The sequence below is a fragment of the Mycolicibacter kumamotonensis genome, from assembly GCF_002086285.1.
GTDB classification, from domain to species: Bacteria; Actinomycetota; Actinomycetes; order Mycobacteriales; family Mycobacteriaceae; genus Mycobacterium; species Mycobacterium kumamotonense.
Map to the genome: position 1 here is coordinate 1 of NZ_MVHU01000007.1, position 57,671 is coordinate 57,671.

51 protein-coding genes and 1 pseudogene (1 of these 52 running past the window's edge) are annotated in these 57,671 nt (G+C 69.4%); 24 read left to right on the top strand and 28 right to left on the bottom strand.

Going from position 1 to position 57,671, the window contains the following annotated elements; all coding sequences use genetic code 11:
- On the top strand, positions 1-2,314 hold a 2,314-nt coding region (locus BST28_RS25050), incomplete at its 5' end, for a PecA family PE domain-processing aspartic protease (protein WP_165758057.1).
- On the opposite strand, the gene BST28_RS06610 is transcribed toward BST28_RS25050, so the two are convergent.
- Genes BST28_RS06610 through BST28_RS06620 form a run of 3 tightly spaced genes read right to left on the bottom strand, consistent with a single transcriptional unit; the run spans position 2,311 to position 5,106 of the window.
- On the bottom strand, positions 2,311-3,351 hold the full coding sequence (locus tag BST28_RS06610; RefSeq protein WP_083080390.1) for an LLM class flavin-dependent oxidoreductase: 1,041 nt from the start codon (positions 3,349-3,351) through the stop codon (positions 2,311-2,313). The genes BST28_RS25050 and BST28_RS06610 overlap by 4 nt on opposite strands.
- A gap of 20 nt (positions 3,352-3,371) precedes the next feature.
- Positions 3,372-4,190 carry a uracil-DNA glycosylase gene (locus BST28_RS06615; protein ID WP_083080530.1) on the bottom strand — a complete coding sequence of 273 codons (819 nt, stop codon included), beginning with the start codon at positions 4,188-4,190 and terminating at the stop codon, positions 3,372-3,374.
- 37 nt (positions 4,191-4,227) lie between these two features.
- Positions 4,228-5,106 carry a helix-turn-helix domain-containing protein gene (locus tag BST28_RS06620; RefSeq protein ID WP_083080391.1) on the bottom strand — a complete coding sequence of 293 codons (879 nt, stop codon included), beginning with the start codon at positions 5,104-5,106 and terminating at the stop codon, positions 4,228-4,230.
- A 161-nt stretch (positions 5,107-5,267) separates the two neighbouring features.
- On the opposite strand from BST28_RS06620, the gene BST28_RS06625 reads away from it, so the two are divergent.
- The 5 genes from BST28_RS06625 to BST28_RS06645 all read left to right on the top strand — a co-directional run bounded on the left by BST28_RS06625 (position 5,268) and on the right by BST28_RS06645 (position 12,310).
- Positions 5,268-7,241, top strand: a complete 1,974-nt coding sequence (locus BST28_RS06625) for a hypothetical protein (RefSeq protein WP_083080393.1) — start codon at positions 5,268-5,270, stop codon at positions 7,239-7,241.
- Between the two features lie 40 nt (positions 7,242-7,281).
- Complete coding sequence (locus tag BST28_RS06630) at positions 7,282-9,003, top strand: hypothetical protein (RefSeq protein ID WP_133054283.1); 1,722 nt, start codon at positions 7,282-7,284, stop codon at positions 9,001-9,003.
- 39 nt (positions 9,004-9,042) lie between these two features.
- Positions 9,043-10,410, top strand: coding sequence for an FAD-binding oxidoreductase (locus tag BST28_RS06635; protein ID WP_083080396.1), 1,368 nt, complete (start codon positions 9,043-9,045; stop codon positions 10,408-10,410).
- An 86-nt stretch (positions 10,411-10,496) separates the two neighbouring features.
- Entirely contained in the window at positions 10,497-11,717 is a 1,221-nt protein-coding gene (locus BST28_RS06640; RefSeq protein ID WP_019735677.1) for a cytochrome P450, read from the top strand.
- Positions 11,717-12,310, top strand: coding sequence for a TetR/AcrR family transcriptional regulator (locus BST28_RS06645; protein ID WP_019735676.1), 594 nt, complete (start codon positions 11,717-11,719; stop codon positions 12,308-12,310). The genes BST28_RS06640 and BST28_RS06645 overlap by 1 nt, the downstream gene beginning before the upstream one ends.
- On the opposite strand, the gene BST28_RS06650 is transcribed toward BST28_RS06645, so the two are convergent.
- The gene (locus tag BST28_RS06650; protein WP_019735675.1) at positions 12,291-13,430 is read right to left on the bottom strand and encodes an acyltransferase family protein; all 1,140 of its coding nucleotides are present in this window, start codon (positions 13,428-13,430) and stop codon (positions 12,291-12,293) included. The two genes, BST28_RS06645 and BST28_RS06650, sit on opposite strands and share 20 nt — an antisense overlap.
- On the bottom strand, positions 13,427-15,160 hold the full coding sequence (locus tag BST28_RS06655) for a DEAD/DEAH box helicase (RefSeq protein ID WP_019735674.1): 1,734 nt from the start codon (positions 15,158-15,160) through the stop codon (positions 13,427-13,429). Before BST28_RS06655 ends, BST28_RS06650 begins: the two co-directional genes overlap by 4 nt.
- A 175-nt stretch (positions 15,161-15,335) precedes the next feature.
- On the opposite strand from BST28_RS06655, the gene BST28_RS06660 reads away from it, so the two are divergent.
- Positions 15,336-15,911, top strand: coding sequence for an LppP/LprE family lipoprotein (locus BST28_RS06660; RefSeq protein ID WP_083080397.1), 576 nt, complete (start codon positions 15,336-15,338; stop codon positions 15,909-15,911).
- A 17-nt stretch (positions 15,912-15,928) separates the two neighbouring features.
- On the opposite strand, the gene BST28_RS06665 is transcribed toward BST28_RS06660, so the two are convergent.
- Positions 15,929-17,995, bottom strand: a complete 2,067-nt coding sequence (locus tag BST28_RS06665; RefSeq protein ID WP_420093429.1) for an MFS transporter — start codon at positions 17,993-17,995, stop codon at positions 15,929-15,931.
- Between the two features lie 200 nt (positions 17,996-18,195).
- Here BST28_RS06665 and BST28_RS06670 point away from each other — a divergent pair, with 200 nt between their 5' ends.
- The 3 genes from BST28_RS06670 to BST28_RS06680 all read left to right on the top strand — a co-directional run bounded on the left by BST28_RS06670 (position 18,196) and on the right by BST28_RS06680 (position 23,801).
- Positions 18,196-18,978 carry a hypothetical protein gene (locus tag BST28_RS06670; protein WP_019738853.1) on the top strand — a complete coding sequence of 261 codons (783 nt, stop codon included), beginning with the start codon at positions 18,196-18,198 and terminating at the stop codon, positions 18,976-18,978.
- Between the two features lie 123 nt (positions 18,979-19,101).
- Positions 19,102-22,797: a multifunctional oxoglutarate decarboxylase/oxoglutarate dehydrogenase thiamine pyrophosphate-binding subunit/dihydrolipoyllysine-residue succinyltransferase subunit gene (locus tag BST28_RS06675; protein WP_083080403.1), complete on the top strand. Its 3,696-nt coding sequence runs from the start codon at positions 19,102-19,104 to the stop codon at positions 22,795-22,797.
- Between the two features lie 179 nt (positions 22,798-22,976).
- Positions 22,977-23,801: an SDR family NAD(P)-dependent oxidoreductase gene (locus BST28_RS06680; protein ID WP_083080532.1), complete on the top strand. Its 825-nt coding sequence runs from the start codon at positions 22,977-22,979 to the stop codon at positions 23,799-23,801.
- A gap of 18 nt (positions 23,802-23,819) precedes the next feature.
- Here the strand turns inward: BST28_RS06680 and BST28_RS06685 are convergent, their stop codons facing one another.
- The 3 genes from BST28_RS06685 to BST28_RS06695 form a co-directional block, all read right to left on the bottom strand.
- Complete coding sequence (locus BST28_RS06685) at positions 23,820-24,677, bottom strand: glycine betaine ABC transporter substrate-binding protein (RefSeq protein WP_083080404.1); 858 nt, start codon at positions 24,675-24,677, stop codon at positions 23,820-23,822.
- Between the two features lie 7 nt (positions 24,678-24,684).
- Positions 24,685-25,872, bottom strand: coding sequence for an NAD(P)-dependent malic enzyme (locus tag BST28_RS06690; protein WP_019737240.1), 1,188 nt, complete (start codon positions 25,870-25,872; stop codon positions 24,685-24,687).
- A gap of 70 nt (positions 25,873-25,942) precedes the next feature.
- A complete protein-coding gene (locus BST28_RS06695; protein ID WP_019737241.1) occupies positions 25,943-26,932 on the bottom strand; it encodes a malate dehydrogenase in 990 nt (329 codons plus the stop codon).
- 170 nt (positions 26,933-27,102) lie between these two features.
- Between BST28_RS06695 and corA the strand changes: the two genes are divergently transcribed.
- The gene (gene corA / locus BST28_RS06700) at positions 27,103-28,137 is read left to right on the top strand and encodes a magnesium/cobalt transporter CorA (protein ID WP_019737242.1); all 1,035 of its coding nucleotides are present in this window, start codon (positions 27,103-27,105) and stop codon (positions 28,135-28,137) included.
- A gap of 101 nt (positions 28,138-28,238) precedes the next feature.
- On the opposite strand, the gene BST28_RS06705 is transcribed toward corA, so the two are convergent.
- The 6 genes from BST28_RS06705 to BST28_RS06730 form a co-directional block, all read right to left on the bottom strand.
- Positions 28,239-28,847 carry a suppressor of fused domain protein gene (locus BST28_RS06705; protein WP_083080406.1) on the bottom strand — a complete coding sequence of 203 codons (609 nt, stop codon included), beginning with the start codon at positions 28,845-28,847 and terminating at the stop codon, positions 28,239-28,241.
- Positions 28,844-29,989, bottom strand: coding sequence for an ABC transporter ATP-binding protein (locus tag BST28_RS06710; protein ID WP_083080408.1), 1,146 nt, complete (start codon positions 29,987-29,989; stop codon positions 28,844-28,846). Before BST28_RS06710 ends, BST28_RS06705 begins: the two co-directional genes overlap by 4 nt.
- 4 nt (positions 29,990-29,993) lie before the next feature.
- A complete protein-coding gene (locus tag BST28_RS06715; RefSeq protein WP_083080409.1) occupies positions 29,994-30,821 on the bottom strand; it encodes a carbohydrate ABC transporter permease in 828 nt (275 codons plus the stop codon).
- Positions 30,818-31,702 (bottom strand): carbohydrate ABC transporter permease, encoded by an 885-nt coding sequence (locus BST28_RS06720; RefSeq protein ID WP_083080411.1) that lies wholly within the window; start codon positions 31,700-31,702, stop codon positions 30,818-30,820. Before BST28_RS06720 ends, BST28_RS06715 begins: the two co-directional genes overlap by 4 nt.
- On the bottom strand, positions 31,699-33,117 hold the full coding sequence (locus tag BST28_RS06725) for an ABC transporter substrate-binding protein (protein ID WP_083080412.1): 1,419 nt from the start codon (positions 33,115-33,117) through the stop codon (positions 31,699-31,701). The genes BST28_RS06720 and BST28_RS06725 overlap by 4 nt, the downstream gene beginning before the upstream one ends.
- 68 nt (positions 33,118-33,185) lie before the next feature.
- A complete protein-coding gene (locus tag BST28_RS06730; RefSeq protein WP_083080414.1) occupies positions 33,186-33,713 on the bottom strand; it encodes a YflT domain-containing protein in 528 nt (175 codons plus the stop codon).
- 96 nt (positions 33,714-33,809) lie between these two features.
- Here BST28_RS06730 and BST28_RS06735 point away from each other — a divergent pair, with 96 nt between their 5' ends.
- Positions 33,810-34,427, top strand: coding sequence for a DUF4190 domain-containing protein (locus BST28_RS06735; protein WP_234808210.1), 618 nt, complete (start codon positions 33,810-33,812; stop codon positions 34,425-34,427).
- 15 nt (positions 34,428-34,442) lie between these two features.
- Here the strand turns inward: BST28_RS06735 and BST28_RS06740 are convergent, their stop codons facing one another.
- Positions 34,443-35,408, bottom strand: a complete 966-nt coding sequence (locus tag BST28_RS06740) for an HpcH/HpaI aldolase/citrate lyase family protein (RefSeq protein ID WP_083080418.1) — start codon at positions 35,406-35,408, stop codon at positions 34,443-34,445.
- A gap of 24 nt (positions 35,409-35,432) precedes the next feature.
- Here BST28_RS06740 and BST28_RS06745 point away from each other — a divergent pair, with 24 nt between their 5' ends.
- The 4 genes from BST28_RS06745 (at position 35,433) to BST28_RS06760 (ending at position 39,887) form a co-directional block, all read left to right on the top strand.
- Positions 35,433-36,731 carry a magnesium transporter MgtE N-terminal domain-containing protein gene (locus BST28_RS06745; RefSeq protein WP_019738120.1) on the top strand — a complete coding sequence of 433 codons (1,299 nt, stop codon included), beginning with the start codon at positions 35,433-35,435 and terminating at the stop codon, positions 36,729-36,731.
- Positions 36,728-37,270 (top strand): DUF1003 domain-containing protein, encoded by a 543-nt coding sequence (locus BST28_RS06750; RefSeq protein ID WP_065287852.1) that lies wholly within the window; start codon positions 36,728-36,730, stop codon positions 37,268-37,270. Before BST28_RS06745 ends, BST28_RS06750 begins: the two co-directional genes overlap by 4 nt.
- Before the next feature lie 108 nt (positions 37,271-37,378).
- On the top strand, positions 37,379-38,683 hold the full coding sequence (locus tag BST28_RS06755) for a lytic transglycosylase domain-containing protein (RefSeq protein ID WP_083080419.1): 1,305 nt from the start codon (positions 37,379-37,381) through the stop codon (positions 38,681-38,683).
- 49 nt (positions 38,684-38,732) lie between these two features.
- Positions 38,733-39,887, top strand: coding sequence for an Mrp/NBP35 family ATP-binding protein (locus BST28_RS06760; RefSeq protein WP_019734783.1), 1,155 nt, complete (start codon positions 38,733-38,735; stop codon positions 39,885-39,887).
- Positions 39,888-40,012: 125 nt separating this feature from the next.
- Here BST28_RS06760 and tatB read toward each other — a convergent pair.
- The 4 genes and pseudogenes from tatB to sigE form a co-directional block, all read right to left on the bottom strand.
- Positions 40,013-40,298, bottom strand: a pseudogene (tatB, locus tag BST28_RS06765) (Sec-independent protein translocase protein TatB); the annotation flags it as partial.
- 11 nt (positions 40,299-40,309) lie between these two features.
- Positions 40,310-41,809 carry a serine protease HtrA gene (gene htrA / locus BST28_RS06770; RefSeq protein ID WP_083080423.1) on the bottom strand — a complete coding sequence of 500 codons (1,500 nt, stop codon included), beginning with the start codon at positions 41,807-41,809 and terminating at the stop codon, positions 40,310-40,312.
- A gap of 84 nt (positions 41,810-41,893) precedes the next feature.
- Entirely contained in the window at positions 41,894-42,301 is a 408-nt protein-coding gene (gene rseA / locus BST28_RS06775) for an anti-sigma E factor RseA (protein WP_019739020.1), read from the bottom strand.
- Positions 42,302-42,433: 132 nt separating this feature from the next.
- On the bottom strand, positions 42,434-43,225 hold the full coding sequence (sigE, locus tag BST28_RS06780; RefSeq protein WP_083080424.1) for an RNA polymerase sigma factor SigE: 792 nt from the start codon (positions 43,223-43,225) through the stop codon (positions 42,434-42,436).
- 192 nt (positions 43,226-43,417) lie between these two features.
- On the opposite strand from sigE, the gene BST28_RS06785 reads away from it, so the two are divergent.
- The 6 genes from BST28_RS06785 (at position 43,418) to BST28_RS25225 (ending at position 49,450) form a co-directional block, all read left to right on the top strand.
- On the top strand, positions 43,418-44,086 hold the full coding sequence (locus BST28_RS06785; protein ID WP_083080426.1) for an O-methyltransferase: 669 nt from the start codon (positions 43,418-43,420) through the stop codon (positions 44,084-44,086).
- 120 nt (positions 44,087-44,206) lie between these two features.
- Complete coding sequence (locus BST28_RS06790; RefSeq protein ID WP_083080428.1) at positions 44,207-44,845, top strand: TetR/AcrR family transcriptional regulator; 639 nt, start codon at positions 44,207-44,209, stop codon at positions 44,843-44,845.
- Positions 44,835-45,740 carry an ABC transporter ATP-binding protein gene (locus BST28_RS06795; RefSeq protein ID WP_083080429.1) on the top strand — a complete coding sequence of 302 codons (906 nt, stop codon included), beginning with the start codon at positions 44,835-44,837 and terminating at the stop codon, positions 45,738-45,740. The genes BST28_RS06790 and BST28_RS06795 overlap by 11 nt, the downstream gene beginning before the upstream one ends.
- Positions 45,737-47,377 carry an ABC transporter permease gene (locus BST28_RS06800; RefSeq protein ID WP_109560659.1) on the top strand — a complete coding sequence of 547 codons (1,641 nt, stop codon included), beginning with the start codon at positions 45,737-45,739 and terminating at the stop codon, positions 47,375-47,377. The genes BST28_RS06795 and BST28_RS06800 overlap by 4 nt, the downstream gene beginning before the upstream one ends.
- 10 nt (positions 47,378-47,387) lie before the next feature.
- A complete protein-coding gene (locus tag BST28_RS06805) occupies positions 47,388-48,062 on the top strand; it encodes a methyltransferase family protein (protein WP_083080431.1) in 675 nt (224 codons plus the stop codon).
- Between the two features lie 101 nt (positions 48,063-48,163).
- Complete coding sequence (locus tag BST28_RS25225; protein ID WP_133054284.1) at positions 48,164-49,450, top strand: DUF2599 domain-containing protein; 1,287 nt, start codon at positions 48,164-48,166, stop codon at positions 49,448-49,450.
- Positions 49,451-49,471: 21 nt separating this feature from the next.
- Here the strand turns inward: BST28_RS25225 and glgC are convergent, their stop codons facing one another.
- A complete protein-coding gene (gene glgC, locus BST28_RS06815) occupies positions 49,472-50,686 on the bottom strand; it encodes a glucose-1-phosphate adenylyltransferase (RefSeq protein WP_019738373.1) in 1,215 nt (404 codons plus the stop codon).
- Positions 50,687-50,810: 124 nt separating this feature from the next.
- On the opposite strand from glgC, the gene glgA reads away from it, so the two are divergent.
- Positions 50,811-51,974, top strand: a complete 1,164-nt coding sequence (gene glgA, locus BST28_RS06820; RefSeq protein ID WP_083080434.1) for a glycogen synthase — start codon at positions 50,811-50,813, stop codon at positions 51,972-51,974.
- Between the two features lie 34 nt (positions 51,975-52,008).
- Here glgA and BST28_RS06825 read toward each other — a convergent pair whose 3' ends face one another.
- The 7 genes from BST28_RS06825 to log form a co-directional block, all read right to left on the bottom strand.
- Positions 52,009-52,176, bottom strand: a complete 168-nt coding sequence (locus BST28_RS06825) for a DUF3117 domain-containing protein (protein ID WP_003885506.1) — start codon at positions 52,174-52,176, stop codon at positions 52,009-52,011.
- A 158-nt stretch (positions 52,177-52,334) separates the two neighbouring features.
- Complete coding sequence (locus BST28_RS06830; RefSeq protein WP_083080436.1) at positions 52,335-52,916, bottom strand: DNA-3-methyladenine glycosylase I; 582 nt, start codon at positions 52,914-52,916, stop codon at positions 52,335-52,337.
- The gene (locus BST28_RS06835; protein WP_083080437.1) at positions 52,913-53,224 is read right to left on the bottom strand and encodes a DivIVA domain-containing protein; all 312 of its coding nucleotides are present in this window, start codon (positions 53,222-53,224) and stop codon (positions 52,913-52,915) included. Before BST28_RS06835 ends, BST28_RS06830 begins: the two co-directional genes overlap by 4 nt.
- 19 nt (positions 53,225-53,243) lie before the next feature.
- Positions 53,244-54,197 carry a glucosyl-3-phosphoglycerate synthase gene (locus tag BST28_RS06840; RefSeq protein WP_083080439.1) on the bottom strand — a complete coding sequence of 318 codons (954 nt, stop codon included), beginning with the start codon at positions 54,195-54,197 and terminating at the stop codon, positions 53,244-53,246.
- Positions 54,194-55,069, bottom strand: coding sequence for a dihydropteroate synthase (folP, locus tag BST28_RS06845; protein ID WP_083080442.1), 876 nt, complete (start codon positions 55,067-55,069; stop codon positions 54,194-54,196). The genes BST28_RS06840 and folP overlap by 4 nt, the downstream gene beginning before the upstream one ends.
- A gap of 62 nt (positions 55,070-55,131) precedes the next feature.
- Entirely contained in the window at positions 55,132-56,916 is a 1,785-nt protein-coding gene (gene fadD6 / locus BST28_RS06850) for a long-chain-acyl-CoA synthetase FadD6 (RefSeq protein ID WP_083080444.1), read from the bottom strand.
- Between the two features lie 105 nt (positions 56,917-57,021).
- The gene (gene log, locus BST28_RS06855; protein ID WP_083080446.1) at positions 57,022-57,585 is read right to left on the bottom strand and encodes a cytokinin riboside 5'-monophosphate phosphoribohydrolase; all 564 of its coding nucleotides are present in this window, start codon (positions 57,583-57,585) and stop codon (positions 57,022-57,024) included.
- Between the two features lie 47 nt (positions 57,586-57,632).
- Here log and BST28_RS06860 point away from each other — a divergent pair, with 47 nt between their 5' ends.
- Positions 57,633-57,671: the 5' portion of an AAA family ATPase gene (locus tag BST28_RS06860; RefSeq protein ID WP_083080448.1), read on the top strand. It continues 1,992 nt past the right edge of the window; 39 of the gene's 2,031 nt are visible here — the first part of the coding sequence; the start codon lies at positions 57,633-57,635; the stop codon falls past the right edge of the window.

Genomic DNA, 57,671 nt, shown 5'->3' on the forward strand with positions numbered 1-57,671 from the left:
CGGCGGCGCCGGGGGTGCCGGCGGGGCGGGTTCGACCACCGGGGCGACCGGTGCGGCCGGGGCCGCCCCGACGGGACGTGCGGGCGACGGCGGCGACGGCGGCGACGGTTACCACGCCACCACCGCCGGCGCCAGCGGCGGCAAGGGCGGCGACGGCGGAACCGGAAGCGTCCACGGCAACGGCGGTAACGGCGGCAACGGCGGCAACGGGGCGACCGGCAGGAACGGCGTCGCCGGCCTGTTCGGCGGCAACGCCGGCGATGGCGGCAACGGCGGGGCCGGCGGCGCCGGCGGCAACTCCCTCGGCGACGGCAACGGCGGCAACGGCGGCAACGGCGGCGCGGCCGGCAACGGCGGCCGCGGCCTGGACCAATCGGGCCAGCCGGCCGGCGCCACCCTGCCCGGCAGCGGCGGCAACGGCGGGCAAGGCGGGGCCGGCGGGGCCGGCGGCAGCAGCGCCAGCGCCCACGGCCCCGGCACCGGTAACGGCGGCGCGGGCGGTACGGGCGGGGCCGGCGGCAACGGTGGCGGCAACGGCATCGCCACCGTGGACGCGCCCAACAACGTGCAATACGGCAGCGGCGGCGACGGCGGCGCCGGTGGCGCCGGCGGCAACGGCGGCCTCGGCGACAACGGCGCCGCGGGCCCCAACGCGGGCTTCGACGGCGGCCACGGCGGAGCCGGCGGCCAGGGCGGGGCCGGTGGCTCCTCCTACCAGGGCAACGCCGCCCTGGGCGAGCACGGGCGTTTCGGCACCAACGGCGATGGCGGCGCCGGTGGATCCGGCGGGACCGGCGGCGGTGGCGGCACCGGCGGCACCGGGATCGCCAGCGCCGGCGGCGCCGGCGGCAACGGCGGCAACGGCGGAACGGCCGGCGCCGGCGGCGCACCAGGCACCGGCACGTTCGCCCAACCCGGAATCAACAAGGCGCCGGTCGGGATCGGCGGGGCCGGTGGCCACGGCGGCGGAGCGGGCGACGGCGGATCCGGCGGGATCGGTGCGGCCGGATACACCGGCGGCGCCGGCGGGAACGGCGGTGTGGGAGGTTCCGGCGGAGACGGCGGCGACGGCAGCGGCAGCTTCTATTCGCAGGGTTCCAGCGGTGGCAACGGCGGCTCAGGGGGCGACGGCGGCGACGCCGGTACCGGCGGAGCGGGCGGTTCGGGTGCCGCTGCCGGCACCGGTGGCAACGCCGGTGCGGGCGGTGACGGCGGCGACGGCGGAAACGGCGGCACCGCCACCCTGGCCTCGACGAACGTGCACGGCGGGGCGGCCGGCGATGGCGGCGCCGGAGGGGCCGCGGGCAACGTGGCCGCCGGCGGCGCCGGGGCCATGGGGGGCGACGGCGGCGACGGCGGCGTGGGTGGCTACGGCGGGACGGTCGGCTCCACCGGGGCCAATGGCGCAGGCGGTGCCGGCGGCGAGGGCTCGGGATCGGCTGCCGATGGTGCCGCCGGCGGCCCGGAAGGCTTGGTCAACGCGTCCATCCCGCTGTATCTGCAAAGCGGCGGGATCAGCCCGATCGTCTACATCTCGCTCAACGGCGGTCCACCGGTTCCGGTGCAGATCGACACCGGTTCCACCGGGTTGACGATCCTGGGCAACAGCCAGGGCCTGGGCGACTCGGTCTTTTCCGGCAGCGCAAGCTACGCCGGACTGGGCAATCAGTCCTACAGCTACCACACCTACGACACCACGGTCGGCTTCTGCGACAAGCTGGGCGTCTGCCCCGAGGGACTGGTCACCGATCCCACCGCGGTCAACATCGTCGACCCGGCATCGACCGCGCTGATGACGCAGTACTTCAACCAGTACGGCATCGTCGGGGTACTCGGCATCGGGCCGAACAACGGTTTCTCGGGAACCTCGACGATCATCTCGGCGCTGCCCGGCGCGCTCAACCAGGGGGTGCTCATCGACGAGGCCCGCGGCGAGGTGGTCTTCGGCCCCAACCAGTTGGAGCCGGAACTGTCCCTTCCCGGTTCCCCGTTCGTCGACACGATGGTGTCGGTCAATGGTGGCGCTCCGGTGGCGGTCTCGACCTCGATCGACTCCGGCGGCATGTTGGGCAGCGTTCCGCAGTGGCTGTTCCCCAGCGCCGGCATCGGCACGCACGTGCCGGTGGGCACCGAGATCTCGGTGTACACCGCCGACGGCCAGACCTTGCTGTACTCCTTCACGACGACCGCGACCAACAGCCCGTGGGTGTGGTCGAACACATCGATGAACTCCGGGTACTGGCCGTTCGCGGAGAATCCGATCTACATCGATTACCGCCCAAGCGGTTTCGGGTCGACGGTCTTCAGCGGCTAGAACAGTTCCCTGGCGAGCAGTTCGCAGGTCCGCTCGCGCCCGGGCGCGGTGGCCGGGTCGGTGCCGCGCCGCGCCGACGCCACCGGGTTGACCATCACCTCGTCGACGTCGAAGTGCTCGGCCAGCGCCATGAGCTGCTCGGCCGCTTCGCCGGGCGCGCCGACGACCGCGCGCCGCAGCCCGCTGTCGATGATGCGCTGCTCTTGATCGGACACCTGCGCTGCCTGAGCGTCCTCGACCAGGTCGACGGCGCCCAGCGGCCGGCCGGTCCGCAGCCGGGCCATCATCTGCAGATTCGGCAGCATCAATGCCGTTGCCTCTTCCCGGGTTTCGGCCACGGACGCGTTCACCGTCAGGAACGTCGTCGGTTCGGAACACATCTCGCTGGGGGTGAAATGCTCCCGGTAGTAGGCCAGTGCCTCTTCGGTGCCGTGGCCGGAGAAGTGGTGGGCGAAGACGTACGGCAGGCCCTTGGCCGCGGCCAGCCGCGCCGAATACATGCTCGATCCCAGCAGCCACAGCCTCGGCTCCCCGACCGCGGCCGGGGTGGCCTTGAGCAGGTAGTCCCCGTCGCGCAGCTGGACCTTCACGCCGCGACTGCTCATCATCGCGCGCACCTGATCGAGATAGTCGGGGAAGTTTTGGATTTCCCGCTCGGCCACGCCTTCCCTGCTGCCGCGCAGCATGAACGAGGTGACCGGATCCGAACCCGGCGCCCGGCCGATCCCCAGGTCGATTCGCCCCGGTGCGGCGGCCTCCAGCAGCGCGAACTGTTCAGCGACGGCCAGCGGGGCGTGATTGGGCAGCATCACCCCGCCCGAGCCCAGCCGCACCCGGGTGGTCTGTGCGGCCAAGTAGGCCAGCAGCACCGGCGGGCTGGTGGCCCCCACCGAGGGCATGTTGTGGTGCTCGGCCACCCAGTAGCGGGTGAAACCGAGCCGGTCGGCGGCCTGGGCCAGCCGCACCGTGGCGGCCAGCGCGTCGGCGCTGGTCTGGTCGGTACGGACGGGCACAAGATCAAGAACGGATAAGCGCACGTGGATGTCAACGCCGTCACTCAGCCGGATAGTCCCGCCAGCTCCGCCGCCCGGCCGAAGATGTCGTCGAGCATCGCCGGGGTCAGCCGGCCGGTGAACATGTTCTGCTGGCTGGGGTGATAGCAACCCAGCAGCCGCAACGTCGGGCCGAGTTCGGCCAGCGCGCCGTGGCCGAACTTCGGTTTGGGTTTGGGTGGCTGATCGGTGGCCACCCGCAGCGCGATCTGCCAGGCGAAACCGCCGAGCGCGACGATCACCCGCGCGTGCGGGGCGATCAGCCGCCATTCGGCGTCGATCCACGGCGCGCAGGTGTTGCGCTCGACCGTCGTCGGCGAGTTGTCCGGCGGGGCGCAGCGCACCGGGGCGATGATCCGGATCGTGTCGGTCTGCAGCCCGTCGGCGGCGTCGACACTGGTCGGCTGGTTGACCAGACCGGCGCGGTGCAGCGCGGCGTAGAGCTGGTCGCCGGAGCGGTCGCCGGTGAACATCCGCCCGGTCCGGTTGGCCCCGTTGGCGGCGGGCGCCAACCCGACCACGACGATCTTCGGCTTCGGTGACCCCCAGCCGGGCACCGGGCGTCCCCAGTACGGTTGGTCGGCAAAGGATTTCCGTTTGGTGACGGCCACCTCTTCGCGCCAGGACACCAATCGCGGGCAGGCCCGGCAGACACTGATCAGCGCGTCCAGCTCGGGGATCGACTCGACTTGGCCGGCCAGTTGCAGCACCCGGGCGGCGTCCGGGGCCTGCGGGGTGTCCGGGGTGGCCGGGTCGCCGGGCCAGCCGGTGCCCGGCGGCACCGGGGAGGCGAACCGCTGACCGGTGCGCGGGTGGTTGAGCATGGCACCATCCTGCCGGGTGCCGCGCAACGTGAAACGGCTACGTCGAGAGCTGTTGGGCTGTCGCCCGGATTTCGCGGATGTAGCGGTCGCGTTCGGCGGCGCTGACGTCTCGGCGCAGCGGCCCCAACTGCAATTCGTAGGTGGGATCGCCCTTGTCGAACACCGGCGCGGCCAGATAACTCACCGACAGCGGCTGCGTGGTAGCGAGTTGTTCTGCGGTGTACGGGTTTCCGTTCACGCCGGTGAGCAGCTCGAAGACCCGCTGGCGCAGCGCGACCCGGCGGGGATGCTCCGCCAGCAGGTCGACCACCTCGGCCAGCACGTCGAGTGCCTCCAGGCCCGGACCGCCCAGCCCGAACACCACGACGCCGTGCTGCCGCACCTGGTCCAGCACGTCCTCGAGCACGTCGCGACCGACCCCGTGCGCCGATTCCAGCCACGCCTGCCGTGCCCGCACATCGCGGTAAGCGATCACGGTGGCCCCGACGGGAGCGATCAGCGGCAACCGAACACCGACACCGACCCCGGCCGGGATGCGGCCGCGGCCCCGCACCAGGGTCAGGAAACTCAGCTCGGTCGGCCCGACCAGGGCCAGCCCCGCTCCGCAACCGGCGCGTTCCGCCAATTGCTCGATCACGTGCGCGCTCTCGGTCGACAGCGGCCAGAGCCGACGGACGGTGTCGGCGATACCGATCAGTCCGGGGCCCAGGGTGTACTTGCGATCATCGTTGCGGGCCGCCCATCCGGCCCGCTCCAATGCCAGCAGGATCGACGTCACCGTGGCACGGTTGAGCTCCAACCGCGATGCGATCGAGGCGACGGAACTGGGTTGCGACTGGGCTGCCAATAAGCCCACGACGGCGACGACGCGATCGGTAGGTGGCGAGCCCACCCGCTTGTCGTCGTGCCCGCCCATCGCCCTCCTTATGCCTGGCTCTGCCGGGAAATCACCGATCGTACGGCGTCGGCCCGGACCCTTGCGCTCAGGTTCGGCCGCCGGTAGCGTCCCGTCTCATCGCATTTTCAGTTGTCGTTCATATGACAAATAATTGTCATATTGCCGGAGAGGAGCCGGTCATGGCCACCGGACGACGCGAAGCCCACCGGGGCGGCCGGTCTACCAGTGCACTGTGTGCGGCCGGGCTGGCGGCGGTCGTGGCCGCCGGCGCGGTAGCGGGCCCGATCCATCCGGCCCGCGCGGCTCACCTGACGCCGGTGGCGCTGACGTCGGTCTCGGCCGAGGTGCAACAGGCGATCGATGCCCTGCTGGACGCGATGAAGCAGGCAGCGGCCGACGACGCGGCACTGCCCTTTGCGACACCCGATGGCGTCGCCATGCTGATGACGGGCCTGCAGAACACGAATTACGAATTGCTCATGGCCGGGGTCTCCCGGGTTACCGAGTTGTTCGACGGATGGTTTTTCCAATCGCCGGAAGTGATCGCCGGAGACGCCGCCAACCCTCGCCAGTACTTCCAGTTCTTCACGCCCGACATCTATTACCACGCCACCGCGGGCCTGGCCCCGGGCGCGACCTATGAGCTCACCGGCCGCATCGGCGGCGGCACCGAGGCGTTCGCCATCGCCACCGAGCAGATCACCGGGTCGCAGGCCGTCAGCAAGGAGAGCCTGGAACTCGGCCACGACCTGGTGGTCAATCCCGACGGCACGTTCACCGTCTACATCGGCCCGGAAGCGCCCAGCGGCGCGGTCAACTTCATCGACGACGACAGCGCCACCATCCAGGGCGCCGCCTCACTGTTGGTGCGGGACATGTTGGGCGACTGGGCGAAAGGTCCCAGCAACATCAGCATCCACTGCGTGGCCGACTGCCCGCCGTTCTTCGCCATCCCCGAGGGCGGCTTCTTTCCCAGCGACGAGACCACGGCTCCGACGAAGATCACCTCGGTCGACGATGCGTTGACCATGCTGTTCAGTGCCTTCGCCAAGATCGCCGGCCCGTTCAACACCCAGAACATGGGGCTGGCCCAGATCGCCGGGATCGAGCAGCCCGCCAACACCATGAGTCCGCTGGCCACCGAGACCAGCCTGTTCGCCACGGGTCTGCCGAGTGCGGATGTCTCCGCGGGGAATTTCGACCTGGACCCGGGCCAGGCGTTGATCGTCAAAGTGCCCGATGTGGCGGCCGGCTACAGCGGGATCGAGCTGATGAACGTCTACGGCGCCGCATTGCCGTTCACCCTGGCGCAGACCACCTTGAACAACACCACCGCGTTTCACTCCGCCGACGGCTACACCTACTACGTGGTCAGCGCCACCAACCCGGGCGTGGCGAACTGGCTCGACACCGGGGGCATCCCCAACGGCGAGATCTTCGCCCGGTTCGAGAACCTGCCTGACGGAACCGATCCGACGGGCATGGAGGTGACGACTCAGGTGGTGTCGGTGGCCGATGTGGCCCAGTACCTGCCTGAGGACACCCCGACCGTCAGCGCCGCCGAATACGCCGCCGACATGACCCAGCGGGTGCTGTCCTACGACTACGCCCTGGACGTGTCCCGGATGCACGCCCAACCGAGCTGGCTGATCCAGGAATTGCTGTTCTCGGGACTCAAGGGGCTCATCGGTGACGACAATTTCGCGGCGGTTTTCGGCGCGGAGCCCGAAACGCCGCTGGAGCTGCGGTTCACCGACGCACTGAGCCCGGATTGGGACGCCGTCTGGCACGGGTTCACCAGCGACCCGTTCGGCAGCCTCACCGCGGTGGCCAACAACCTGCCGCTGCTGTGGAGCGATATCAGCCTGCCGTTCCAGCTGGCCGCAGCACAATCGGTGCTGTCGCTGTTGCTGCCCGGGGCGGCCGGCTCGCTGCTGAGCGACGCCCTGCTCGACCCGAACAGCGGCATCATCGCCGGCCTGCTCAATGCCCGCGACGACCTGGCCACCACCATCCTGACCGCCAACGACGCCTGGCCGACGGAGGTCGGTGAGCAGGCCGCCCAGCAGTGGGCGAACATGTCCGAGCTGATCGGGCAGGCCGCCAGTACGGACCTGGGTTCGTGGTTCGCGTCGTTGTTCGACGCCGGCTGATCCGCCGCTGAAATCCCGGCGCCGCCATTACACTCCCGGAATGCGCAGGTACAGCGGTCATGTCGCGCTGACGGTCGTGTTGCTTGCCTCCGGGCTGACCGGTTGCTCGTCGGGGAACCGGGTGCCCGAGTCGATCGCGACGCCGACCGTTTCATCGTCCCCCTCGCCGACGGTGTCGCCGTCGGCGGTGATCGGCCCCGACGGGGCGAGCGTCGAGATCACTCTGAGCAAGATGCGGGTCACCGCAACCGCACCGGCCGGTGTCAGTGATCCCGGTGTGCCGCTGACGATCTCGGGTGGCCCAGAAGCCACGGGCAAACCATTTGCGGCCGCGGTGGCCGCCAGTGCACCGGCGTCGATCACGCTGGGCTCAGGGCTGCAGCCCAAGCAGCCGATCGAGCTGCGCTTCGACCTGTCCGCCGACCCGGAGCTTGCCGGGGCGTTCAGCGATTCGGTGAAGCCGGTGATCCACTCGGGCTCCGGCGCCGACGGGTCGGTGATCGACCTGATACCGGCCACCTGGGATCCGGCGACCCGCACGGTGAGCGCGACCACCGACCACCTGTCGTTTTTTCAGGTCGTCGCCGCCGACCTGGGCAAGGTGGTCGACACCATCCGGGGTGTGCTGCTGCCCGGCACCAACTCCGGCCCGGCCTGTGCGGGCGGCAGCCGACTGACCATCGGATCGATCTCCTACACGCTCAGCGCATCCAAGCCCGACGCGCCGGTCACCGGTTGCCTGAGCGACCCCGGCGACGGCGGCGTCGGCGTCGACTTCGCCAACAACAGCAGCCAGTTCTACGGGATCACATCCTCGCCTCCCGGAGCCTTCACCAACCCGACGCCCTTGAACAGCAATGACCAGCTCGCGGTGTGGCTGTTCGGCGACAAGAACGGGCTGCTCACACCGCGCGCCGGCGGCCGGCTCGCACTTCCAGCCGGCACCACCAGCGCCACCATCAATGCCGATGTCAATCCGGTGGCGCTGCAATTGAATTCGATCCTGACCGGACTCGGAATGCTGGGCATCGACGGCGACCAATTGGTAACGGTGTTCCAGAACAGCCGGTCGGCCTGGGACTGCGCGCTGACCGCGATGAACGCTTTGCAGCTGCCCAAGGACGCCTACCAGGCCCGCGATCAGTACGGCGGCGTCGCCCAATGCCTGCTGGCCGGGATCGGGGCCGCCGGCGGGCCAATCAGCGGCGCAGCCGGCGCCGACCCCAAATACCTGGGCGATGTGGTGCACCGGACCGGCGTGGCACTGTCGCTGGTGACCACCCTGCCCGACCAGTTCTTCGCCAACATCGCCGGAGCGATCGGCGAGGTGACCGGCAAGAATCACCTGCAGTTCACCCTCAACGGCCAGGGCCCCACCGCGCCGGCCCGGAGCACCGGCACCTTGCAGTTGAGCGTGTTCCACTCGCACACCAACCCCGGTGATACCGGAGTCGAGTTGGCGCCCAACCATTTCCAGCTCAGCAAGACCAAGCACGACGGCACTTTCTGGGTCGATCTGGGCCTGCGCTGGAAGACCGATGACGGAAAGGGACTGTTTTCCTACTGCACCGAGCAGACGAAGGTCCTCGACAGCGGTGGCGGCGTGGTGCTGGAGCGAAAGCAGCGACTGGCGACCTGCGACGGGGGCGGCGGCTGGGATTTTCAACTCACCAAACCCGGCACCTACACCTACGTCGTCGACCTGCAGGGCGAGCCGAGCGGCTCAGCCCACGGCGAGCAGCAGTTCACCGTCGACCCGTAGCGACGCGGCACGCCACCGCAGCTCCGTAGGATCGCTTGCGTGGATTCCGATGCCCTGGCCCAGCTGATCGCCGACCTGCCCGACGGGATGGTGGTCACCGATCCGACGATCACCGCGGGCTACCGCCAGGACAACGCGCTGGACCCGCTGGCGGGCCAACCGCTGGCGGTGGTGCGTCCGCTGCGCACCGAGGAGGTGCAGACGGTCATGCGCTGGGCGAGCGCGCACCGGGTCCCGGTGGTGACCCGCGGCGCGGGCACCGGACTGTCCGGCGGCGCCACCGCCGTCGACGGCGGGATCGTGCTGAGCACCGAGAAGATGCGTGACATCACCGTCGACCCGGTCACCCGCACCGCGGTGTGCCAGCCCGGCCTGTTCAACGCCGAGGTGAAGAAGGCCGTCGCCGCGCACGGACTGTGGTACCCGCCGGACCCGTCGTCGTTCGAGATCTGCAGCATCGGCGGCAATATCGCCACCAACGCCGGCGGGCTGTGCTGCGTCAAATACGGCGTCACCACCGACTACGTGCTGGGCCTGGAGGTGGTGCTGGCCGACGGCACCGCGGTGCGCCTGGGCGGGCCGCGCCTCAAAGACGTCGCCGGGCTGTCACTGACCAAACTGTTCGTCGGCAGCGAGGGCACCCTCGGGGTGATCACCGAGGTGACACTGCGACTGCTGCCGGCCCAGCCCAAGTCCGCGGTGGTGGTGGCCACCTTCGACTCGGTGGCCGCCGCGGCCGAGGCGGTGCTCGACGTCTCCGGGCGGCTGCGCCCGTCGATGCTGGAGTTCATGGACGGCGCGGCGATCAACGCCGTCGAGGACCAACTGCGGATGGGATTGGACCGCGACGCCGCCGCCATGCTGGTGGCGGCCTCCGACGAGCGGGGTCACGCCGGCGCGGACGACATCGAGCTGATGGCCCGGGTGTTCACCGAGCACGGCGCCAAGGACGTCTTCTCCACCGATGACCCGGTCGAGGCCGAAGGCTTCGTGGCGGCCCGGCGATTCTGCATCCCGGCCGTCGAGGCCAAGGGGCCGCTGCTGCTCGAGGATGTGGGCGTGCCCCTGCCGCAGCTGGGCGCGCTGATCACCGGGATCGAGAAGATCGCCGCCGATCACCGGGTGATGATCGCGGTGATCGCCCACGCCGGGGACGGCAACACCCACCCGCTGATCGTGCACGACCCGAACGACCCCGACGAGGTCCACCGCGCCGAGGCCGCATACGGCGAGATCATGGACCTGGCGATCACCCTGGGCGGCACCATCACCGGCGAGCACGGGGTCGGGCGGCTGAAGCGGCCGTGGCTGGCCCAGCAGCTGGGGCCCGAGGCGATGGCGCTCAACCAGCGGGTCAAGGCGGCGCTGGATCCGCTGAACCTTCTCAACCCGGGTGCGGGGATCTGAGCGGTGCTCTGCGGGCGCGAACGCGCCGCGAAGGTCCGCCCGAGGGGGGGATTGACAGTTAGGAAGTCATGTCGTATCAATGAGACATGACGACTGCTGTGTCTCATCCAAAGTTTGAGCTGTGCAACGCCGACACCTGGCCCAACCCCTGGCCGATGTACACCGCGCTGCGCGATCACGACCCGGTCCATCACGTGGTTCCGGCGAACGCGCCCGACCAGGACTACTACGTGCTGTCCCGCCACGCCGACATCTGGGCGGCCGCCGCCGACCATGAGACCTTCTCCTCCGCGCAGGGGCTGACCGTCAACTACGGCGAGCTGGAGATGATCGGCCTGGCCGACAACCCGCCGATGGTGATGCAGGATCCGCCGGTGCACACCGAGTTCCGCAAGTTGGTGGCGCGGGGCTTCATGCCGCGGCAGGTGGAGTTGCTGGAGCCGAAGGTGCGTGAGTTCGTGGTGCAGCGGCTCGAACGGCTGCAGGCCGACGGCGCCGGGGACATCGTCGTCGACCTGTTCAAGCCGCTGCCGTCGATGGTCGTCGCGCACTACCTGGGTGTGCCCGAGCAGGACCGCGCGCAGTTCGACGGCTGGACCGATGCGATCGTCGCGGCCACCGTCAGCGAGGACGGTGTCGCCTCGGCCGGTGACGCGATCGGCCAGATGATGGGCTACTTCACCGAGCTCATCGAACGGCGCCGCACCGAACCGGGGGACGACACGGTCTCGCATCTGGTGGCGGCCGGATTGGGTGCCGACGGTGACATCAAAGGTCTGCTGTCGGTGCTGGCTTTCACCTTCACCATGGTCACCGGCGGCAACGACACCACGACGGGAATGCTGGGCGGCTCAGTGCAATTGCTGCAACGGTCCCCCGACCAGCGTCAGCTGCTGGTGGACCGGCCGGAGCTGATCCGCGACGCCGTCGAGGAGCTGCTGCGGTTGACCTCGCCGGTACAGGGGCTGGCCCGCACCACCACCCGCGACGTGACGGTCGGCGACACCACCATTCCGGCGGGCCGCAAGGTGTTGCTGCTCTACGGCTCGGCCAACCGCGACGAGCGGCACTTCGGGCCCGACGCCGCAGAGCTCAACGTGGTGCGCAAGCCGCACCAGATCCTCACCTTCAGCTACGGCGCTCATCACTGCATCGGCAATCAGGCCGCGCGTATGCAAGCCCGGGTGGCGCTGGAGGAAGTGCTGGCCCGCTGCCCGAACTATACGGTCGATGAGGCCGGGATCCGCTGGGCCGGAGGCGGTTACGTGCGCCGGCCGCTGTCGGTGCCCTTCACCGTCGGGTCATGATGGCCGGGCGGGCCTGGCTGTCGGATCAGCGCGGTGAGCTGGCCGCCGAGAAGATCCTCGACGCGGCCGAGAAGTTGTTCGCCCAGCGTGACCCAGCGTCGGTCGGCATGAACGAGATCGCCCGCGCCGCAGGGTGTTCGCGTGCCACGCTGTACCGCTACTTCGAGAGCCGCGAGGCGCTCTACACCGCCTACGTACACCGTTGGGCCAACACCCTGTATCACGAACTGACCCGGCGGCTGTCCGGTATCGAGGACCCGTCGCAGCGGCTGGTCACCGGGATCATCGAGTCGCTGGCGCTGGTGCGCGGCAATCCGGCACTGGTGTCGTGGTTCGCCGAGACCGGTCCGCCGATCGGTGCGGCGATGGCCGAGCGCTCCGAGGTCATCACCGTGATGGTCACGACGTTTTTGTCCGCGTTGGGGACCGATGACACCGAGGCGATGCAGCAGCGCGCCCGCTGGGTGGTGCGGGTGATGACCTCGCTGCTGAGCTTTCCGGGCCGCGACGCCGACGACGAGCGGGCGATGCTGATGCAATTCGTGGTCCCGGTCGTGGTCTCGCCGGGACGGCTCAACTCCGCACCCGGGTAAACCGGTGCAGCAGCCAGGACACCGGAATGGTGACCAGCATCGTGACGACGAACAGGTTGAGCATCGAGCCGGTGTAGACCGGCGCGCGTAGCGCCTCCACCATCACCACCTCCATCAGCACCAGGTGGACCAGGAAGATCTCGTAGGAGATCTCGCCCAGCCACACCATCGGCCTGCTGGCCAGCAACCGCGCGTACCAGCCTTGGTTGCCCAGCGCCAGCGGCGCCACCGCCAGGGTGGCGATCGCGGCGTAGAAGCCCGCCTTGACCAGTGCCTCCGAGAGTTTGGCCGGCGAGGTGGTGGGCTCTCCGGCCAGCGGGGTGGCCGCGATGAGATAGCAGATGAGCGCCAACGGAATCGCCACGAACCCGTAGCAGCGCACGCCCATCGCCTGCAGCACCGCCAGCGCCATACCGCCGAGGAACCAGGCCAGGTAGGTCGGCAGCCACAGCCGGGCGCCGTCGGGCAGAAAGTCGCCGGCGTGCACCAGGATCAGCCAGGCCGGGGTGATCATCGCCAGCGCGGTCAACCCGGCCAGCAGTCGCACCGGTCGCCACTGCCGCCGGCACAGCCAGACCAGCGTGAGATAGGCCATCGCCGGCAGCACCACGTAGAAGGCGACCTCCACCGCGAGGCTCCACATCTGGGTGAGGCCCTGATGCAGATAGCCGAACATGTAGTTGTCGGTGTAGATCTGGGTCAGAGTCAGGTTGCGCAGCAACCCGATCGGATTGTGGCCCGGGTTCGGGCCGGCGGTGCGGTAGTGGTAGATCAGATAGGCCAGCGCCACGGTGACGACATAGGCGGGCATGATGCGCCGCACCCGGTGCCAGGCGTAGCGGCGCACCGAGGGCGCCGGACGGTCGAAAGCGGTGGCGCGCACCCAGGGTCGGAACAACAGAAAACCGGAGAGCACGAAGAAGATCGGCACCCCGATCTCCATCCGCGAACCCAGCAGGCCGGCGTAGCCGTGGGTGTACTTGCCGGTGGTGTAGGCCGCATGCGTGCCGACGACCAGGATGGCGGCCACCGCACGCACACCGGTCAGCGAGGCGACCCGATCGACGTGAGCGACCTGCTCCAGTCCGCCCTGGGCGACCTCCTCGCGCGGCAGCGTCATCCCATCCGTTTCCGGTGCGTCCCCCCGTCGCCGTGGCGGTCGGGTTTGCCGGACGGGCGGTCCCGGCGCAGGTTGATCAGCTGGCCCTGAATCCTGGTGCGTTCCAGCGCTTTGAGCGTGTTGCCGGACAGCTTGGCGGGCAGTTCCACCAGCGAGTGGTCCACCCGGATGCTGATGTTGCCGAAGTCGCTGCGGTGCAGACCGCCCTCGTTGGCCAGTGCACCGACGATCGCGCCCGGGCTGACCTTGTGCCGCTTGCCGACCGAGATCCGGTAGGTGGCGAACCCGTCCTTCGGCGGGCCTTTGCGGTCGCGTTTGCGGTCGTCGCGGCCGCCGTCGCGATCCGGCTTGGCGCGATCGCGTCGCTTGTCCGGCGGCGGCTCCACCATCAAGAACGCCTCGCCGTCACGGGACTGCAGCGCCAGCGCGGCGGCGATGTCGGCCATCGGCACGTTGTGCTCGCGGCTGTAGTCCTCGACCAGGCGGCGGAACAACTCGATGCCCGACGCACCGAGGTGGTTGGTGATCGCGTCGGCGAACTTCGCGACCCGCTGGGCATTGACGTCCTCGACACTGGGCAGCTCGGCCTCGACCAGCTTTTGCCGCGTCACCTTCTCGATCAGCCTGAGCAGGTGGCGTTCCCGCGGGTTGACGAACAGCAGCGCCGTCCCCGAGCGCCCGGCCCGTCCGGTGCGCCCGATCCGGTGCACGTAGGCCTCGGGGTCGTTGGGGATGTCGTAGTTGACGACGTGGGAGATCCGGTCCACATCCAGTCCGCGGGCCGCGACATCGGTGGCGACCAGGATGTCGATGTTGCCGCTCTTGAGCGCGGCGATGGTCCGCTCCCGCTGCGCTTGGGCGATGTCACCGTTGATCGCCGCCGCGGAAAACCCTCGGGCACGCAGTTTTTCGGCGACCTCCTCGGTGGCCTGCTTGGTGCGGACGAACACGATCATCGCCTCAAAGGACTCGACTTCGAGCACCCGCGTCAGGGCATCCATCTTGCGGGGGCCGGCGACCTCGATGTAACGCTGGGAGATGTTCTCCGCCGTAGTGGTTTTCGCCTCGACGGTCACTTCGACAGGGTCGTGCAAATAGCGGCTGGTGATGCGGCGAATGGCCGGCGGCATGGTCGCCGAGAACAGGGCGACCTGCTTGTACTCGGGGGTGTCGGCCAGGATGCGCTCGACGTCCTCGGCGAAACCCATCTGCAGCATCTCGTCGGCCTCGTCGAGCACCAAGTAATCCAGGTGCGACAGGTCCAGACTGCCGCGTTCCAGATGGTCGATGACCCGGCCCGGGGTGCCGACCACCACTTGGGCGCCGCGCCTCAGCCCGGACAGCTGCACCGTGTAGGACGCGCCGCCGTAGATCGGCAACACGTTGACCCGCGGCAGATGAGCGCCGTACCGCCCGAACGCCTCGGCCACCTGTAGGGCCAGCTCCCGGGTGGGCGCCAGCACCAGCGCCTGGGTGGCCTTGCTGGCGATGTCGATGCGCGAAAGGATCGGAATGGCGAACGCCGCGGTTTTGCCGGTACCGGTCTGGGCCAGACCGACCACGTCGGAGCCGGCCAGCAATGCCGGGATGGTGGCGGCCTGAATCGCCGAGGGCGTCTCGTAGCCGACGTCGGCGACGGCCTGCAACACCGAAGGGTGGATCTGCAGGTCAGCGAAGGACCCGGCGGGTGGGTGGGAATCGGACCCGGCGGGGGTGTCAGGGGAGCTCATGGCGCCTAGCAGTCTACGGGCAACATCACCCGCCTACCGCCACAGTTGACCTGCACCCCCGATGGCGTCGGTGGGTGCGTCGGCCCGAGACGACACGTGCTGACCGAGGCGGAACCGCCGTGGCACAGCGGTGGTCGGCCGCGCCTCCCGAAATTGTCCCCCGCGCGACGGTACGGTGCCCGGTGTGTTTGCAGCCGCTAGACCCTTAGCCGTGGCCGGCACGCTGTCCGTGGCGCTGCTGGCCGGTTGCAGTTCGGGCGATTCCACCGTCGCCAAGACACCGCAGAACACCAGCCCTCCCGCGGCGGCCGACGATAGCGCGGCGCCCACCTCGACCGCGCCGAAGACGGGTGCCGGCCCGGCTCCGGCGGACCCGTGCGCGGTCAACCTGGCCGCCCCGGCGATCGCCAAGGCGGTCTCGGAGCTGCCCCCCGACCCGCGCAGCGGCCAGCCCTGGAGCCCGGAACCGCTGGCCGGCAATTACAGCGAGTGTTCGGAGTTGTCGGCGGTGATCGTCAAGGCCAACACCAACGCCGAACATCCCAGCACCCGGGCGGTGCTGTTCCATCGCGGGGCGTTCCTACCGCAGTCGGTGCCCGACACCTACGGGTTCAGCGGGATCGACCTCGCCCACTGCACCGCCGACACGGTGGCACTGAAGAACGCCAGCGGAATCGCCGGGCTGAGCGGCCTGGTGAAATTCCGTTGGAACGGTTCCGGGGTGGAGATCATCGGCACCACCGCCCGCTAGCCGGTCGCGCGCGGCAACTAGCGGTCGCGCTGGGAGTGCCGTCCCAAGGCGTCGGTGTCGTCGGGGTCCTCCCGGTAGTGCCGGTTGCGGCGCGCCGGTCCTTGGCCGGTGATACCGAATTTCGCCAGCACGTCGGGCACTTGCGTCCCGTTGGCGATGGGACGGAAATGATCTCCGGCAGCGATGTGAAAGCCGTTGCGGCTCACCGGCTCCGGTTTCGGAATCGGGGCCGCCACCGGTGGGATTTCGACGGTCAGCGGCTCGGTGGCGGGGTCGTCGTGCCGGACGGGTCGACGGGGTTGAGGCCGGACGGGCCGGTGCACTTCCTGCTGGACCGCCCGGTGCACGTCGTGACGGGCTTCCGGCTCGCTCGGGGCGACGACCGGGATCAGCTCGGTCGGCTCGTCGACGTCGCGGGCGGTGCGCACCGTCGCGAAGTGTCGAGGCAGGCTGACGCGCTCCACGCGCACCTCGGCGACCCGAACCTCGTCGTCGAGTTCGTCGAGGTCGTCGAGTTCGTCGAGGTCGTCGAGTTCGTCGAGGTGGTCGATCTGCCGGGACCGCCGGCGGGCCGGCGGGATCACGATGCCGACCAGAAACAGGGCGGCGGCCACGCCGAACAGCGCGACGAAGGCCGGCAGCAGCGTCGACTCCGACATCGCCGCCGAGAACGGCTCGTGCAGGAACTCGGGCAGTTGCAGTGCCCCGGGGTGCGCGCCCCCGGGCATCGGCGGCAGGTCGGCCGAGATCCGCGACGTCATGAAGGCGGCCATGCCGGCACTACCGAGCACCGCTCCGATCTGACGGGTCGCGTTGTAGACCCCTGAGCCGGCGCCGGCCAGGTGCGGCGGCAGGTTACGGGTGGCGGTCGCTGCCAACGGCGACCAGATGAACGCCATGCCGACCCCGATCGCCGCGAACGGCAGGAGCAGGCGCCAGACCGCGGTGGTGGGCGTCATCTCGATCGACAGCCAGGTCAGTGCGATCGCCAGCACCGAGAAGCCGAACCCGACCACTGAGCGGGGATGGGCCCGGTCGACGATTCTGCCGACGACGGGCGCAAGCACCCCGGTGGCGATCGCCATCGGCGCGGTCAGCAACGCCGACCTGGTGGGTGACATTCCGCACACCACCTGTGCGTAGAACATCACCGGCAGCACCATCGCGGTGGCGGCAAAACCGATGACGGCCACCCCGACGTTGGCCAGACCGAAGTCGAGGTCCCGGAAGATGTGCAGCGGGATCAGCGGCTCACCGTTGGTGACCGCCTGCCAGTAGATGAAGGCAGCCAGGAAGCCGATGCCCCCGACGATCACCGCCCAGACCCACGGCGCCCACGCCTGTGACTCGCCTTCCTGCAGGGCGAACACGACGAGGAACATCCCGATCCCCGACAGCGCCACCCCGACCAGGTCGAATCGGTGCCGGTGGACCGGCAGCTCGGGGATCAGCACCACCGCCAGCACCAAGCCGAGGACGCCGATCGGGACGTTGACGAAGAAGATCCACTCCCAGCCGAGCCGGTCCACCAGCACGCCACCGGCCAGCGGTCCGATCAGCGTCGCGACACCGGCGGTGGCTCCCCACACGCTCATCGCCATGCCGCGGCGGTCGGCGGGGAACGTCCGGGTGATCACCGACAGGGTCTGCGGGGTCAACAGCGCGGCGCCGACGCCCTGCACCGCACGCGCGGTGACCAGCATCGCGATACCGCCCGCCAGGCCGCACCACAGCGAGGCGGCGGTGAACACCGCCAGCCCGACCAGGTAGAGATTCTTCGGGCCGAACTGGTCGCCGAGCCGTCCGGCGACCAGCAGCGGCACCGCGTAGCCCAGCAGATAGGCGCTGGTCACCCAGATCACCGTGTCGTAGCCGATGTCGAGTGCCGCCATGATGCTGGGATTGGCGACGGCCACGATGGTGGAATCCACCAGGATCACGAAGAAACCGAGCATCATCGCCCACAGCGCGTTCCACGGATTGGGCGAGTCCACCGGAGCGTCGGGTCGCCGCGCCGCGAACTGCGCGGCATCGGCACCCCTGGCGTGATCGCCGGGTCGAGTCCGGCTGCTCGCGGTGCTCACAAGCGCCGCCCCTCCCCTCTCTGCGCGCTGCGCTTCCGGGTACGAAGCCACTTGATGCGACGCTACGGACTGATTTTGTGTTGAACAAACTCGCAGCGCCGATGCGCTGATTCGCTGCCGAACAGCTACTGCACCGTTGAAGCGGGTAAACCGCTACCGGAGCGTTAGCCTGAACACCAGCGACCGGAACGGAGGCGACCATGGGCATCTTTCGACGACGGCGTTCGGCGCAGGAACTAGCGCCGACCCCCGCCGGTGAGAAGCCCAGCATGGCGGCCCGGGTGCTCTCCCGGGTCATCGAACGCAGTGAGCGGGTGCAGGGCCCGGCGGTGCGCGCCTACGTGCAGCGACTACGCCACAGTGATCCCGGCACCAGCCCGGCGCAGGTGGTGGCCAAGCTGGAGAAGCGTTACCTGGCGGCGGCGACGGCCAGCGGTGCCGCGGTGGGCGCCACCGCGGCGGTGCCGGCAATCGGCACGCTGCTCGCGCTGTCGGCGGTCGCCGGGGAGACCGCGGTCTTCCTGGAGGCCACCGCGTTCTTCGTGCTCTGCGTCGCCGAGGTGCACGGCATTCCGGTCGACAACCGGGAGCGGCGCCGCGCCCTGGTGCTGGCGGTGTTGGTCGGCGATCGGGGCAAGGGCGCCGTCGCCGAGCTGCTGGGCTCGGGCCGCACCAGCGGCGCGTGGCTCACCGAGGGCACGGCCGCGGTTCCGCTGCCGGCGGTGTCGGAGCTGAACTCGCGGTTGCTGCGGTACTTCGTCAAGCGTTTCACCCTGCGGCGCGGGGCGCTGGCGTTCGGCAAGCTGCTGCCGGTCGGTCTGGGCGCGGTGATCGGGGCCCTGGGCAACCGCATGATGGGCAAGAAGATCGTCGGGAACGCCCGCAAGGCGTTCGGCCCCGCCGCCGACCGCTGGCCGGTCACGCTGCATCTGCTCCCGGCCCTGCACGACGACGATGCCAGTCCCGCGCAACCGTCGGCCTGAGCAGCGCCGAGACATTCGGCGGCGAGCCTCGCGGAATAACCGAGAGGGGCTAGCCTTTATGAGGCAGGCGGGCGCGGCGCATTTGCCTCGCCGGACGACCAGGAATCGAGGCGAGAAGCAGTCGTGAGCGGTGTGAGTTCACCCTTCGGTCAGAACGAGTGGCTAGTCGAGGAGATGTACCGCAAATTCCGCGACGATCCGTCGTCGGTGGATCCAAGCTGGCACGAGTTCCTGTCCGACTACCGGCCCGGGGGTGACGGCGCGCCTGCATCCAGGCCGGCCGCACCGACCTCGGTTGCCCCGGCTGCCCCGGCTGCACCGCCCGCCCCGCCGGCGGCACCGGCTGCTCCGGGCCCGGCGACGCCCGCAAAGGCGACGAAGGCCGCCAAGCCCGCCCAGTCCCAGGCCCCCGCTCCGGCCGCCGACGCCGAGGTGCAGGTGCTACGCGGGGCGGCCGCCGCAGTGGTCAAGAACATGTCCACCTCCCTGGCGGTGCCGACGGCCACCAGCGTGCGGGCCGTGCCGGCCAAGCTGATGATCGACAACCGCGTCGTCATCAACAACCAGCTCAAGCGGACCCGCGGCGGCAAGATCTCCTTCACCCACCTGCTGGGGTACGCGATCGTGCAGGCGGTCAAGCAGTTCCCCAACATGAACCGGCACTTCGCCGAGGTCGACGGCAAGCCCAGCGCTGTCACACCGGCCCACACCAACTTGGGGCTGGCCATCGACCTGCAGGGCGCCGGCGGCAAGCGCTCGCTGGTGGTGGCTGCCATCAAGGGCGCCGAGTCCCTGCGTTTCGCACAGTTCGTCGCCGCCTACGAAGACATCGTGCGCCGCGCCCGTGACGGCAAACTGACCGCCGAGGACTTCGCCGGCGTGACGATCTCGCTGACCAACCCGGGAACCATCGGCACGGTGCACTCCGTCCCCCGGCTGATGGCCGGCCAGGGCGCCATCATCGGCGTCGGCGCCATGGAGTACCCCGCCGAATTCCAGGGCGCCAGCGAACAGCGCATCGCCGAACTGGGCGTGGGCAAGCTGATCACCTTGACCTCGACCTATGACCACCGCATCATCCAGGGCGCGGAATCGGGCGACTTCCTGCGCACCGTGCACGAGATGCTGCTCTCCGACGCATTCTGGGACGAGATCTTCTTCGAGCTGTCCATCCCCTATGAGCCCATCCGTTGGCGCACCGACAACCCGGACTCGATCGTCGACAAGAACGCCCGCGTCGTCGAACTGATCGCCGCCTACCGCAACCGCGGCCACCTGATGGCCGACGTCGACCCGCTGCGGCTGGACAACACCCGCTTCCGCAGCCACCCCGACCTAGACGTGCTGACCCACGGCCTGACGCTGTGGGACCTCGACCGGGAATTCAAGGTCGAGGGCCTGCCCGGCGGTGATTTCCGCAAGCTGCGCGAGATCCTCTCGGTGCTGCGCGACGCCTACTGCCGCCACGTCGGCGTGGAGTACACCCACATTCTCGAGCCCGAACAGCAGCAGTGGCTGCAGGAGCGCATCGAGGTCAAGCACATCAAACCGACTGTGGCGCAGCAGAAGTACATTCTGAGCAAGCTCAACGCCGCCGAGGCGTTCGAGAGCTTCCTGCAGACCAAGTACGTCGGGCAGAAGCGTTTCTCGCTGGAGGGCGCCGAGACCGTCATCCCGATGATGGACGCGGCGATCGACCAGTGCGCCGAACACGGGCTCGACGAGGTCGTCATCGGCATGCCGCACCGCGGTCGGCTCAACGTGCTGGCCAACATCGTCGGCAAGCCCTACTCGCAGATCTTCGCCGAGTTCGAGGGCAACCTGAACCCGGCCGAGGCACACGGTTCCGGCGACGTCAAATATCACCTCGGCGCGACCGGGGTGTACCTGCAGATGTTCGGCGACAACGACATTCAGGTGTCGCTGACCGCCAACCCGTCGCACCTGGAGGCCGTCGACCCGGTGCTGGAGGGACTGGTCCGGGCCCGCCAAGACCTGCTGGACAAGGGCGCCACTGACAGCAACGGGCAGCCGGCGTTCTCCGTCGTACCGATGATGCTGCACGGCGACGCCGCGTTCGCGGGCCAGGGTGTGGTGGCCGAGACGCTGAACATGGCGCTGCTGCCCGGCTACCGGGTCGGCGGCACCATCCACATCATCGTCAACAACCAGATCGGGTTCACCACCGCACCGGATCACTCGCGGTCCAGCGAGTACTGCACCGACGTCGCCAAGATGATCGGCGCGCCGATCTTCCACGTCAACGGCGACGACCCGGAGGCCTGCGACTGGGTGGCCCGGCTGGCGGTGGACTTCCGGCAGAAGTTCCACAAGGACGTCGTCATCGACATGCTGTGCTACCGCCGGCGCGGGCACAACGAGGGCGACGACCCGTCGATGACCAACCCGTACATGTACGACGTGATCGGCACCAAGCGCGGCGTCCGCAAGAGCTACACCGAGGACCTGATCGGCCGCGGCGACATCTCGATGAAAGAGGCCGAGGACGCGCTGCGCGACTACCACGGCCAGTTGGAGCGGGTGTTCAACGAGATCCGCGAACTGGAGAAGCACGCCGCGCTGCCCAGCGAGTCGGTGGAGTCCGAGCAGCAGGTGCCCCGCGGCCTGAACACCGCGGTGGACAAGGCGATGCTGGCCCGCATCGGTGACGCCTTCATGGCCATCCCCGACGGCTTCACCGTGCACCCCCGGGTGCTGCCGGTGCTGGAGCGACGCCGCGAGATGGCCTACGAGGGCAAGGTCGACTGGGCGTTCGCCGAACTGCTGGCGCTGGGTTCGCTGGTGGCCGAAGGCAAGCTGGTCCGGCTGTCCGGGCAGGACACCCGCCGAGGCACCTTCTCCCAGCGGCACTCGGTGATCATCGACCACACCAACGGCGCGGAGTTCAGCCCGCTGCAGCTGCTGGCCACCACCCCCGACGGCACCCCGAGCGGTGGCAAGTTCCTGGTCTACGACTCGCCGTTGTCGGAGTTCGCCGCGGTCGGCTTCGAGTACGGCTACACCGTCGGCAACCCGGACGCCCTGGTGCTGTGGGAGGCGCAGTTCGGCGACTTCGTCAACGGGGCCCAGTCGATCATCGACGAGTTCATCAGCTCCGGTGAGGCCAAGTGGGGTCAGCTGTCCAACGTGGTGCTGCTGTTGCCGCACGGCCATGAGGGCCAGGGCCCCGACCACACCTCCGGGCGCATCGAGCGTTTCCTGCAGTTGTGGGCGGAGGGTTCGATGACCATTGCGATGCCCTCGACCCCGTCGAACTACTTCCACCTGCTGCGCCGCCATGCCCTCGACGGAATCCAGCGACCGCTGATCGTGTTCACCCCGAAGTCAATGCTGCGCAACAAGGCGGTGGTCAGCGACATCAAGGACTTCACCGACGTCAAGTTCCGCTCGGTGCTCGAAGAGCCCAACTACGAGGACGGCGACGGCGATCGCAGCAGCGTCACCCGGATCCTGTTGACCAGCGGAAAGCTCTATTACGAGCTGGCCGCCCGCAAGGCCAAGGACGGCCGCGACGACGTGGCGATCGTGCGGATCGAGCAGCTGGCCCCGCTGCCCAAGCGCAGGCTGGCCGCGACCCTGGACCGCTACCCGAACGCGCGGGAGTTCTTCTGGGTGCAGGAGGAGCCGGCCAACCAGGGCGCGTGGCCCCGGTTCGGCTTGGAGCTGCCGGAGTTGTTGCCCGAGAAGCTGGCCGGGATCAAGCGGATCTCCCGGCGGGCGATGTCGGCGCCGTCGTCGGGTTCGTCGAAGGTCCACGCCGTCGAGCAGCAGGAGATCATCGACCTCGCATTCGGGTGAGCGAGCCTTCCCCCTTCCCGCGAGCCTCCCCCTTCCCGCGAGCGTGCGTGTTTGCGCGCCGACACGCCGGTCTCGGCGTACAACTGCGCACGCTCGCCGGGGTAAGGAACCCAGCCACTGAAGTCGGTACCAGCGGTACCGGATAAGCTCATGTGATCCACCGACTGCTGGGAGAGCACATGCAGGGATTTGCCGGGAAAGTCGCCGTCGTCACCGGCGCCGGTTCGGGTATCGGCCAGGCGCTGGCCGTCGAGCTGGCCCGCGCGGGCGCGCAGCTGGCCATCAGCGACGTCGACACCGAGGGGCTCGCCCAGACCGAGCAGCGGCTGACGGCGCTGGGTGTGCGGGTCAAGGCCGACCGGCTCGACGTCACCGAGCGCGAAGCGTTCCTCGCCTACGCCGATGAGGTCAAGGAGCACTTCGGCAAGGTCAACCAGATCTACAACAACGCCGGCATCGCCTTCAGCGGCAACATCGAGGTCAGCCAGTTCAAGGACATCGAGCGCGTGATGGACGTCGACTTCTGGGGCGTGGTCAACGGCACAAAGGCCTTCCTGCCGCACCTGATCGACTCCGGCGACGGCCACGTCATCAACATCTCGAGCTTGTTCGGCCTGCTGTCCACACCCGGCCAGGGCGCTTACAACGCGGCGAAATTCGCCGTCCGCGGCTTCACCGAGGCCTTGCGTCAGGAGATGGTCATCTCCGGGCACCCGGTCAAGGTCACCACGGTGCACCCGGGCGGCATCAAAACCGCGATCGCCCGCAACGCCACCGTCGCCGAGGGGCTGGACGCCGCCGCGATGGCCGAATTCTTCGACCGGCGGTTGGCCGCCACCACCGCCGAAGAGGCCGCCCGGGTGATCCTCGAAGGGGTCAGCAAGAACCGGGCTCGCGTGCTCATCGGCAGGGACGCCAAGGTCCTCGACCTGCTGGTGCGCGTCCTGGGGTCGGGATACCAACGGCTGTTCACGTTCGTCATCCCCAAGTTCATGCCGCGGTAGCGTCCCGCCGGCGCCGTGTTAGCGCCCGAGCGGGTGCTGCTCGAGGAAGGCGTCCACCACCGCCTGCGGGTCGGCGCCGCCGGCCACTTGGCGGTGCATGTCGACCAGGGCAGCGGTGTCGAGCACACCGGCCACCTGGTTGATCGCCAACAGTTGCGTTTCGGTCAGCGCATTGCGCCGATACAGCGGCACCACGTTCTCGGCGCGCACCAGGGCCGGTCGGACGTCGGCGAGCAGCACGGCGTCGTCGGGCACGCCGGGATCGGCGGTGCTGGTCCACGCCGCAGTGATCCTGCGGCCGTGCAGTGCGGCGAACAGTGTTGCATCATCAGGGAATTCGCGTAATTTCGGCAAGGCACACCGCCCCACCGCGGCCGGTGGCCGCGCACCCGCGACGGCGCCGACGGCCAATCCGGCGCAGTTCCGGACCAGCGCACGCAGATCGGTGCCGCCCCACGAGGCCGCGGTGGCTTTCGTCACCGCCAAGGCTGGCTTGTCGGCGGCGGTCATGGCGTAGTCACCGAGCGCGATGCCCTCCGGCAGCGCGCCGGCCAACGCCCAGTAGACCTGCCGGTCCGAGCGCGCCACCGAGTCGGGAGCGAACACCGCCAAAAATCGGCCGGTGAAGCCCGGGACAACGGTGAGCTCCCCGGAATCGAGTCCGGCGACCGGGTCCGTGACGGGTGCGACGCGCACCGCGGCACCGGCCCCGCGCAGGGCGCTCGAGTACAGGTGGGCGAGAACCTGCGATTGCGGGTCCGGCGAGGCCCCCACACTCAGCAACGGCGGGGGCGCATGGCCACCGCAGCCGGCAATCAGCAGCGCGGCCCACACGAGCGCCAGCCGGCGCAGGGGACGTCGTCGCGGCCGGGGCACCGCGCGCTCAGGACGCCGAGTCGGCGGCCGCTGCAACCGCCGCGGCAACGGCCGGTTCGACGCGCGGGTCCAGCGGGCTCGGCACCACCCGGTCCGGCGCCAGGTCGTCGGCGACGACGGAGTAAATCGCCTCGGCGGCAGCCAATTTCATCGCCTCGGTGATCCGCTGTGCGCCGGCGTCCAGCGCGCCGCGGAACACTCCGGGGAAGGCCAGCACGTTGTTGATCTGGTTGGGGAAATCGCTGCGGCCGGTCGCCACCACCGCCGCGTACTTGGCGGCCAGGTCGGGGTGGATCTCCGGGTCGGGATTGGACAGCGCGAACACCACCCCGCCGGGGTTCATCGACGCGATCAGCTCCTCGGGCACCACGCCTCCGGAGGCGCCCAGGAACACGTCGGCGCCGGCGAGCGCCTCGGCCAGTCCGCCGGTGCGGCCACCGGGGTTGGTGCGCTGCGCCAGTTCGGCTTTGACGATGTTCATGTCGGTGCGGTCCGGGTGCAGCACGCCTTGCGAATCCAGCACGATCATTTCCGAAATACCCACCGACAGCAGGATGTTGGCACAGGCCACCCCGGCCGCACCGGCACCGGAGACCACCACCCGTAGCGACGAGATGTCCCGGCCGAGCACCTTGGCCGCACCCATCAGCGCCGCCAGCGCCACGATCGCGGTGCCGTGCTGATCGTCGTGCATCACCGGGCAGTCCAGGGCTTCGATCACGCGGCGCTCGATCTCGAAGCAGCGTGGCGCGGAGATGTCCTCCAGGTTGACCGCCCCGAACGACGGACGCAGGCGCACCAGCGTCTCGACGATCTCGTCGGGATCCTTGGTGTCCAGCACGATGGGGATGGAGTCCAGGCCGGCGAACGTCTTGAACAGCGCGGCCTTGCCCTCCATCACCGGCAGCGATGCCGACGGCCCGAGGTCACCCAGCCCGAGCACCGAGGTGCCGTCGCTGACCACGGCCACCAGCCGATGCGCCCAGGTGTAGCGGGCCGCCAGCGTGTGATCTGCCGCGATGGCACGGCTGACCTGCGCCACGCCGGGCGTATAGGCGATCGACAGCGCGCGCTGACTGTCCAGCGGGGCCTTCAGTTCGACGGAGATCTTTCCACCCATGTGGGCTTCGAAGATCTCTTCGTCGCCAAGGACGATCGGCGTGTTGTTCGCAGTGTTCGCAAGGTTCTCGGGCATCGGTAGTCCAGAGTACTGCGCTGGTACGCCGCGACCGGCAACGACCAGCGCCGGTGGGCGCCAGCAGCGCTCAGATCAGGCCCAGCCCGGTGACCGCGTCGCGCTCCTCGGCCAGCTCAGCGGTCGAGGCGTCGATCCGGCCGCGGGAGAAGTCGTCGATCTCCAGACCCTGCACGATGCTCCAGTCGCCGTTCTTGGTGGTGACCGGGAACGAGGAGATCAGGCCCTCGGGCACACCGTAGGAGCCGTCGGAGACCACTGCCATCGACACCCAGTCCCCCTCGGCGCTGCCGAGCAGCCAGTCCCGGGCGGCGTCGACGGTGGCCGAAGCCGCCGAAGCGGCCGACGAAGCGCCGCGCGCGTCGATGATCGCCGCACCGCGCTTGGCGACGGTGGGGATGAAGTAGTCCTCGATCCAGGCCTGGTCGCCGACGACCTCGGCGGCGTTGCGCCCGCCCACCTCGGCGTGGAAGATGTCGGGGTACTGGCTGGCCGAGTGGTTGCCCCAGATCGTCATCTTCTTGATGTCGGTGACCTTCGCGCCGGTCTTGGCGGCCAGCTGCGAGATCGCCCGGTTGTGGTCCAGGCGGGTCAGCGCCGAGAAGCGCTCCTTGGGGATGTCGGGGGCGTTGGTCATCGCGATCAGCGCGTTGGTGTTGGCCGGGTTGCCGGTCACACCCACCCGGATGTCGGAGGCCGCGACCTCGTTGAGCGCCTTGCCCTGCGCGGTGAAGATCGCGCCGTTGGCCTCCAGCAGGTCACTGCGCTCCATGCCCGGGCCGCGCGGGCGGGCGCCGACCAGCAGCGCCAGGTTGGCGCCGTCGAAGATCTTGTTCGCGTCCGAGCCGATCTGGACCCCGGACAGCAACGGGAAGGCACAGTCGTCGAGCTCCATCACGACACCCTCAAGCGCCTTGAGCGCGGGCTCGATCTCCAGCAGGCGCAGTTCGATCGGCCGGTCGGGGCCCAGCAGCGAACCGCTGGCAAGGCGGAACAGCAGGCTGTAACCGATCTGGCCGGCGGCGCCGGTGACGGCCACCTTGAGTGGGGTTGTGCTCACGTCAAGTGCTCCTCGAACGGGTTCGGCTTGTCTGGATTTGGTCCGCGTCGAAACTAGCGCACCGTCGGCGGCACGAAAACTCCGGACCCCGGCCGAACCGCGCTGACCGGTCATTTTGGGTCCGGGCGCGTAGCATTTCACCGGCAGTGTGCGCCGAAGGGAGGGCCGCCATGACGGCGTTGCGCGACCCGGTTCCCAGGGTTTTGGTCGACTGCGGCGTCTACGCCGAGGGCGAGCGGGTCCCCGGCGAGTTCACTCCGGCCGGGGCAATGGCCAAGGTGCGCGAGATCGAGGCGACTGGCCGCGACGCCTTCGTCTGGGTGGGTCTGCACGAGCCCGACGAGCGCCAGATGCAGGCGGTAGCCGCGACCTTCGACCTGCACGAACTGTCGGTCGAGGACGCCGTGCATGCCCACCAGCGGCCCAAGCTGGAGCGGTACGACGAGACCCTGTTCCTGGTGCTCAAAACCGTCAACTACGTCCCGCACGAATCGGTGGTGCTGCCGCGCCAGATCGTCGAGACCGGCGAGATCATGATCTTCGTCGGCAAGAACTTCGTCGTCACCGTGCGCCACGGCGAACACAGCGGGCTCTCCGATGTCCGCAAACGCATGGACGCCGACCCCGAGCATCTGCGGTTGGGCCCGTACGCGGTGATGCACGCGATCGCCGACTACGTGGTCGACCGTTACGTCGAGGTGACCAACCTTATGGAAAGCGACATCGACACCATCGAGGAGGTGGCGTTCGCGCCCGGCACCCGCACCGACGTCGAGCCGATCTACCAGATCAAGCGCGAAGTCGTCGAGCTGCGGCGCGCGGTCGCCCCGCTGTCGGTTCCGTTTCAGCGGATGCAGACCGACTACAAGGACCTGATCTCCAAAGAGGTGCGGCGCTACCTGCGTGACGTCGGCGACCACCAGACCCGCGCCGCCGAGCAGATCGCCAGCTACGACGAGATGCTGAGCTCGCTGGTGCAGGCGGCGCTCGCGCGGGTGGGCATGCAGCAGAACACCGATATGCGCAAGATGTCAGCCTGGGCCGGGATCATCGCAGTCCCCACCATGATCGCCGGAATTTACGGCATGAACTTCGACCACATGCCCGCACTGCACTGGGTGTTCAGTTATCCGCTTGTCCTGGTAGCGATGGCCACCATCTGCACGGTGCTCTACCGCGCGTTCCGTCGCAACGGCTGGCTCTGAGCGCACTGTCGGCGGGCGTGAGCGTGCACAGTTGCACGGGCGAAACCGCGTGTCGGTGTGCTAACACGCACGCTCGCGCCAGGGGGGAAATCCCCGGGTAATCAGTGCGGTTCGGCGGCCCGGCGATCGGGGTCCAAGACGTCCACCCCGTCGGCCCGCCAGGCTTCCCGCATCGCATCAGCCCCCTTGAGCCGCACCCAGGCCGCCTCGGTGGCGGTGATCGGGGTGGCCGAGAAGAACCGCACCGGCTCGCGCGGGGGCTCCAGGGGCAGCTCGGCGATGTCACTCTCGCCCAACAGCACGGCGGTGAACGGCACCGCCCCCGACTGCCGGCTCCACAGCGGCCCGCCGAGGTCCATCAGCGCGTCGGGTGTCAACACCACGCCCTCCACCACCGGCGCTGCGGCCACCGCGGCAAGGCTTCGGGCCAGCCCGGCGTCCGAACCCGAAACCCGCAGCCGCAGAACCACTTCCCCACGGGGTCCGTGCACCGGGTCGGCCAGGATCTGGCCCGGATCCCCCATCGGATGCCGCGAGCAGCCCACCGAGACGTAGTGCACCATCCGGTCGGGGCCGGGACCGAACCGCAACACCTCGATGGGCTCGACACCCAGGAACGTCACCCGCGCGGTATCGGGCTGCGACGTGATGCCCGCGGCGGCGAAGTGCGCCCGCAGGTGTTCGCGCACCCGCTCCAGATCGTCGCTCACCGGCCGACCGGGGCGACGCTGAGGTTGACCCCGGACGCGGCGTCGAACACCACCACCTGGGTGGGGTCCAGGGCCAGCTCGATGGGCTGGCCGCCAGCCGCCCTCGACGCCGCCGGAACCCGTGCCACCAGCTCGCTTTCAGCGGAAGTGTCGGCCGGCTCGTTCGGGGTGAAATACAGGTACTTGTCGGCGCCCAGCGATTCGACGAGGTCGACGCGGGCCCCGAACGTCACCGCCCGACCGCGCTGCGCGTCATCGAGCAGCGCGGCGTCACCGAGGTGCTCGGGGCGCACCCCGATGACCACCTCACCGCCGGCCGGTGCGGGATGCTTGCCGATTGATTCGCGAATCGTCGCGCTCAGCGGGACTTCGCCGAACGGCAGTCGGGCACCGGTCGGGGTCAAGGAGCCGGGGAAGAAGTTCATCGCCGGCGAGCCCACGAATCCGGCGACGAACAGATTCGCCGGCCGCTGGTAGAGCTCGTCGGGGGTGCCGATCTGTTGCGCGATCCCGCCGTGCATCACCATCACCCGGTCGCCGAGCGTCATCGCCTCGGTCTGGTCGTGGGTGACGTAGACGGTGGTGGTGCCCAGCCGGCGCTGCAGCCGGGCGATCTCGCTGCGCATCTGCACCCGCAGTTTGGCGTCCAGGTTCGACAGCGGCTCGTCCATCAGGAATGCCTTGGGGTGCCGCACGATCGCTCGCCCCATGGCGACCCGCTGACGCTGCCCACCGGAGAGCTGCGACGGCTTGCGGTCCAGAAGCTCGGTCAGGTCAAGGATTTTGGCGACTTCGGCTACTTTCTCGGCGATCTGCGCCTTCTTCATCTTGGCCAGGGTCAACGGGAATGCGATGTTGCCCCGCACCGTCATGTGCGGGTAGAGCGCGTAGGACTGGAACACCATCGCGATGTCGCGGTCCTTGGGCGCGCGTTCGTTGACCCGCTCGCCACCGATGCGCAGCTCCCCCGAGGTGATCTCCTCCAAACCGGCGATCATGTTCAGCGTGGTGGATTTTCCGCAGCCGGACGGGCCCACCAGGATGATGAACTCACCGTCGGCGATGCTCAGCGACAGGTCTTTGACCGCCACGGCGCCGTCGGGGTAGCTCTTGGTGATGTGGAGGAGTTCGATCTCTGCCATCGGCTTATCCCTTCACCGCGCCGGAGGTCAGTCCCGCCACGATCCGTCGTTGGAAAATTAGAACAAAGATGATGATCGGCACCGTGATCACCATCGCGCCGGCCGCGATCGAGCCGGTCGGCTCCTCGAACTGCGAACTGCCGGTGAAGTTCGCGATCGCCACCGGTGCGGTCACCGAAGCCTTGGTCGCCGTCAGCGACAACGCCAGCAGCAGGTCGTTCCAGGCGAAGATGAACACCAGGATCGCGGCGGTGACGATTCCCGGAGCCGCCAGCGGCGCGATCACCTTGCGGAACGCCTGGCCGGGAGTGGCGCCATCCATCTTGGCGGCCTTCTCCAGGTCCCACGGAATCTCGGCGAAGAACGCCGAGAGCGTGTAGATCGCCAGCGGCAGCGCAAACGTGATGTAGGGGATGATCAGACCCGGCCAGGTGTCGAACAGGCCGGTCGCCCGCTCGATGTTGAAAATCGGTGTCACCAGCGAGATCTGGGGGAACATCGCGATCAGCAGTGCGGCTCCGACCAGCAGCCGCTTGCCGGGGAAGTCCAGCCGCGCCACCGCGTAGGCGGCCATCGCGCCGATCACCACCGCGATCACCGTGGTGATCAGCCCGATGCCGACGGAGTTGACCAGCGCCGAGCTGAACACGTCCCCGGCGAAGATGCCGCGGTAGTTGTCCAGGGTCACCGATGAGGGAATCAGCTTGCCGTCCTTGACCGTCGAGGTCGGCTTCAGTGACAGCGACAGGATCCACAGCACCGGCACCAGCGCGTAGACCACCACCGCCAGGTCGATGATCAGCCAGGCGGTGCGGCGGCGGACATCGGTCATTTCTGATCCGATCCCGGCGCCGCGGCCCCGAACACCTTGACGAACACGAAGGCGATCAGCGCGACGCAGACGAAGATCAGCACCGAGATCGCCGATCCCAACCCCACGTTGAAGCCCTTGAACAGGTTGTCATAGCCCAGGATCGACACCGATCCGGTGTTGTTGGAGCCGTTGGTCAGCACGTAGATGTTGTCGAAGATCCGGAACGCGTCGAGCGTACGGAACAGCAGGGCCACCAAGATGGCCGGTTTCATCATCGGCAGGATCACCTTGACCAGCCGCCGCCAGGCCCCGGCGCCGTCGACCTGCGCCGCCTTGAGCAGGTCCTCGGGGACCAGGGCCAGCCCGGCCAGCAGCAGCAGCGCCATGAACGGCGTCGTCTTCCACACCTCGGCGAGCACCACGATTCCCAGCGACGGCAGTTGGTGAGTCAGCGGCGCAGTGCCGGCCGGCAGCAGGTTCGCCAGGTAACCGGTGCCCGGCGTCCAGGCGTAGTACCAGCTGTAGGCGGCCGCCACCGTGACGATGCCGTAGGGCACCAGCACCGCGGTGCGCACCATTCCCTTGGCGAACAGGCTGCGGTGCATCACCAGGGCCAGCGCCAGACCCAGCACGAACTCGATGGCCACCGAGATCACCGTGATGCCCAGCGTGACGGCGAACGCGGTCCACCAGTACGAGTCGGTCAGGGTGGTCTGGTAGTTGGCCAGGCCGACGAACGCGGTGTCGTCCGGAGTGGTCAGGTTGTAGCGCAGCAGGCTCAGCCAGATCGCGTAGCCGATCGGATAGGCCGTCACCGCCAGCATCAGGATCACCGCCGGGGCGACCAGCGTCACGGCCAGGCGCCGCTGCGATCTGACGTCGTCCAGGCCCGAGGTCACGGGATCAGCCCCTTGCCGTCAATGGCCTTGCGTACCTGCACGGTCAGTTCGTCGGCGGTGCGCTCGGGGTCGATGGCGGTGATCGGCGCCAGCGTCGCCGATATCCGGGTCGACACCGCCTGATAGACCGGGGTCGCCGGGCGCACCGCGGCGTTGGTGAGCTGGTCGCGAATCAGGTTGTGGTGCGGGTATTTCTGCTGGAACTGCGGATCGGAATACACCGAGGCGCGCACGGCGGGCAGGCCTCCTTCGATCGCGACGTGCTTCTGGTTGGTCACGTTGCGCAAACACCGCACCGCTTCGAACGCCTCCGCGCGATGCCGGGTGGTCCTGGCCACCGCCAGGTTCAGCCCGCCGAGGGTCACCTTGGCCGGGTGGCCCGCCGTCACCGCCGGATACGGAGCGAACCCGAGCACCGTGCGGCTGGCCTCGTAGGCGGCCCGGTACTGCTCGTCGCTGGGCGCGAACGAACCGACACCGTCGATGCTGCCGGCCAGATCCGGGCGCCGGTCCAGTGGCAGGAACCCGACGCCGCCCTTGACCGCGTTCTCCAGCATGGACGGCAACACGAACGGCCAATTGACCTCCAGGGCCGCCTTGCCCTGCTCGAAGGCCAGCCGTGCGGTGCCCTCGTCGCTCTGGGTGATCGACGGATCCGCACCGGGGGCGGACGCCACCGCGTGCATGATCCGCAGTGCGGCAACGGTGGCGGCCCGGTGCTCGGCGGTGTCGGTCAGGGTGACCGTCTTGCCGTCGTCGTCGAGCACGCGGCCCCCGGCGCTGGCCAGCAGCGTGTTGAACCACACCACCAGACCCTCGTACTGCTTGGCCTGCACCGCGATCCAGCTCGGCTCCCCGACGGCGTGCAGCCGGGCCGCCTCGGCGACCATCGCATCCCACGTCGACGGCGCCGTACTCATCAAATCGGGCCGATACCACAGCAATTGGGTGTTGGTGATGACCGGGGCGGCATAGAGGCGCCCTCGCCAGCGGGCTGTTGCCAGCGGGCCCGGCAGGGTGTCGTCGACGGCGTCGGCCTCGGCCCTGCCGGCCGGGTCCTCAGACAGGGGCAGCGCCCAGCCGGCCTCGGCGAACTCGGCGGTCCACACCACGTCCAGGCCCATCACGTCCAGGCTGCGGTCGTTGCCGGTGAGCCGACGGGCCAGTTGCAGGCGCTGGTCGTCGGCGGCGCGCGGCAGGCTGAACTGCTCGACTCGGTAACGGCCACCGGCCTGTTCGGTGCAGCGCCGGGCGAGGGCACGGAATGTGGAGGTGTCGTTGGCCGGGGTGTACACGCTGATCACCAGGCCGTGGCCGGCTTGCCCGGCCGAACAGGCCGCACCACCCGAAACGACGGTCAGCGCCGCCAGCGCAGCCGCGCCCAGCCGCCGTACGCGACCGCGCCGACTCGCCACGCCACCTGCCTCCCGTCGCCGTTTGCCCAAACGGTAAAGCCGTCCGGCCGCGCTGCGCAACAACGCGGTCAGAGCGTCAGCTTCGCCAACAGGTCTCGGCCCTGCTCGGCGCTCTGCGGGTCACACAGTACGTCGTAGCGGCCCGCCACCAATTGCATGGTCGAGCTGAAATCCCTTGTGCCACGGGCCATCGCGTAGGGGACCGACGACGTGATCAATCCGAAGAACACGCCGGCGATCAGGCCGGTCACCAGCGCCTGGGTCGGGTTGGCGCTGAAGATGCCCAGCACCAGCCCGATGAACAGGCCCAGCCACGCCCCGGTCAGCACCCCGCCGCCGAGCACCTTGGGCCAGGTGAGCCGGCCGGTGACCCGTTCGACCTGCATCAGGTCGACACCGACGATCGTCACCTGGTGCACCGGAAACTGTTGATCGGACAGGTAGTCCACCGCGCGCTGAGCCTCGGCGTAGGTGGGATAAGACCCGATCGGCCAGCCCTTGGGCGGCGTGGGCAGCCGGCCCACGTCACGGCGTCCCCGGGGTGCCGCCGCGCCGAGCGGATCAGGGGTCTGTCCGGGCTGAAACGGGCTAGTCATGGGGTTTCACTCTCCTCGCTCCGGGAAGTCTCCGGGATGGCGGTCGGGCACTGCGTGCACATCGTGGGCCAAGGCGCATCCGCTAGGTTGAACAGCATGACAGCTCCCGGCGAGGATTCTGGCGAGAATCCACGAGCCAATGCCGATCAACCCTGGGCGGACGCGGGTGCGTCCGGGCCGGAACAGGGTGGCTGGCCCTATCCGTCGGGCTTCGACTCCTATCCTCCCTCGGCTCCCGGTTACCCGCCGGGCGGATTTCCACCGCCGCCCCCGGGCGGATTTCCACCGCCCCCACCGGGGAGCGGTTATCCGCCCCGATTCGACGCACCGCCCGGCGGCTACCCGCCGCCTCCCCCGGGCTACGGCGCACCGAACGAGTACCCGGGCTTCGGCACACCACCCGGTTACCCACCCGGCTACGGCCCACCACCGGCCTACCCGCCGGGGGGCTACGGCACGCCGTATCCGGGCGGCTACTTCAATCCGGGCCAGCCGCAGAAGACCAACGTCTTGGCGATCAGCTCCCTGATCGTCGCACTGCTCGGCCTGGTGTTCTGGCCGCTGGCGCTGGTCGGCACCGTGCTGGGGGTCGTCGCGCTGAGCCAGATCAAGCGGACCGGCGAGGCCGGGCATGGCATCGCGGTGGCCGGCACCGCCGTCGGCGTGGCCGCGGTGGTTCTGTCCTTCATCCTCGCGATGGTCGCGCTGAACTGATCAGCCCGGATACGCCTAGGCCGGCGGCTCGAACGGCGGCGCCTCGCGGCGCATTCCGGCCGCCCGGCCCTTGCCTGCCACCACCAATGCCATCTTGCGGCTGGCCTCGTCGAGCATCTCGTCGCCGAGCATCACCGCGCCGCGGGCGCCGCCGGCATGTGAGGTGTGCCAGGCGTAGGCCTCCAGGATCAGCTCGGCATGGTCGTACTCGGCCTGCCTGGGGCTGAAGATCTCGTTGCCCGCCGCGATCTGGTCCGGGTGCAACACCCATTTGCCGTCGAAACCGAGGGCGGCGGAGCGCCCTGCCACCCGTCGGAACGCCTCGACGTCGCGGACCTTGAGGTAGGGCCCGTCCACGGCGGCGATCCCGTGGGCGCGGGCGGCGACCAGGATGGTCATCAGCACGTGGTGATAGGCGTCGCCCTCGGTGTAGCCCTCCGGCTGCTCACCGACCTCCAGGGTGCGGGTGTTGAGGCTGGCCATCAGGTCGGCCGGCCCGAGCACCAGCGCCTGCACCCGCGGCGCCGCGGCGATCGCGTTGATGTTCATCAGCCCGCGGGCGTCCTCGATCTGGGCGTCGATGCCGATCTGCCCGACCGGCAGCCCGTGAACGGTCTCCAGCTGGGTCAACAACAGGTCGAGGGCCTGCACGTGGGATGCGTCGGACACCTTGGGCAGCACGATCACGTCGAGTCGGGTGCCGGCGGCGCCGACAGCCGCGACCACCTCGATCAGATCCGCGTGGGTCCACGGCGTGGTCCAGTCGTTGACCCGCACGCCCAGCAGCGGCGCCGCCCAGTCCTGCGCCGTGAGTGCCTCGGCCACCTGCGCCCGGGCCTGCTCCTTGGCGGCGGGGGCGACGGCGTCCTCCAGATCGAGGAAGACCTCATCGGCGGGCAGACCCTTGGCCTTCTCGATCATCTTCTGGCTGCTGCCCGGTACCGACAGGCAGGTACGGCGGGGGCGATATGCGTTGGTCACCTAAACACTCCTACCCTTTCAACCATGGCGTCGAGCAACAGGGTTTACGCAGCGCGCCTCGCGCGGATGCTGGTGCTGGGCCCGTTCGGTGAATCCGTCGGGCGGGTTCGCGACGTCGTACTCAGTCTCAGCATTGTGCGTCAGCAGCCGCGTGTCCTGGGACTCGTCGTCGAATTGCCCACCCGCAGACGCATCTTCGTGCCGATTCTGCGGGTCGCGGCGATCGAGCCCAACGCCGTCACCCTCAACACCGGAACGGTGTCGTTGCGCAAGTTCAACCAGCGGCCCGGTGAGGTCCTGGCGCTGGGGCAGGTCCTCGACACCAAGGTGCGGGTCACCGATCCCGAGCTGCCGGAGCTGGCCGGCGTCGACGTGACGATCACCGACCTGGCGCTCGAGCAGAGCCGCACTCGCGACTGGCTGGTCACGCGGATCGCGGTCCGGCACTCCCGGCGGCTGGGCCGGCGCGCCGCCGTCCACATCGTGGACTGGCACAACGTGCAGGGCCTGACCCCGTCCGCGCTGGCCATGCCCGGGCAGGGCGTCGCACAGCTGCTGCAGCAATTCGAGGGCTGGCGGCCGATCGAGGTGGCCGACGCCATCCGCGAACTGCCACCCAAGCGCCGCTACGAGGTGATCAACGCGCTGGACAATGCGCGGCTGGCCGACATCCTGCAGGAGCTGCCCGAGGAGCGCCAGGCCGTCGTGCTGGGCCAGCTGGGCACCGAACGCGCCGCCGACGTGCTGGAGGAGATGGATCCCGACGACGCCGCGGACCTGCTCGGCGTGATGAACCCCACCGAGGCCGAGGCACTGCTGGCGCGGATGGACCCCGACGACTCCGACCCGGTGCGCCGCCTGCTGGAGCACTCCCCCGACACCGCGGGCGGGCTCATGACCTCCAATCCGGTGGTGCTGACCGCCGACACCTCGGTCGCCGAGGCGCTGGCCCGGGTCCGCGACCCCGACCTGACTCCCGCGCTGGCCTCGCTGGTCTTTGTGACCCGAGCCCCCACCGCCACTCCGACCGGCCACTACCTGGGCTGCATCCCGCTGCAGCGGCTGCTGCGGGTGCCCCCCGCCGACCTCATCGGCGGGATCGTCGACTCCGACCTGCCCGTACTGAATCCGGAGGTGTCGCTGGCCGAGCTGACCCGCTACTTCGCCGCCTACAATCTGCTCTGCGGGCCGGTGCTCGACGAGCAGAATCACCTCCTGGGCGCGGTGACGGTCGACGACGTGCTGGACCACCTGCTGCCGCGTGATTGGCGCGAAACCCCCGAGCCGGATCTGGGGCCGAAACTCGCCGGGAGGCCGTCGTGACCGACCGCTCGTCATCGCAGCGGCTCTCCACGCCGCGCACCTCGCGCCTGCCCAGCCTCCGCATGGACCCCGACGCCCTGGGCCGGTTCACCGAGTCGGTGGCACGGTTCTTCGGCACCGGGCGCTACCTGGCGATCCAGACCGTGCTGGTGGCGGGATGGATCCTGCTGAACATCTACGCGGTCAGCCTGCGCTGGGACCCCTACCCGTTCATCCTGCTCAACCTGGCCTTCTCCACCCAGGCCGCCTACGCCGCGCCGCTGATCCTGCTGGCCCAGAACCGGCAGGAGAACCGCGACCGGGTCAGCCTGGACGAAGATCGCCGCCGGGCCGCGCAGACCAAGGCCGACACCGAGTACCTGGCCCGGGAACTGGCGTCGTTGCGGTTGGCGGTCGGCGAGGTGGCCACCCGCGACTACCTGCACCACGAACTCGAGCGGGTCCGGGAATTGCTCGAGGACATGCGCGCCGAACCCGATCCTCCCGCCTCCGAGCCCGCGCCCAGCCGGCCGGCTTTACCCCGCGACGGGCGCTCATAATCGGCACCAGCGGCACCGGTGTTGGGTATGGTGACCTAGTTCACGGAGTCGACCCGGCTCCACCGAGGCTCTACCACTGCCGTAGCAAGGCGGACAAGGGGCGGTCGAGTGCCTACAGGGGGCGGCGCAGCCGAGCACCTGTCACGCGCGGCCAGATGCCGGCGGGCGGTCCGCGCTGCGCTGCGGCCCGCGTTCGGCCTGACCTTCATCACCCCGCTGGTGTTCGCCGGTGCCGTCGGCGCAACGCCACGTTCCCCGTCGACATCGCTGCCCCTGCGCAACGCCGCCGTGACCCCGCTGGCGGCCGCGGTCAGCACCGGCTCCTCCGGGCACTCCTCGGGGCCGGCTGTCGTCGCGGTGCCGCGCCAGCAGCCGAACCTGCACGTGGCGGCGGGCGCCCCGTCGGCGCAGCCGGCGGCCGTCGTCTACGCGCCGGGCACGTTGGGCATTCCCAAGACGGCGCTGGCGGCCTACCGCAACGCCGAACATCAGATGGCGGTCGCCGCCCCCGAATGCGGGATCAGCTGGAATCTGCTGGCCGGTATCGGCCGCATCGAATCGAGGCATGCCAACGACGGCGCCACCGACGCGCGCGGCACGGCGCTACAGCCGATCTACGGGCCGACGCTGGACGGTTCGCTACCGGGAAACGAAGTCATCGTGGCCAGCAGCGCCCCCGGACGCGTCGTCTACGCCCGCGCCATGGGGCCGATGCAGTTTCTGCCCGGAACCTGGTCGCGTTACGCCGCCGACGGGGACGGCGACGGCAGGGCCGACCCGCAGAACATCTACGACGCGACGCTGGCGGCAGCACGGTATTTGTGCAGCGGCGGTCTCAACCTGCGCGAGCAGTCGCAGGTGCTGACCGCGATCCTGCGCTACAACAACTCGATGGCCTATGCGGAGAACGTGATGGGCTGGGCGGCGGCCTACGCCACCGGGGTGGCTCCGGTGGATCTGCCACCGATCATCGGACCGGCACCGCCGATCGCGGACCTGCACCTCGAGCACCTGGAACACCCGGAGGGTCTCGGCCCGGAATCGATCAGCCTGCACGGGATGGCCCAGCTCGACCACACCGCGGGTTCCTCCCTGATCGACCTGGGCCAGTCGAGCACGCTGCCGTGGGCCCCGCAGTGGATGACCTCCGGCGAGCCGCAGCTGCCCCGTCCCTCGGCGGCCTGCCGGATGATCTGCCTCGAGCCGCAGGCCGGGACCACCCCGGCGGCGCCGGCCACCGCGCCGGACGCGCACCCGGCGCCGATGCCGCCCTACGCCGTCGCGCCGGCAGGGGCCCCGGACGAGGCGCCGCAAGCGCCCGCCCCCGCACCGGCTCAAGCGCCCGCCCCGGCGCCGGCACAGGCCCCCGCGGCGGGGCCGCCGGAGGCACCGCAGGCGGCCCCACCGGCGTGACCAAGAGCGCAGTCCGGGGCTGACGCGCACTGGCTTAGACTCGTCTTCGATGTCCAAGACACAAGACGACACCGCAGCCCTGCACGACGCGATCTACGCCGCGCTGGGCACCGTGTTGGACCCCGATATTCAGCGTCCGATCACCGACCTGGGCATGGTCAAGAGCATCGAGATCGCCGACGACCGCAGCGTGCACGTCACGATCTACCTGACCATCGCCGGCTGTCCGATGAAAACCGAGATCACCAACATGGTGACCCGCGCGGTCAGCGACGTCCCCGGCACCGGTCCGGTCAAGGTGAGCCTGGACGTATTCAGCGACGAACAGCGCGCAGAACTGCGCAAACAGCTGCGCGGTGACGCCAAGGAACCGGTCATTCCGTTCGCCCAACCGGGCTCACTGACCAAGGTGTACGCGATCGCCTCGGGCAAGGGCGGCGTCGGAAAGTCCAGTGTCACAGTCAATCTCGCCGTGGCACTGGCCGAGCGCGGGCTGTCGGTCGGGGTGCTCGACGCCGACATCTACGGCCACTCGGTGCCGCGGATGATGGGCGTCACCGCGCTGCCCACCCAGGTCGACTCGATGATCATGCCGCCGATCGGCTACGGCGTGAAGGTGATCTCGATCGCGATGTTCACCAAGGGCAACACCCCGGTGGTCTGGCGGGGCCCGATGCTGCACCGCGCGTTGCAGCAGTTCCTCGCCGACGTCTACTGGGGCGACCTGGATGTGCTGTTGCTCGACCTGCCGCCGGGAACGGGTGACATCGCTATCTCGGTGGCCCAGCTGGTTCCCCCGGCCGAGATCCTGGTGGTAACCACCCCGCAGCAGGCAGCCGCGGAGGTGGCCGAGCGGGCCGGGGCGATCGCCCTGCAGACCCGCCAGCAGGTCGTCGGCGTGGTGGAGAACATGGCCGGGCTGGCCATGCCCGACGGGTCCACCATGCACCTGTTCGGCGAGGGCGGCGGTGAACGGGTCGCCGAACGGCTGACCCGGGCCATGGGCCGCGACGTGCCGCTGCTGGGCCAGGTGCCGATCGACAGTGAGATGGTGACCGGCGGCGACTCCGGGTCTCCGGTGGTGCTCACCCCGGACTCGGTGGCCGGCAAGGAACTGCGCCGCATCGCCGATCAGCTGGCGACCCGGGGACGCGGCCTGGTCGGCATGTCGCTGGGGCTCAACACCGGCAACACCCAGCGCTGAACCGCCTCCGGGTCAGGTCGCGTCGGCGTCGAACGGTGCGGGCGCCCCGGGCAGGCGCCTGGGGGCCGTGGGAGCCATGTCTGGCGCAGCTAGCGCGGTGCGCGGATCCTCGGCCAGGGAACTGACCGCGGTGAACAGCGAATCGTCCCCGTCGAGCAGATGCTTGGTCAACGCGGCCCGCGGTGTCATGCCGCGCAGCTTCTGCAATTCGCTCAGCGGCACGCGCAGGTCATCGAATTCCGGGCCCATCTCGTCGCGCAACTGATCGGTGGCATTGGTGACGTACTCGCGGGCCTGCCGCAACGCGGTCGCGGTCCAGCGGATCGCCCCCGGCAACCGCTCCGGGCCCAGGATCACCAACCCGACCACCACCAGGACCAGCATCTCGCCCCAGCCCACATTGGCGAACATCAGCCGAACATCTAGCCGTCGCCGGTGGGGGTCACGTTCAAGGTGACGTTGCGCCCGTCGCGGACCACCTCGACGGGCGCTTCCTTGCCGATGGTCAGCTGGCGCACCGCCACGACGAACTCGTCGGCGTTGGCGACGGTGCGGTCACCGATCTTGACCACCACGTCGTTCTCCAGGATGCCGCCCTTCTCCGCGGGGCTGCCCACCTTGACGTTGGCGATCTGCGCGCCCGAGGCGATGGCGTTGCTGACCGACCGGGCGCTGACCCCCAGGGTCGGGTGCACGATCTTGCCGTCTTTGATCAGCGCTTGCGCGACGGTCTTCATCTCGTTGACCGGGATCGCGAAACCCAGGCCACTGGCGCTGTCGGACAACGACTTTCCGGCGGTGTTGATCCCGACGACCTGGGAGTCCATGTCGATCAGCGGGCCACCGGAGTTACCGTGGTTGATCGAGGCGTCGGTCTGCACCGCGTCGATGACGGTGTCGGTGTCGGAGTCCTCGCCCGACAGCGGCACCGGCCGGTGTACGGCGCTGATGATGCCGTGTGTCACGGTGCTGCGCAGCCCCAGCGGGGCGCCCGCGGCGATCACCTCGTCGCCGACGCGGACCTTGTCGGAGTCACCGAGGCGGGCCACCGTCAGGTTGTCGACGTTGTCGACCTTGAGCACCGCCAGGTCGGTCTTCGGGTCGCGACCCACCAGGTTGGCCAGCACCTCTTTGCCGTCGTTGAACACCACGGTGGTCTTGAACTTGCTGGGGTTGTTGGCCGCCTCGGAGATGACGTGGTTGTTGGTGACGATGTAGCCCTTGCCGTCGATGACCACACCCGAGCCCTGCATGCCCTGGTCGTCGCTGACGGACTCGATGGTCACCACGGAATTGGCGACCGCTTCGGCGACCTTGGCGAACCGGCCGGCCGGCTCCTCGGCGTTGCCCTTGGTCGACAGCGTCACCTTCGAGGTGGTGAACGCCTCGACGACCTGAGCGGTGGTTCGCCCGACCCAGCCGCCGGCCATCCCGATGGCCAGCGCGATCGCGGCCAGTACGGCCAGCGCGCGGTAGGAGACCCGGTCGCCGAACAGCACGTCACGCACGCCGAGCCGACCGCCCACGTCACCGGGCGCCAGCGGCGGCGGCGGGACGACGGCGGGCGCGCCCAGTGCGGCGCCCGCGGCCGGATCACGCCACGGGTCGTCGGTCTCGGTGAACTCGTCCGGCTTGCCGTTGCGCTCCAGCGCACCGGCGTCGGCGGGATGGCGCTGCAACGACGGGCCGGTCCCGAAGGGGCGGCCGAACGCCTCCTTGAGCACCGGGTCCGGCGGCAGGTCACGCGGGGTGAACTCGCCCTGCTCGCGGTACTTCTTGGGCCGCACCTCGGCCGGGATGAACGATCCGGGCACCCCGTCGGGCCGGCCGAAGGCCCTCCTGGAGGCGTTGTCCACCGGGGGCCGGTAGACCGGCCGCGGCGCCAGGCGGTTACCGCCGGCGTTCTCGTTGTTGGAGCTCACCTATTCCTCTTCCGGTCCCGCGTCGGCTTCCAGGCGTCACAAGCCAAGCGCTACTCCCGGCGCTGGCGCCGCATCGCATCCACCTTACCGACGTTTGCGGCGATCCTGCGGCTTGCCGTCGGCGAACGGGGCGGGCCGCGGCGTGGCGGCCTCATCGGGGGGACAGTCGGCGGGACAATCCGGGATCTGGGCCAGCAGGCCGAGCAGTGCGGAGGGGATCCGGATCGGGTGCGAATCGCGCAGCGCCGACCGCGCACGGCCCTGATACTCCACCTCGGCGGCGCAGTCGGGACACAGCGACAGGTGGTGGGCGGCACGCAGGTGGGCGTTCATCCGCAACTCGCCGTCGACGTAGGCGGCGATCGCTTCACTGCAGAGATGCTCGGTGGACCCGAACTGGCGGGGCGCGCCGACCGGTGCGTCACTCTGCGAGGCGAACTGGGCGGGAAGCCAGGAGAATGCGCGACGGAAGACACCTCCCCGTTCCGTCACCACCGGACTCCTTCCGTCACACGGTCACAGGCCTGGTGTTCACACCGGAACATGCCTTATAAGAATCGTCCTTATAAGAATGTAGCGCGACATGACGCCTCGACGCGGCAACCGGGGTGCTGGTGGGCCGACTCAGCCGGCCGCGGCACCGCCGAAGGCGGCACCGTCGGGCTGGCCGGACCGCTCGGCAAGGTAGGCGCGCAGCGCCTGCCGGCCCCGGTGGATACGGCTGCGCACGGTGCCCAGCTTCACCCCGAGGGTGGCGCCGACCTCCTCATAGGACAGACCCTCGATGTCGCACAGCACCACGGCCGCCCGGAACTCCGGCGCCAACGAGTCCAACGCCGCCTGCAGGTCGGGGTCCAGCCGGGCGTCGTGGTAGATCTGCTCGGGATCGGGCTCGTCGGCCGGCACCCGGTCATAGTCTTCGGGCAGCGCCTCCATCCGGACGCGTCCCCGTCGGCGCACCATGTCCAGGAACAGGTTGGTGGTGATCCGGTGCAGCCAACCCTCGAAGGTCCCGGGCTGGTAGTTGTGCAGCGAGCGGAAGACCCGGATGAAGGTCTCCTGGGTCAGATCCTCGGCGTCCTGCTGGTTTCCGGACAGCCGGTAGGCCAGCCGGTACACCCGGTCGGCGTGCTGGCGCACCAGCTCGTCCCACGACGGCATGGCCGCCACGTCCCCAGTGGCGTCGAACACCGCGGTCCCCTGCGGCTCGTCGGAAGGCTCGACCCAGTCGATGTCGGAGTAGCGCTCCGAGTGGGTGGTCGGATGCGACATGGCGACCGGGGGCAGCAATGTGGTTATGGCGACGTCCTCCGTTTCCGGGCAGCCATCAGGCGACGGCAGCGTGATATCGCTGTCAACGTGCTCCAGGCCCCTGGTATTCCGAGCGTCTCGAGGCCGGTTCCTACCTCGTTCCATGCCGATACCGTTGCGTATCGCGGTGTGTCAGCTCTGTGTCGGCCCTGAACGCCGACTGTGAACTTGTGTTCGAATAGGCCGCACGGTGCGCCGTTGCACTCGGATAACAGTTCGGACACGGGCCGCGTCCCGGGCGTGTCGCGCGGGCGAGCCGATACACCACCGCCGGTGGGTTTGTCCTACGCTGCGCACATGGCCAGCACCGACGACACTTCCGGGCCGCAGCCGCCGCACAGCCGGGCCGACGCGCTCCTGGCGCACGCCGAGGGCTCGATGTCCGAAGACGCGGTTCTGGTCGCCGCCCGCGACCGGGCCGGAGAGATCGGCGTCGCATCGGTCAGCGCGGCGGTGGGCGCGTTGTTGAGCCTGCTGACCAAGCTCAGCGGAGGCAAGGCGGTGGTGGAGGTCGGCACCGGGGCCGGCGTCAGCGGACTGTGGCTGCTGTCCGGCATGGGCGAAGACGGAGTCCTGACCACCATCGACATCGAGCCCGAACATCAGCGCACCGCCAAGCAGGCCTTCGGCGATGCCGGCATCGGTCCGTCGCGAACCCGGTTCATCAGCGGCCGCGCCCAGGAGGTGCTCACCCGTCTCGCCGACGAGTCCTACGACCTGGTCTTCGTCGACGCCGACCCGATCGACCAGCCCGGATACGTGTTGGAGGCCGTGCGTCTGCTGCGGCCGGGCGGTGTGGTGGTGCTACACCGGGCCGCGCTGGGTGGCCGGGCCGGAGACCCGACGGCCAACGACGCCGAGGTGGTCGCGGTGCGCGAAGCTGCCCGGCTGATCGCCGAGGACGAGCGGCTGACCCCTGCGCTGATCCCGCTGGGCGACGGGCTACTGGCCGCCGTCCGCGACTGACCCTCTCCCGCTCCGTGAACGTGCGCAGTCGTACGCGACACGCCGCGATTTGACGGGCAAACACGCACGCTCGCCCCGAAGCGCTTGACGACGACTGAACACGTGTTTAGTGTTTTGAACATGCGTTCAGCCGATCTGACGGCCAGTGCGAAAATCCGGGACGCCGCGATCGACCAGTTCGGCGCCAACGGCTTCGGCGTGAGCGTCCGGGCGATCGCCGAAGCCGCCGGGGTGAGCGCCGCACTGGTCATTCACCACTTCAGGTCCAAAGACGGACTGCGCCGGGCCTGCGACGAGTTCGTCGCCGAGGAGATCCGCAGCAGCAAGTCCGAGGCGATGCGCTCGGCGGATCCGGCCACCTGGTTCGCCGCGATGGCCGAGATCGAGTCCTACGCGCCCCTGATGGCCTACCTGGTCCGCACCATGCAGTCCGGCGGCGACCTGGCCAACACGCTGTGGCGCCGAATGGTCGACAACACCGAGGGGTACCTCGACGAGGGCGTGCGCGCCGGCACCCTCAAACCCAGCCGCGACCCCAAGGCCAGGGCGAAATACCTGGCCATCACCGGCGGCGGCGGCTTCCTGCTGTACCTGCAGATGCACGACAACCCGACGGATCTGCGTGCGGTGTTGCGGGACTACGCCCGCGACATGGTGCTGCCCTCGCTGGAGATCTACACCGAAGGGCTGCTGGCCGACCGCACCATGTACGACGCCTTCCTGGCGGAAGCCGAACAGGGGAAAACCGATGCAACCTGACAACCACTGGCCGGCCATCGAAATCCGCGGCCTGGAAAAGCGTTTCGGTCAGGTCAGAGCGCTCGACGGGCTGGACCTGACCGTGTACGGCGGCGAGGTCCACGGCTTCCTCGGCCCTAACGGCGCCGGCAAGTCCACCACCCTTCGGATCCTGCTCGGCCTGATCAAAGCCGACGCCGGAACGGTGCGCCTGCTCGGCGGCGACCCGTGGACGGACGCGGTGGATCTTCATCGTGAGATCGCCTACGTGCCAGGCGATGTCACCCTGTGGCCGTCGTTGTCCGGGGGCGAGATCATCGACCTGCTCGCCCGGATGCGCGGCGGAATCGACGAACGGCGGCGCGACGAGTTGATCGAGCGCTTCGATCTGGACCCGAGCAAGAAGGCCCGCACGTATTCGAAGGGCAACCGCCAGAAGGTCTCCCTGATCTCAGCGTTCTCCTCGCATGCCCGGCTGCTGCTGCTCGACGAGCCCAGCAGCGGCCTGGACCCGTTGATGGAGAACGTATTCCAGCAGTGTGTCGCCGCGGCCAGCCGACGCGGGGTCACCGTCCTGCTGTCCAGCCACATTCTGGCCGAGACCGAGGCACTGTGCCAGCGGGTGACGATCATCCGGGCCGGCCGCGTGGTCGAGAGCGGCTCACTGGATTCGCTGCGCCACCTGCACCGCACCTCGATCCAAGCCGACCTGATGCGCGATCCCGGCGATCTCACCCGCATACCGGGGGTGGCCGACGTGCACTACACCGGCACCGTTTTGCACGCGCAGGTCGACAGCGCCAGCCTCGCTGAACTCATCGCGGTGCTCGGCGCGGCCGGAGTGCGCAGCCTGACCAGCCGGCCGCCGACGCTGGAAGAGCTGTTCCTGCGGCACTACGACACGGCGCGGGCATGACCACCGCCGTTGTCCACCAAGCGCATCCGGGGCCGCGGCCCTCCGGGCGCCGGCCCGAGCTGTCGGGAACCCTGGCCATGCTTCGGCTCTATCTGCGCCGCGACCGGGTCGTCCTGCCGCTCTGGGTGCTGCTGCTGTCGCTGCCGCTTGCCGGCGTCTACATCGCCAGCATCGAGGCCATCTACCCCAGCGCCGCCGACCGCGCCGGTCTGGCCGCGACCATCATGGCCAGCCCGGCGCAACGCGCGGTGTACGGCCAGGTCTACAACGACACGCTCGGCGCGGTGGGGATCTGGAAGGCCGGGATCTTCCACACGCTGATCGCGGTGGCGGTCATCCTGACCGTCATCCGGCACACCCGCGCCGACGAGGAGAACGGGCGCACCGAACTGCTCGACTCGACCGCAGTGGGCCGCCATGCCGGACTGACCGGCGCGCTGCTGCTGGCATTCGGGGCGTCGGCGGCCACCGGTGTCATCGGTGCGGCGGGCCTGCTCACCACCGATGTTCCGGCGGCCGGCTCGTGGGCATTCGGGGCCGCGCTGGCCTGCTCCGGGCTGGTATTCACCGCCGTGGCCGCGGTGGCGGCGCAGCTGTCCCCCGGCGCCCGGTTCGCCCGCGGCACCGCGTTCGGTGTGCTCGCTGCTGCCTTCGCGCTGCGGGCGGTCGGGGACGCCGGCTCCGGGGCGATGTCATGGCTCTCACCGCTGGGCTGGTCGCTGCAGGTGCGGCCGTACGCGGGGGATCGCTGGTGGGTGCTGCTGCTGCACCTGGCGGCCACGGCGGCCCTCACCTGGCTGGCCTACCGGTTCGCCGCCCGCCGGGACGTCGGCGCCGGGCTGCTGCCCGATCGTCCGGGGCCGCGCCGGGCGGCGCCGACGCTGGCCGGGGCGTTCGGATTGGCGTGGCGGCTCGATCGCGGTGCGCTGCTGCTGTGGACGACCGCTCTGGTGCTCTACGGGCTGCTGGTCGGCAGCGTGGTGCACGGCATCGGTGAGGAGGTCGGCAGCGACAGCGCCCGCGACATCGTCGTCCGGCTGGGCGGGACCGAGGCGCTGGAGCAGGCGTTCGTCGCGGTGGCGTTCACCATGCTGGGCATGGTGGCGGCCGCGTTCGCGGTGTCGCTGGTGCTGCGGCTGCAGCAGGAGGAGGCCGCGGCGCGCGCCGAGACGCTGCTCGCCGGTTCGCTCGGACGAGACCGTTGGCTGGCAAGCCACCTGGTGATCGCGCTGGCCGGATCGGCGGCCGCGATCCTGCTCGCCGGCGTGGTGGCCGGGACCGTCTACGGAATTGCGGTCGGCGACCTCGGCGGACCGCTGGCCACCGTGATCGGCAGCGCCGCCGTGCAGTTGCCGGCGATCTGGTTGCCCGCGGCGGTGGCGGTGGCACTGTTCGGTGTCGTCCCCCGGTTTGCGCCCGCCGCGTGGGCGGTGCTGATCGGGTTCGTCGCGCTGTATCTGCTCGGCGCCCTCTCCGGCCTGCCGCAGTGGGTTCTGGACCTCGAACCGTTCACCCATGTCCCGCTGGTCGGCGGCGGCACCTTCAGCACGTTGCCGCTGGCGGTGCTGATGATGATCGACACCTCGCTGATCGCCCTGGGAGTCCTGGCATTCCGCCGCAGAGACCTGCAGAGCTAAGGAGACGAAGGTGAAAGCTGTTGGCAAAGTACTTATTTCAGCCTTTCTAGGCCTGATCGCATTCGGGCTGCTGCTGTTCGTGCCCGCCGGGACGCTGCACTACTGGCAGGCATGGGTGTTCCTCGCGGTGTTCGCGGTGTCCACCTGGGTGCCCAGCATCTATCTGATGCGCACCAATCCGGCCGCGCTGGACCGGCGGCTGCGCGCCGGGCCGATGGCCGAGACCCGGACCCTGCAACGGGTGGTCATCACCGGCCTATTCACCTGTTTCCCGGCGATGTTCGTGCTCAGCGCGCTCGATCACCGCTTCGGATGGTCGACGGTGCCGACAGCGGTGTGCCTGCTCGGCGCCGCCCTGGTGGCGACCGGGCTCAGCCTGGCCATGCTGGTGATCATCCAGAACGGCTACGCGGCCGCCAATGTCACCGTGGAATCCGGCCAGACGCTGGTTACGACGGGTCTGTACGGGTTGGTGCGACACCCGATGTACACCGGCAACGTCATCATGATGGTCGGGACCCCACTCGCGCTCGGCTCCTACTGGGGGCTGGTCTTCGTGCTACCGGGGGTGGCCCTGCTGGTTGCGCGCATCCGCGACGAGGAGCAGTTGCTCACCGACGAGCTCAGCGGCTACCGCGAGTACACCGAGCGCACTCGCTATCGTTTGGTGCCCGCCATCTGGTGATGAGTGGACGAGATTCCACTTTCGGAGAGGTTGGCTTACAGTTCCCTAAGCACAGGCTGACAAAGCGGCCAGTGACGTGACCTAGGGAGGCTGGTCGAGCCATGCGTGCACCCCGGCGGGCTAACGGCGGTATTCGGATGCTCGGCCCGGCCGCGCTGGGCACCGCCGCCCTGCTCACCCTGCATCCGGTGCTGACCGCCCCCGCCGCGCAGGCGGACTGGGATTGGGGAATCGAACCGGCCGAGCCGATGGCCGCCGTCAGCACGCCCGCGGGGTTGGATCTGGGCGATCTGATGGAACTGGCACAGGCCTGGGTGGCGCAACTGGACCCGACGACCAGCGGCCTGTTCTCCGCCGCGATCGACGCGGTCTTGGCGCTGCCGGGTCCGAACCAATCCCTGGACGCGCCCGCGTGGCTGGACCAGTTCATCTATGGCCCGCTGCACGAGTGGATCACCAGTCCGTTCGGGGAGTTGAGCGTCGGGCTGATCAACGCACCCTTCGTCGCGCTGTTCGGCCGAGACCTGATCGGCGATGGCATCGACGGGTTCGACGGCGTCAACACCAGCGTGTTCGGTCAGTGGGGCTGGTTCGGCGACGCCGGCGACGGCGGATTGCTGTTCGGCAATGGCGGAGCCGGTGCCGCGGGTCTCGACGGGGCGGGCGGCGCCGGCGGTGACGCCGGGTTCTTCGGCCACGGCGGGGTGGGCGGTCTGGGCGCTGCCGGCGCGACCGGCGGTGACGGCGGTGCCGGTGGCTGGTTCCTGGGCATCGGCGGTGCCGGTGGGTCCGGCGGCGCAGGCGGTCTCGGTGCCGACGGCGGCGACGGCGGTAACGGTGGTGCCGGTGGTTGGTTGATGGGCACCGGTGGTGTCGGCGGCGCGGGTGGTGATGGCGGCGCCGGTGGCGTGGACGTCGCGGCGGGCAACGGGGGCGCCGGTGGCGACGGAGGTGCCGGTGGACTGCTGTTGGGCCGCGGCGGTGACGGCGGCATCGGCGGCGAGGGCGGCGTCGGCGGATTCGGCGGCGCCGGTGGCTGGCTGGGCGCCGCGGGCATCAGCGCGGCGCCCTATGTCGCGAACACCCAGTGGGTGAGCTACCAAGACGGGACCAGCCTGCGGGTGTATCCGACCGAGACCGGCCGAACCGAGGCCGGCGAGCCCGGCACCTTGCGCCAGGGCGAGCACGCCTGGTCGGAGGTGGTGAAACGCAACCCGGACGCCGACACGCCGGGCATGCGCGAACAGTTCCTGTGCCACTGGCAGTTTGCCGAGTTCATCCAGCCCGGCAAGACCAGTTGGAACCTGGAGCCGTGGCGCCCGGTAGTCAGCACCCTGAGCCTGTTGGCCAACGGCTGCAATCCCGGCGGCGCCGAGGAACCGTTCTAGCCCCTGCGGGCGCCCGAGGCGCTAGATCCAGACGCCCTTGCCGACGGCGACCACGCCGCCGGCACTGATCGAGAACCGCTCCCGGTCCTTCTCCAGGTCGACGCCGATCATCTCGCCGGGGCCGACCACGACGTTCTTGTCCAGGATCGCGTGGCGCACCACCGCGCCGCGCCCGACCCGCGTCCCGGGCATGATGACGCTGTCCTCCACGATCGCGCCGTCATCGATCACGACGTTGGACGACAACACCGAATTGCGTACCGAGCCGGCCGAGATGACGCTGCCCGCGCCCACCACCGACTCCTGCGCGGTCCCGCCGTTGACGAACTTCGCCGGCGCCAGGTTCTCCGTCGCGCCGTGGATCGGCCAGCGCTTGTTGTACAGGTTGAAGATCGGGTGCGCCGACACCAGGTCCATGTGGGCGTCATAGAAGGCGTCCAGGGTTCCGACGTCGCGCCAGTAACCGCGGTCCCGTTCGGTGGCGCCGGGCACCTCGTTGTCGGAGAAGTCGTAGACGGCGGCCAGCCCGTCGGCGACCAGGCGCGGGATGATGTCCCCGCCCATGTCGTGGTCGGAGTGGTCGTCGTCGGCGTCGGCGCGGATCGCGTCGATCAGCACCTTGGTGGTGAAGATGTAGTTGCCCATCGAGACGAACGCGCTGTCCGGATCGTCGGGCGTGCCCGGCGGATTCGGCGGCTTCTCCAGGAAGTTGCGGATCCGTCCGGACTCGTCGGCGTCGATGCAGCCGAACGACGACGCCTCGGCGCGCGGCACCCGGATGCCGGCGACCGTCGCGCCGGCTCCGCTGTCGATGTGGAAGCGCACCATCTGTTCGGGGTCCATCCGGTACACATGGTCGGCCCCGAAAACCACGATGTAGTCCGGGTCTTCGTCGAAGATCAGGTTCAGCGACTGATAGATGGCGTCGGCGGAGCCGGTGTACCAGCGCGGGCCCAGCCGCTGCTGCGCCGGGACCGGGGTGATGTACTCCCCGGCCAGGCCGCTCAGGCGCCAGTTCTGCGAGATATGCCGGTCCAGGGAATGCGACTTGTACTGCGTCAGAACGCAGATCCGCAGGTAGCGCGCGTTGACCAGATTCGACAGCACGAAATCGATCAACCGGTAGGCGCCCCCGAAGGGAACCGCCGGCTTGGCCCGGTCCGCGGTGAGCGGGTGCAGCCGCTTGCCCTCCCCACCGGCCAGGACGATGCCCAGCACGTGCGGCAATTCCCTCATAGCCACCAAACTTATCGGCCGATTCGGGACCCTGCCAGCTAGAACCCACGATTCGGAAGTTCTCCTCAGCTTGCCGGGTCATCCGCCGCGCACCCGGCCCGCCGCTACCGCTACCGTGCCGGTTATGCGGGTGGCGATGCTGACCCGGGAATACCCCCCGGAGATCTACGGTGGCGCGGGCGTGCATGTCACGAATCTGGTCGAAGCGCTGCGGCGGCTGTGTCACGTGGACGTGCACTGCATGGGGGCGCCCCGGCCGGGTGCGCAGGCACATCAGCCGGATCCGGCGCTGCGGGACGCGAACCCTGCGCTGGGCACGCTGTCGTCTGACCTGATGATGGCCGACGCCGTCGGTAGGGCCGATGTGGCGCACTCGCACACCTGGTACACGGCCTTGGCCGGCCGCCTGGCGGCGTTGCTCTACGACATCCCGCACGTGTTGACCGCGCATTCGCTGGAGCCCCTGCGGCCCTGGAAGGCCGAGCAACTCGGCGGTGGCTACCGGGTGTCGTCCTGGGCGGAGCAGCTGGGGACGACCGCCGCCGACGCCGTGATCGCGGTCAGTTCGGCGATGCGCGACGACCTGCTGCGGGTCTACCCGGACCTGCGGCCCGACCGCGTGCACGTCATCTACAGCGGCATCGACACCGACGTGTGGTGTCCGCAGCCGGCCGGCTCGGAGTCATCGATGCTGGCCGACCTCGGCGTCGACCCGGACCGGCCCATGGTGGCGTTCGTCGGCCGGATCACCCGGCAGAAGGGGGTGGCCCATCTGGTGGCCGCCGCGCAGCGGTTCCACCCCGAGGCGCAGTTGGTGTTGTGTGCCGGCGCCCCCGACACACCGGAGATCGCCGCGGAGGTGAGCGCCGCGGTCACCGACCTGGCGGCGGCCCGCAGCGGGGTGTTCTGGATCCAGGAAACGCTGCCGGCGCGGCAGATCCGAGAATTGCTTTCGGCGGCAACCGTATTCGTCTGCCCCTCGGTGTACGAGCCGTTGGGCATCGTCAACCTCGAGGCGATGGCCTGCGCTACCGCGGTGGTGGCGTCCGACGTCGGCGGCATACCGGAGGTGGTGACCGACGGCGTCACCGGCTCGCTGGTGCACTACGACGCCGACGACCCGGAAGGCTTTCGCAACGGCCTCGCCGAGGCCGTCAACGCACTGATCAGCGACCCGGGCCGGGCACGACGCTACGGCGACGCCGGTAGGCTCCGGTGCGTCGAGGTCTTCTCCTGGGCGCGGGTGGCCGAGCAGACCCTGGCGATCTATCGACAGGTGGGCGGCTAGCCGCACCCGAGTCGGGTCACAACGGCGGCCCGTCTCAGCTGGTGACGGCCTTGAGTTCGTCGCCGAGCGCAGCTGCCTCGTCCGGAGTCAACTCGACGACCAGCCGCCCGCCACCTTCAAGAGGTACTCGCATCACGATGCCGCGCCCCTCTTTGGTCGCTTCCAGTGGACCGTCACCGGTCCGGGGCTTCATCGCCGCCATCGAGTGCTCCCTCCAGGTACCGGCCCATCGGCCGTGCCCTTGATCTGCGCCGGCTGTGCACCGCGGTCGCAGCATCCGGCATCGAACTGCAAATTCACTCCGCCATTCTCCCCTATCGGCGGCGTCGCGTGCATCAGACCCGATTCCGTAGCCGAATTTTAATGGATTTCGGCGGCTACCGGCGGTACCCAACACGTCTGCAAATGGTCGTCAACCATGCCTGTGGCCTGCATCAACGCGTAGGCAGTCGTGGGTCCGACGAATCGGAACCCGCGTCGTTTCAATTCGCGCGCCATCGACGTCGATTCCGGCGTGACGGCCGGAATTGCCGACAGATCCGCCGGGCGAGGACGCGGCGGAGGGGCGAATGACCACAACAGCTCCGCCAAATCGGTGGATCCCAGCCCGAGGGTCGCGCGCGCATTGGCGATCGTCGCCTCGATCTTGGCCCGGTTGCGCACGATCCCGCTGTCCTCCAGCAGCCGTGTCACGTCGGCGTCGGTGTAGCGGGCGACGGACTCGACGTCGAAATCGGCGAACGCCCGCCGGAAGTTCTCCCGCTTGCGCAGAATCACCAGCCACGACAGCCCGCTCTGAAAGGCCTCCAGGCTGATCCGCTCGAACAGTGCGTTCGTCTCGCGCACCGGACGCCCCCACTCCCGGTCGTGGTAGTCGCGATACAGCGCCGAGCCGTCGGACCAGCCACAGCGGACCAGGCCGTCGTCGGGCGGGCTGCTCAACTCGAACCCGCCGGGTTGCCGGCGAGGGCCTGTGCCGCGGCGAGTTCCCCGCGCAGTTGGTCTAGCTCTGCGCCGAGCCGCTCGAGCACCCAGTCGACCTCGCCGGTGTTGTAGCCGCGCAGCACCTGGGAGAACTTGACCGCCTCGACGTCGGCGCCGGTGACCCCCGAAGCCGGCAGCATGGTCGCCGTCGTCGCCCGGGGCAGCGGCGGCAGCTGCTCTCCCCGGCCGAACAGCACGCTGGCCACCCCGAACAGCAGCAGCGCGGTGAGGACGAGCACAACGAGATACAGCAACACCAATGTCACGGCATCGATAGTGCCTCATTCAGTGACGCAGCGTGTTCATCGGCGGCCGGTCCACCAGCGACAGTGGTGTGGTGCGCGGCAGGTAGTCCATGCCGTCCGGGCCGTCGGCGAAGAACTGGGTCAGCCCGACGCCGGAGTCGGGGACGCCGCACCGCGACAGCAGGGTGGCGACGACCTGCCGGCTCATCACCGCCAACTCGGCCAGCGGGCGGTTGCGGTGCGCGCGCACGCCCAGGTTGACCTGAGCGATCGCGTCGAGCCCCAACCGGTCGTAGGTGTCGATCAGCAAGCCGATCTCCACGCCGTAGCCGGGCGCGAACGGTACCGACGCCAACAGTTCGCGGCTGCCCGCGTACTCGCCGCCCAGCGGCTGCAGCACAGCACCCAGCTCGGGTCGCAGCGCGGTCAGCAGCGGCCGGGCGACCAGCTCGGTGACCCGGCCACCGCCGGTGGCATCCTCGGTGCCGTTGACCTTCAGCGGCCGGCGGTAGAAACCCTTGACCAGGTGGATGCCGTCACCGGTGAGCAGCGGACCGACCAGCTTGGGGACGAACATCGGGTCGGGGTCGATGAGGTCGGAGTCCACGAACACCACGATGTCGCCGCTGGTCGCCGCCAGGGACCGCCACAGGGCCTCGCCCTTGCCGGGCTGCGGCGGCACCTCCGGAACCGCCTGTTCGCGGCTGACGACGCGGGCACCGGCGGCGATGGACCGGATCTCGGTGTCGTCGGTGGAACCGGAGTCCAGCACGATCAGTTCGTCGACCAGGTTGTCGACAAGCCCGGTGATGCTGTCGATGACCGATTCGATGGTCGCCTGCTCGTTCAGGGCGGGCAGCACCACCGAGATGGTGCGGCCGGCCTTGGCCGCGATCAGTTCGGCGACCGTCCAGTCCGGACGGCTCCAGGTGCGGTCCGCCAGCCGGGTGCCGTCCAGCAGGGAGTCCAGACCCTGGTCGGCCAGGTCGGTCATGCGAGTCCCCTTACTGTGCGGGTAGGGGCCCGCACGCCCTGGATCGAAGCCACCATCTCCAGCACGCGCCGGGTCGGCCCGACCTCGTGTACCCGAAACATCCGGGCTCCGGCGGCCGCCGCCAGTGCGGTGGCCGCCAGCGTTCCCTCCAGCCGTTCGGTCAGACCCACACCCAGAGTCTCCCCGATGAAGTCTTTGTTGGAGAGCGCCATCAGCACCGGCCATCCGGTAGCGACCAACTTCTCCGTGTGTCGCAACAACGCTAGCCCGTGAAAGGTGTTCTTGCCGAAATCATGGGTGGGGTCGATCAGGATCCGCTCGGGCGCCACCCCTTTCGCGACCGCCCGCTCGGCGGCCCCGGTGACATCCTCGATCACCGCGTCCACCACCCCGTCGACGGAGGTGCCGTAGCTCACCCGGAACGGGCGGGTGCGAGGCGCGGCGCCGCCGGTGTGGGAGCACACCAGGCCGGTTCCGAACTCCGCGGCGATCGCCGGCAGCTCCGGGTCGATTCCGCCCCAGGTGTCGTTGATCAGGTCGGCACCGGCGGCGCAGGCGCGTTTGGCCACCTCCGAACGCCAGGTGTCGACGCTGATCAGCTGATCCGGGTAGGCGCTGCGCAGCCACTCGATGAAGGGAACCACCCGGGCGGTCTCGGCGTCGGCGTCGACGGTCTCGCCCGGCCCGGCTTTGACCCCGCCGATGTCGATGACATCGGCGCCGTCGGCCACCGCGGCGTGCACGGCGGACTTGGCCGCCTCGTCGCTGAAGGTGGCGCCCGCGTCGTAGAAGGAGTCCGGGGTGCGGTTGACGATCGCCATGATCAGCGCGCGATCGGCCGCCACCGGACGACCGCAGAAGGTGGACTGCACTGCTCTATGGTGCCCGGTGATGATGCGCCCCTGTTCACCGCCCGTATGCCCGGGCGGTCGGGTCAGTTCCGCGGTCGCTTGCCCGCCGCCACTTCGCCGGGGTAGTCGTCGTAGTAGGGCACGTAGCCTTCGTCGCAGCCGGCGAACACATACAGCGGGTCCTCGATGCCGCCGCCGGCGCCGTAGCCCTGCTCGCGCAACTCCACCTTGCGGCTCTTGAACGTCGTCGTGTGCTCCATCGACGCCACCAGCCGCACGAACAGCGGCACCGCGTACGACGGCAACTGGTCGCAGACCACCGCGGCCAGACCCCGGCCGTCGAAGGTGACCCCGTCGCGCAGTTTGATCGCGGCCATCCCGGCCCGGCCACCGGTGTCGGGTACTTCGACCCCGTAGACCGCGCATTCCTCCACCGAATGGTCGGCGCCCAGGGCGGCCTCGACCTGGGTGGTGGCCACGTTCTCGCCCTTCCACCGGAAGGTGTCGCCGAGCCGGTCGGCGAACGCGGCGTGCCCCATCCCCTGCGGCCTCATCAGGTCACCGGTGTTGAACCAGCAGTCGCCGTCTTTGAATGCGTTGCGCACCAGCTTCTTCTCGGTGGCCTCCGGGTCGGTGTATCCGTCGAACGGTGACAGCTTGTTCACCGGGGACAGCAGCAGGCCGGGCTGCCCGGACGGCACCCGCAGCACCCAGCCGTCCTCGCCGCGCAGCGGCTGGCCGGTGTCAGGGTCGTATTGAACGTAGGCCAGCGGCATCGGGTAGAGCCCGACGCTGCGGGGCACGTTGAGCACGTTGAGGAACGCTGTGTTGCCCTCGCTGGCGGCGTAGAACTCGCAGATCCGCTTGATCCCGAACCGTTGGGAGAACTCGTCCCAGATCTCCGGACGCAGGCCGTTGCCGCAGATCACCCGCACCCGGTGGGCTCGGTCGGTGGGCTTGGGCGGTTGGTTGAGCAGGTAGCGGCAGACCTCGCCGATGTAGACGAAGGCCGTCGCCTGGTAGTCGATCACCTCGTCCCAGAACCGCGACGCCGAGAACGAGCGTCCCAGCGCCAGCGTCGCCCCCGCGTTGAGCACCGAGGACACCGCCACCGTCAGCGCATTGTTGTGGTACAGCGGCAGGCAGCAGTACAGGGTGTCGTTGCGGCGCAGCCGCAGCCCGAGTCCGCCGAACGCGGCCAGCGCACGCAGCCAGCGGTAGTGGGTCATCACACTGGCCTTGGGGTAGCCGGTGGTGCCCGAGGTGAAGATGTAGAAGGCGGTGTCCTTGGCCAACACCGCGGCCACCGACGCCGGGTTGCCGGCGGGTGCGGTGGCGGCCAGCCGCTCCACCTCCTCGATGGTTTCCGGCCGGTCCGGCGCGCCGCTGTCACGCACGGCATCGATTAGATCCGACTCCGCCACAAGCAGTTTGGCACCCAGCAGGCCCAGGCTGTGTGCCAGTACGTCGCCGCGCTGGTGGTAGTTGACCATGCCGGCGACCGCGCCGCATTTGGCGACGGCCAGCATCATCAACACCGCGTTGGGCGAGTTGCGCAGCATGATCCCGACGACATCGCCGTGCCCGACGCCGCGGGCGGCCAGCACCGCCGCATAGCGGTTGACGGTCTCGTTGGCCTCGCGGTAGGTCAGCTGCTGGTCGCCGAACCGGATGAAGACCCGGTCGCCGAACCGGGCGGCGCGCTCCTGGAACACCTTGCCGATGGACGCCTTGGAGGTGGGGCGGGCCAGCAGCCCGGTCCGCACTCCGCGCAGGATTGCCGGCGCATCGGCGACCAGCCCCGGCAGTCGGGTCACGATGTCGGTGAGCCCCACCCGGGTGGCCGCGCCGGCGTTGTGATCGGACACGCTATCCCCTTGCCTCGCTGAAATCGGTGGACAGGGCCGTCTCGCGACTACCGATCGCAAACGCGGCACAGCGGGGCGCAGCGGGTCGCCCTGCGACAGCACAGCCTAATCGAAACCGGCGGTACCGGGTGAACAGGCGGCCAGCGCCGCTTCCAGCTCGTCGACCACCAGCAGCCGTTCCATCGCCCGAGGCGACACGAAGCCCGCATCGATCAGCCCGGACAGCCAGCACCACAGCCCGTCGTAGTGTCCGTCGGGATCCAGCAGCACCACCGGCTTGTCGTGCAGGCCCAGATACCGGCCGGTCCAGGTTTCGAACAGTTCCTCCAGGGTGCCGATGCCGCCGGGCAGGGTCAGGAACGCATCCGCGCGGTCGTCCATGACCTGCTTGCGCTCCCGCATGGTGTCGGTGACGATCAGCTCGTCGGATTCCACGTCGGCCACCTCGCGGTGCAGCAGCGCTTTGGGGATCACCCCGACGGTGCGGCCGCCGTGCTGGCGGACGGCCACCGCCAGCGCCCCCATCGCCGAGACGTTGCCGCCACCCCACACCAGCGTCCAGCCCCGCGCGGCGATGGCCGCACCGACCTTGGCGGCCAGCGCCAGCAGGGCCGGATCCGTCGGGCCGGACGCACAGTAGACGCACACGGCCCATTCGTTGCCCCGCACATCCGAAAGGCTATCCGGCAAGTGGCTCAGACCGTAAAATCTCCGCGATGCCGATCCGGTGGAACGTCCCCGAGCACTCGGCCGCC

What these genes read in the sequence shown, in the direction of transcription:
- BST28_RS06745 (WP_019738120.1), top strand. Translation starts at nt 35,433, where the DNA reads ATGGCGTCGAGCAACAGGGTTTACGCAGCGCGCCTCGCGCGGATGCTG.
- BST28_RS06645 (WP_019735676.1), top strand. Translation starts at nt 11,717, where the DNA reads ATGGCCGGGCGGGCCTGGCTGTCGGATCAGCGCGGTGAGCTGGCCGCC.
- BST28_RS06790 (WP_083080428.1), top strand. Translation starts at nt 44,207, where the DNA reads ATGCGTTCAGCCGATCTGACGGCCAGTGCGAAAATCCGGGACGCCGCG.
- BST28_RS06640 (WP_019735677.1), top strand. Translation starts at nt 10,497, where the DNA reads ATGACGACTGCTGTGTCTCATCCAAAGTTTGAGCTGTGCAACGCCGAC.
- BST28_RS06655 (WP_019735674.1), bottom strand. Translation starts at nt 15,160, where the DNA reads ATGAGCTCCCCTGACACCCCCGCCGGGTCCGATTCCCACCCACCCGCC.
- BST28_RS06650 (WP_019735675.1), bottom strand. Translation starts at nt 13,430, where the DNA reads ATGACGCTGCCGCGCGAGGAGGTCGCCCAGGGCGGACTGGAGCAGGTC.
- BST28_RS06625 (WP_083080393.1), top strand. Translation starts at nt 5,268, where the DNA reads ATGGCCACCGGACGACGCGAAGCCCACCGGGGCGGCCGGTCTACCAGT.
- BST28_RS06840 (WP_083080439.1), bottom strand. Translation starts at nt 54,197, where the DNA reads ATGACCGACCTGGCCGACCAGGGTCTGGACTCCCTGCTGGACGGCACC.
- BST28_RS06620 (WP_083080391.1), bottom strand. Translation starts at nt 5,106, where the DNA reads ATGGGCGGGCACGACGACAAGCGGGTGGGCTCGCCACCTACCGATCGC.
- BST28_RS06800 (WP_109560659.1), top strand. Translation starts at nt 45,737, where the DNA reads ATGACCACCGCCGTTGTCCACCAAGCGCATCCGGGGCCGCGGCCCTCC.
- BST28_RS06760 (WP_019734783.1), top strand. Translation starts at nt 38,733, where the DNA reads ATGTCCAAGACACAAGACGACACCGCAGCCCTGCACGACGCGATCTAC.
- BST28_RS06690 (WP_019737240.1), bottom strand. Translation starts at nt 25,872, where the DNA reads ATGCCCGAGAACCTTGCGAACACTGCGAACAACACGCCGATCGTCCTT.
- BST28_RS06715 (WP_083080409.1), bottom strand. Translation starts at nt 30,821, where the DNA reads ATGACCGATGTCCGCCGCCGCACCGCCTGGCTGATCATCGACCTGGCG.
- BST28_RS06615 (WP_083080530.1), bottom strand. Translation starts at nt 4,190, where the DNA reads ATGCTCAACCACCCGCGCACCGGTCAGCGGTTCGCCTCCCCGGTGCCG.
- sigE (WP_083080424.1), bottom strand. Translation starts at nt 43,225, where the DNA reads ATGGAACGAGGTAGGAACCGGCCTCGAGACGCTCGGAATACCAGGGGC.
- BST28_RS06825 (WP_003885506.1), bottom strand. Translation starts at nt 52,176, where the DNA reads ATGGCGGCGATGAAGCCCCGGACCGGTGACGGTCCACTGGAAGCGACC.
- BST28_RS25225 (WP_133054284.1), top strand. Translation starts at nt 48,164, where the DNA reads ATGCGTGCACCCCGGCGGGCTAACGGCGGTATTCGGATGCTCGGCCCG.
- BST28_RS06710 (WP_083080408.1), bottom strand. Translation starts at nt 29,989, where the DNA reads ATGGCAGAGATCGAACTCCTCCACATCACCAAGAGCTACCCCGACGGC.
- BST28_RS06735 (WP_234808210.1), top strand. Translation starts at nt 33,810, where the DNA reads ATGACAGCTCCCGGCGAGGATTCTGGCGAGAATCCACGAGCCAATGCC.
- glgC (WP_019738373.1), bottom strand. Translation starts at nt 50,686, where the DNA reads ATGAGGGAATTGCCGCACGTGCTGGGCATCGTCCTGGCCGGTGGGGAG.
- BST28_RS06730 (WP_083080414.1), bottom strand. Translation starts at nt 33,713, where the DNA reads ATGACTAGCCCGTTTCAGCCCGGACAGACCCCTGATCCGCTCGGCGCG.
- BST28_RS06670 (WP_019738853.1), top strand. Translation starts at nt 18,196, where the DNA reads ATGGGCATCTTTCGACGACGGCGTTCGGCGCAGGAACTAGCGCCGACC.
- BST28_RS06680 (WP_083080532.1), top strand. Translation starts at nt 22,977, where the DNA reads ATGCAGGGATTTGCCGGGAAAGTCGCCGTCGTCACCGGCGCCGGTTCG.
- BST28_RS06630 (WP_133054283.1), top strand. Translation starts at nt 7,282, where the DNA reads ATGCGCAGGTACAGCGGTCATGTCGCGCTGACGGTCGTGTTGCTTGCC.
- corA (WP_019737242.1), top strand. Translation starts at nt 27,103, where the DNA reads ATGACGGCGTTGCGCGACCCGGTTCCCAGGGTTTTGGTCGACTGCGGC.
- BST28_RS06785 (WP_083080426.1), top strand. Translation starts at nt 43,418, where the DNA reads ATGGCCAGCACCGACGACACTTCCGGGCCGCAGCCGCCGCACAGCCGG.
- glgA (WP_083080434.1), top strand. Translation starts at nt 50,811, where the DNA reads ATGCGGGTGGCGATGCTGACCCGGGAATACCCCCCGGAGATCTACGGT.
- BST28_RS06795 (WP_083080429.1), top strand. Translation starts at nt 44,835, where the DNA reads ATGCAACCTGACAACCACTGGCCGGCCATCGAAATCCGCGGCCTGGAA.